The organism is Streptomyces sp. NPDC059679, assembly GCF_042734105.1.
GTDB lineage: Bacteria > Actinomycetota > Actinomycetes > Streptomycetales > Streptomycetaceae > Streptomyces.
Window position 1 is genome coordinate 86,383 of record NZ_JBHWES010000027.1, and the last position, 54,701, is coordinate 141,083.

General features: G+C 71.3%; 55 protein-coding genes and 1 tRNA gene (1 of these 56 running past the window's edge). 37 read left to right on the forward strand and 19 right to left on the reverse strand.

The genetic code is table 11. The features are described from left to right. Positions 1 to 87: 87 nt before the first annotated feature. A complete protein-coding gene (gene bcp, locus ACFV2X_RS27235) occupies positions 88 to 555 on the reverse strand; it encodes a thioredoxin-dependent thiol peroxidase (protein ID WP_385621127.1) in 468 nt (155 codons plus the stop codon). 165 nt (positions 556 to 720) lie between these two features. On the opposite strand from bcp, the gene ACFV2X_RS27240 reads away from it, so the two are divergent. Next, positions 721 to 1,041 carry a DUF3618 domain-containing protein gene (locus ACFV2X_RS27240; protein ID WP_385621130.1) on the forward strand — a complete coding sequence of 107 codons (321 nt, stop codon included), beginning with the start codon at positions 721 to 723 and terminating at the stop codon, positions 1,039 to 1,041. A 96-nt stretch (positions 1,042 to 1,137) separates the two neighbouring features. Continuing rightward, a complete protein-coding gene (locus tag ACFV2X_RS27245) occupies positions 1,138 to 1,479 on the forward strand; it encodes a co-chaperone GroES (RefSeq protein ID WP_065959991.1) in 342 nt (113 codons plus the stop codon). A 104-nt stretch (positions 1,480 to 1,583) separates the two neighbouring features. On the opposite strand, the gene ACFV2X_RS27250 is transcribed toward ACFV2X_RS27245, so the two are convergent. Then, entirely contained in the window at positions 1,584 to 3,878 is a 2,295-nt protein-coding gene (locus tag ACFV2X_RS27250; protein ID WP_385621134.1) for a transglycosylase domain-containing protein, read from the reverse strand. A gap of 288 nt (positions 3,879 to 4,166) precedes the next feature. Between ACFV2X_RS27250 and ACFV2X_RS27255 the strand changes: the two genes are divergently transcribed. From ACFV2X_RS27255 to ACFV2X_RS27270, 4 genes are all read left to right on the forward strand, one after another. Next, the gene (locus tag ACFV2X_RS27255; RefSeq protein ID WP_385621137.1) at positions 4,167 to 5,012 is read left to right on the forward strand and encodes an ABC transporter permease; all 846 of its coding nucleotides are present in this window, start codon (positions 4,167 to 4,169) and stop codon (positions 5,010 to 5,012) included. A gap of 163 nt (positions 5,013 to 5,175) precedes the next feature. Beyond that, on the forward strand, positions 5,176 to 5,940 hold the full coding sequence (locus tag ACFV2X_RS27260) for an ABC transporter permease (protein ID WP_385621274.1): 765 nt from the start codon (positions 5,176 to 5,178) through the stop codon (positions 5,938 to 5,940). Between the two features lie 63 nt (positions 5,941 to 6,003). Then, entirely contained in the window at positions 6,004 to 7,095 is a 1,092-nt protein-coding gene (locus ACFV2X_RS27265) for an ATP-binding cassette domain-containing protein (RefSeq protein WP_385621140.1), read from the forward strand. A 69-nt stretch (positions 7,096 to 7,164) separates the two neighbouring features. Further along, positions 7,165 to 7,932 (forward strand): DUF1707 domain-containing protein, encoded by a 768-nt coding sequence (locus tag ACFV2X_RS27270; protein ID WP_385621143.1) that lies wholly within the window; start codon positions 7,165 to 7,167, stop codon positions 7,930 to 7,932. Between the two features lie 33 nt (positions 7,933 to 7,965). Here ACFV2X_RS27270 and ACFV2X_RS27275 read toward each other — a convergent pair whose 3' ends face one another. Beyond that, entirely contained in the window at positions 7,966 to 9,273 is a 1,308-nt protein-coding gene (locus ACFV2X_RS27275) for an SGNH/GDSL hydrolase family protein (protein WP_385621146.1), read from the reverse strand. A gap of 295 nt (positions 9,274 to 9,568) precedes the next feature. Here ACFV2X_RS27275 and ACFV2X_RS27280 point away from each other — a divergent pair, with 295 nt between their 5' ends. The 5 genes from ACFV2X_RS27280 to ACFV2X_RS27300 all read left to right on the forward strand — a co-directional run bounded on the left by ACFV2X_RS27280 (position 9,569) and on the right by ACFV2X_RS27300 (position 14,004). After that, positions 9,569 to 10,906, forward strand: coding sequence for a DUF445 domain-containing protein (locus ACFV2X_RS27280; protein ID WP_385621149.1), 1,338 nt, complete (start codon positions 9,569 to 9,571; stop codon positions 10,904 to 10,906). Positions 10,907 to 11,005: 99 nt separating this feature from the next. Next, positions 11,006 to 11,851 carry a class E sortase gene (locus ACFV2X_RS27285; protein ID WP_385621151.1) on the forward strand — a complete coding sequence of 282 codons (846 nt, stop codon included), beginning with the start codon at positions 11,006 to 11,008 and terminating at the stop codon, positions 11,849 to 11,851. Between the two features lie 63 nt (positions 11,852 to 11,914). Next, positions 11,915 to 12,223, forward strand: coding sequence for a DUF6412 domain-containing protein (locus tag ACFV2X_RS27290; protein ID WP_385621153.1), 309 nt, complete (start codon positions 11,915 to 11,917; stop codon positions 12,221 to 12,223). A 120-nt stretch (positions 12,224 to 12,343) separates the two neighbouring features. Further along, positions 12,344 to 13,066 carry a YidC/Oxa1 family membrane protein insertase gene (locus ACFV2X_RS27295; RefSeq protein ID WP_385621156.1) on the forward strand — a complete coding sequence of 241 codons (723 nt, stop codon included), beginning with the start codon at positions 12,344 to 12,346 and terminating at the stop codon, positions 13,064 to 13,066. 80 nt (positions 13,067 to 13,146) lie between these two features. Then, entirely contained in the window at positions 13,147 to 14,004 is an 858-nt protein-coding gene (locus tag ACFV2X_RS27300; protein ID WP_385621159.1) for a fumarylacetoacetate hydrolase family protein, read from the forward strand. Here the strand turns inward: ACFV2X_RS27300 and ACFV2X_RS27305 are convergent. Continuing rightward, complete coding sequence (locus ACFV2X_RS27305; protein WP_385621162.1) at positions 13,991 to 15,103, reverse strand: Gfo/Idh/MocA family oxidoreductase; 1,113 nt, start codon at positions 15,101 to 15,103, stop codon at positions 13,991 to 13,993. The genes ACFV2X_RS27300 and ACFV2X_RS27305 overlap by 14 nt on opposite strands. Positions 15,104 to 15,170: 67 nt before the next feature. Here ACFV2X_RS27305 and ACFV2X_RS27310 point away from each other — a divergent pair, with 67 nt between their 5' ends. Next, positions 15,171 to 16,355 (forward strand): ROK family transcriptional regulator, encoded by a 1,185-nt coding sequence (locus ACFV2X_RS27310; protein WP_385621276.1) that lies wholly within the window; start codon positions 15,171 to 15,173, stop codon positions 16,353 to 16,355. 164 nt (positions 16,356 to 16,519) lie between these two features. After that, the gene (locus ACFV2X_RS27315) at positions 16,520 to 17,524 is read left to right on the forward strand and encodes a hypothetical protein (protein ID WP_385621164.1); all 1,005 of its coding nucleotides are present in this window, start codon (positions 16,520 to 16,522) and stop codon (positions 17,522 to 17,524) included. A gap of 13 nt (positions 17,525 to 17,537) precedes the next feature. Here the strand turns inward: ACFV2X_RS27315 and ACFV2X_RS27320 are convergent, their stop codons facing one another. After that, entirely contained in the window at positions 17,538 to 17,699 is a 162-nt protein-coding gene (locus tag ACFV2X_RS27320) for an antitoxin (RefSeq protein ID WP_385621167.1), read from the reverse strand. A gap of 255 nt (positions 17,700 to 17,954) precedes the next feature. On the opposite strand from ACFV2X_RS27320, the gene ACFV2X_RS27325 reads away from it, so the two are divergent. The 4 genes from ACFV2X_RS27325 (at position 17,955) to ACFV2X_RS27340 (ending at position 21,033) form a co-directional block, all read left to right on the forward strand. Beyond that, positions 17,955 to 18,734 carry an HAD-IIA family hydrolase gene (locus ACFV2X_RS27325; protein ID WP_089512412.1) on the forward strand — a complete coding sequence of 260 codons (780 nt, stop codon included), beginning with the start codon at positions 17,955 to 17,957 and terminating at the stop codon, positions 18,732 to 18,734. Positions 18,735 to 18,859: 125 nt separating this feature from the next. Further along, a complete protein-coding gene (locus ACFV2X_RS27330; RefSeq protein WP_385621170.1) occupies positions 18,860 to 19,153 on the forward strand; it encodes a hypothetical protein in 294 nt (97 codons plus the stop codon). A 5-nt stretch (positions 19,154 to 19,158) separates the two neighbouring features. Beyond that, a complete protein-coding gene (locus ACFV2X_RS27335; protein ID WP_385621171.1) occupies positions 19,159 to 19,803 on the forward strand; it encodes a sortase domain-bontaining protein in 645 nt (214 codons plus the stop codon). A gap of 177 nt (positions 19,804 to 19,980) precedes the next feature. Next, complete coding sequence (locus ACFV2X_RS27340; protein WP_385621173.1) at positions 19,981 to 21,033, forward strand: glycoside hydrolase family 6 protein; 1,053 nt, start codon at positions 19,981 to 19,983, stop codon at positions 21,031 to 21,033. Between the two features lie 39 nt (positions 21,034 to 21,072). Here ACFV2X_RS27340 and ACFV2X_RS27345 read toward each other — a convergent pair whose 3' ends face one another. The 4 genes from ACFV2X_RS27345 to ACFV2X_RS27360 all read right to left on the reverse strand — a co-directional run bounded on the left by ACFV2X_RS27345 (position 21,073) and on the right by ACFV2X_RS27360 (position 25,967). Then, entirely contained in the window at positions 21,073 to 23,031 is a 1,959-nt protein-coding gene (locus tag ACFV2X_RS27345) for a galactose oxidase-like domain-containing protein (RefSeq protein WP_385621175.1), read from the reverse strand. 3 nt (positions 23,032 to 23,034) lie between these two features. Then, positions 23,035 to 24,855 (reverse strand): glycosyltransferase family 2 protein, encoded by a 1,821-nt coding sequence (locus ACFV2X_RS27350; protein ID WP_385621176.1) that lies wholly within the window; start codon positions 24,853 to 24,855, stop codon positions 23,035 to 23,037. Positions 24,856 to 25,103: 248 nt separating this feature from the next. Beyond that, entirely contained in the window at positions 25,104 to 25,784 is a 681-nt protein-coding gene (locus tag ACFV2X_RS27355; protein WP_385621179.1) for a FadR/GntR family transcriptional regulator, read from the reverse strand. Between the two features lie 109 nt (positions 25,785 to 25,893). Further along, a tRNA-Lys gene (locus tag ACFV2X_RS27360) sits at positions 25,894 to 25,967 on the reverse strand. Between the two features lie 191 nt (positions 25,968 to 26,158). Here ACFV2X_RS27360 and ACFV2X_RS27365 point away from each other — a divergent pair. Further along, entirely contained in the window at positions 26,159 to 26,752 is a 594-nt protein-coding gene (locus ACFV2X_RS27365) for a lytic polysaccharide monooxygenase (protein ID WP_089512419.1), read from the forward strand. Between the two features lie 90 nt (positions 26,753 to 26,842). Here the strand turns inward: ACFV2X_RS27365 and ACFV2X_RS27370 are convergent, their stop codons facing one another. Both ACFV2X_RS27370 and ACFV2X_RS27375 read right to left on the reverse strand, forming a co-directional pair. Further along, a complete protein-coding gene (locus ACFV2X_RS27370) occupies positions 26,843 to 27,091 on the reverse strand; it encodes a DUF397 domain-containing protein (protein WP_385621182.1) in 249 nt (82 codons plus the stop codon). After that, positions 27,057 to 27,992: a DUF5753 domain-containing protein gene (locus tag ACFV2X_RS27375; protein WP_385621184.1), complete on the reverse strand. Its 936-nt coding sequence runs from the start codon at positions 27,990 to 27,992 to the stop codon at positions 27,057 to 27,059. The genes ACFV2X_RS27370 and ACFV2X_RS27375 overlap by 35 nt, the downstream gene beginning before the upstream one ends. Positions 27,993 to 28,144: 152 nt before the next feature. Between ACFV2X_RS27375 and ACFV2X_RS27380 the strand changes: the two genes are divergently transcribed. The 6 genes from ACFV2X_RS27380 (at position 28,145) to ACFV2X_RS27405 (ending at position 33,308) form a co-directional block, all read left to right on the forward strand. Continuing rightward, complete coding sequence (locus tag ACFV2X_RS27380; RefSeq protein WP_385621186.1) at positions 28,145 to 28,573, forward strand: ATP-binding protein; 429 nt, start codon at positions 28,145 to 28,147, stop codon at positions 28,571 to 28,573. A 54-nt stretch (positions 28,574 to 28,627) separates the two neighbouring features. After that, positions 28,628 to 29,107 (forward strand): hypothetical protein, encoded by a 480-nt coding sequence (locus tag ACFV2X_RS27385; RefSeq protein ID WP_385621188.1) that lies wholly within the window; start codon positions 28,628 to 28,630, stop codon positions 29,105 to 29,107. A 378-nt stretch (positions 29,108 to 29,485) separates the two neighbouring features. Further along, entirely contained in the window at positions 29,486 to 30,304 is an 819-nt protein-coding gene (locus ACFV2X_RS27390; RefSeq protein ID WP_385621190.1) for a hypothetical protein, read from the forward strand. 67 nt (positions 30,305 to 30,371) lie between these two features. Further along, positions 30,372 to 31,172 carry a DNA-binding response regulator gene (locus ACFV2X_RS27395; RefSeq protein ID WP_385621193.1) on the forward strand — a complete coding sequence of 267 codons (801 nt, stop codon included), beginning with the start codon at positions 30,372 to 30,374 and terminating at the stop codon, positions 31,170 to 31,172. A gap of 521 nt (positions 31,173 to 31,693) precedes the next feature. After that, entirely contained in the window at positions 31,694 to 32,227 is a 534-nt protein-coding gene (locus ACFV2X_RS27400; protein ID WP_385621279.1) for an ABC transporter permease, read from the forward strand. Positions 32,228 to 32,258: 31 nt separating this feature from the next. Then, a complete protein-coding gene (locus tag ACFV2X_RS27405; RefSeq protein WP_385621194.1) occupies positions 32,259 to 33,308 on the forward strand; it encodes an ABC transporter substrate-binding protein in 1,050 nt (349 codons plus the stop codon). A gap of 42 nt (positions 33,309 to 33,350) precedes the next feature. On the opposite strand, the gene ACFV2X_RS27410 is transcribed toward ACFV2X_RS27405, so the two are convergent. Genes ACFV2X_RS27410 through ACFV2X_RS27425 form a run of 4 tightly spaced genes read right to left on the reverse strand, consistent with a single transcriptional unit; the run spans position 33,351 to position 36,811 of the window. After that, the gene (locus ACFV2X_RS27410; RefSeq protein WP_385621197.1) at positions 33,351 to 34,613 is read right to left on the reverse strand and encodes an MFS transporter; all 1,263 of its coding nucleotides are present in this window, start codon (positions 34,611 to 34,613) and stop codon (positions 33,351 to 33,353) included. Continuing rightward, positions 34,610 to 35,419, reverse strand: a complete 810-nt coding sequence (locus ACFV2X_RS27415; protein WP_385621199.1) for an LLM class F420-dependent oxidoreductase — start codon at positions 35,417 to 35,419, stop codon at positions 34,610 to 34,612. Before ACFV2X_RS27415 ends, ACFV2X_RS27410 begins: the two co-directional genes overlap by 4 nt. Before the next feature lie 41 nt (positions 35,420 to 35,460). Next, positions 35,461 to 36,414, reverse strand: coding sequence for a zinc-binding dehydrogenase (locus ACFV2X_RS27420; protein WP_385621200.1), 954 nt, complete (start codon positions 36,412 to 36,414; stop codon positions 35,461 to 35,463). Next, positions 36,305 to 36,811 carry a DUF397 domain-containing protein gene (locus ACFV2X_RS27425; protein ID WP_385621203.1) on the reverse strand — a complete coding sequence of 169 codons (507 nt, stop codon included), beginning with the start codon at positions 36,809 to 36,811 and terminating at the stop codon, positions 36,305 to 36,307. Before ACFV2X_RS27425 ends, ACFV2X_RS27420 begins: the two co-directional genes overlap by 110 nt. Before the next feature lie 620 nt (positions 36,812 to 37,431). On the opposite strand from ACFV2X_RS27425, the gene ACFV2X_RS27430 reads away from it, so the two are divergent. Beyond that, positions 37,432 to 38,337, forward strand: coding sequence for an alpha/beta fold hydrolase (locus tag ACFV2X_RS27430; RefSeq protein ID WP_385621205.1), 906 nt, complete (start codon positions 37,432 to 37,434; stop codon positions 38,335 to 38,337). Positions 38,338 to 38,352: 15 nt separating this feature from the next. Here ACFV2X_RS27430 and ACFV2X_RS27435 read toward each other — a convergent pair whose 3' ends face one another. The 4 genes from ACFV2X_RS27435 to ACFV2X_RS27450 all read right to left on the reverse strand — a co-directional run bounded on the left by ACFV2X_RS27435 (position 38,353) and on the right by ACFV2X_RS27450 (position 42,653). Then, entirely contained in the window at positions 38,353 to 38,802 is a 450-nt protein-coding gene (locus ACFV2X_RS27435; RefSeq protein WP_385621209.1) for a hypothetical protein, read from the reverse strand. Next, positions 38,799 to 39,302: an RNA polymerase sigma factor gene (locus tag ACFV2X_RS27440; RefSeq protein WP_385621211.1), complete on the reverse strand. Its 504-nt coding sequence runs from the start codon at positions 39,300 to 39,302 to the stop codon at positions 38,799 to 38,801. The genes ACFV2X_RS27435 and ACFV2X_RS27440 overlap by 4 nt, the downstream gene beginning before the upstream one ends. 107 nt (positions 39,303 to 39,409) lie before the next feature. After that, complete coding sequence (locus ACFV2X_RS27445; RefSeq protein ID WP_385621214.1) at positions 39,410 to 40,930, reverse strand: family 43 glycosylhydrolase; 1,521 nt, start codon at positions 40,928 to 40,930, stop codon at positions 39,410 to 39,412. 151 nt (positions 40,931 to 41,081) lie between these two features. Next, complete coding sequence (locus ACFV2X_RS27450; protein WP_385621216.1) at positions 41,082 to 42,653, reverse strand: MFS transporter; 1,572 nt, start codon at positions 42,651 to 42,653, stop codon at positions 41,082 to 41,084. A gap of 330 nt (positions 42,654 to 42,983) precedes the next feature. Here ACFV2X_RS27450 and ACFV2X_RS27455 point away from each other — a divergent pair, with 330 nt between their 5' ends. From ACFV2X_RS27455 to ACFV2X_RS27510, 12 genes are all read left to right on the forward strand, one after another. Continuing rightward, entirely contained in the window at positions 42,984 to 43,766 is a 783-nt protein-coding gene (locus tag ACFV2X_RS27455) for a LuxR C-terminal-related transcriptional regulator (RefSeq protein WP_385621219.1), read from the forward strand. A gap of 426 nt (positions 43,767 to 44,192) precedes the next feature. Further along, a complete protein-coding gene (locus ACFV2X_RS27460; RefSeq protein ID WP_385621222.1) occupies positions 44,193 to 44,444 on the forward strand; it encodes an acyl carrier protein in 252 nt (83 codons plus the stop codon). A gap of 35 nt (positions 44,445 to 44,479) precedes the next feature. Continuing rightward, positions 44,480 to 45,715, forward strand: coding sequence for a beta-ketoacyl-[acyl-carrier-protein] synthase family protein (locus ACFV2X_RS27465; RefSeq protein WP_385621225.1), 1,236 nt, complete (start codon positions 44,480 to 44,482; stop codon positions 45,713 to 45,715). After that, on the forward strand, positions 45,712 to 46,908 hold the full coding sequence (locus ACFV2X_RS27470; RefSeq protein WP_385621227.1) for a beta-ketoacyl synthase N-terminal-like domain-containing protein: 1,197 nt from the start codon (positions 45,712 to 45,714) through the stop codon (positions 46,906 to 46,908). The genes ACFV2X_RS27465 and ACFV2X_RS27470 overlap by 4 nt, the downstream gene beginning before the upstream one ends. Beyond that, positions 46,905 to 47,987: a beta-ketoacyl synthase N-terminal-like domain-containing protein gene (locus ACFV2X_RS27475; protein WP_385621229.1), complete on the forward strand. Its 1,083-nt coding sequence runs from the start codon at positions 46,905 to 46,907 to the stop codon at positions 47,985 to 47,987. The genes ACFV2X_RS27470 and ACFV2X_RS27475 overlap by 4 nt, the downstream gene beginning before the upstream one ends. Continuing rightward, positions 47,984 to 49,897: an alpha/beta fold hydrolase gene (locus tag ACFV2X_RS27480; RefSeq protein WP_385621231.1), complete on the forward strand. Its 1,914-nt coding sequence runs from the start codon at positions 47,984 to 47,986 to the stop codon at positions 49,895 to 49,897. The genes ACFV2X_RS27475 and ACFV2X_RS27480 overlap by 4 nt, the downstream gene beginning before the upstream one ends. Continuing rightward, positions 49,897 to 51,168 (forward strand): beta-ketoacyl-[acyl-carrier-protein] synthase family protein, encoded by a 1,272-nt coding sequence (locus ACFV2X_RS27485; RefSeq protein ID WP_385621232.1) that lies wholly within the window; start codon positions 49,897 to 49,899, stop codon positions 51,166 to 51,168. The genes ACFV2X_RS27480 and ACFV2X_RS27485 overlap by 1 nt, the downstream gene beginning before the upstream one ends. After that, entirely contained in the window at positions 51,165 to 52,160 is a 996-nt protein-coding gene (locus ACFV2X_RS27490) for a beta-ketoacyl synthase N-terminal-like domain-containing protein (protein ID WP_385621235.1), read from the forward strand. The genes ACFV2X_RS27485 and ACFV2X_RS27490 overlap by 4 nt, the downstream gene beginning before the upstream one ends. Positions 52,161 to 52,167: 7 nt before the next feature. Further along, positions 52,168 to 52,959 (forward strand): SDR family oxidoreductase, encoded by a 792-nt coding sequence (locus ACFV2X_RS27495; RefSeq protein WP_385621238.1) that lies wholly within the window; start codon positions 52,168 to 52,170, stop codon positions 52,957 to 52,959. 32 nt (positions 52,960 to 52,991) lie between these two features. Further along, on the forward strand, positions 52,992 to 53,957 hold the full coding sequence (locus ACFV2X_RS27500; RefSeq protein ID WP_385621241.1) for an alpha/beta hydrolase: 966 nt from the start codon (positions 52,992 to 52,994) through the stop codon (positions 53,955 to 53,957). Continuing rightward, positions 53,954 to 54,304, forward strand: coding sequence for a hypothetical protein (locus ACFV2X_RS27505; RefSeq protein ID WP_385621243.1), 351 nt, complete (start codon positions 53,954 to 53,956; stop codon positions 54,302 to 54,304). The genes ACFV2X_RS27500 and ACFV2X_RS27505 overlap by 4 nt, the downstream gene beginning before the upstream one ends. Further along, positions 54,304 to 54,701: the 5' portion of a hypothetical protein gene (locus tag ACFV2X_RS27510; protein WP_385621246.1), read on the forward strand. The gene runs 10 nt beyond the window's last position; only the first 398 of its 408 coding nucleotides appear in the window; the start codon lies at positions 54,304 to 54,306; the stop codon falls past the right edge of the window. Before ACFV2X_RS27505 ends, ACFV2X_RS27510 begins: the two co-directional genes overlap by 1 nt.

Below are 54,701 nucleotides of genomic sequence, written 5' to 3' on the forward strand. Positions count from 1 at the left end.
TCTTTTTTGTTAATCCGTCCCCGGGGCCGGGGTTGTGGCTGGGGGGGGGGCGGGGGGGGGGGGCCCCGCCCCCCCCGCGCCGGTACGTCAGAGGCCCAGATCCTTGATGATCTTGGCGACATGGCCCGTGGCGCGGACGTTGTACAGGGCGCGCTCGACCTTGCCCTGTTCGTCGACGACGACCGTGGAGCGGATCACGCCGGTGACCGTCTTGCCGTACATCTTCTTCTCGCCGAAGGCGCCGTACGCCTGGAGGATCTCCTTCTCGGGGTCGCCGAGCAGGGTGACCTTCAGGTGCTCCTTGTCGCGGAACTTCGCCAGCTTCTCGGGCTTGTCCGGGGAGATGCCGACCACGTCGTAGCCGTGCTGCGCGAGCAAGTCGAGGTTGTCGGTGAAGTCGCAGGCCTGCTTGGTGCAGCCGGGGGTGAGGGCGGCCGGGTAGAAGTAGACGATCACCTTGCGGCCGGCGTAGTCGGCGAGCGAGACAGGCTTGCCGTCCGCGTTGGGGAGGGTGAAGGCGGGGGCGGTGTCGCCGGGCTGCAGGCGCTCGCTCATGGTGGGGTCTCCTCGTGGCACGGGTGCGTGGCGCGGGTGTAGGGCGCGGGTGTGTACGTGCCCGACATTAGTCAGGTTCCCGATCGGGGGTGCTGTGGGGCATCGGCCAGGGGGAGCTGACAGACTGTCCATCACCGGATCATCGAGAATGACGGAGGCAGCGCGGTGTCGGATGCCAGGACCCCTGCGCAGATCGAGGCGGACATCGCCCGCAGGCGGCAGCAGCTCGCCGTGACGCTCGACGAGATCGGGACGCGGATGCATCCCAAGACCATCGTCGGGGACGCGAAGGCGAAGGCGGTGTCGGTGGTGGACCGGACGGCGGGGCGGGCCTATGTCTCCGTGAACCGCGCGGTCACCGGCGTACGGGCGCAGTTCGTCTCCGAGGAAGGCGTCCCGCGGCTGGAGCGGATCGTTCCGCTGGCGCTCGTGGCGGTGGGCCTCGTCGGGCTGTACGCCATGTCATCGCGGCGTCGCCGTTCGTAGCGAGCGGGGGGCGGTCAAGGGGCGGCCAGGGGCGTTTGGCGGGCTGTGTCCGGCCTGTGCCTCCGGTGCGTCGCCGGGCCAGGTACGGTCAGGGGCGTGAGTACGAACACCTCCCATGACAAGCTGCCCATCCGGATGCTGCACGACCGGGTGCTGGTCCGAACCGACATCCCGGAGGGCGAGCGGCGCTCGACCGGCGGCATCGTCATCCCGGCGACCGCGGCGGTCGGCAGGCGGCTGGCCTGGGCCGAGGTGGTCGCGGTCGGGCAGAACGTGCGGACCGTGGAGCCGGGTGACCGGGTGCTCTACGACCCGGAGGACCGGGCCGAGGTCGAGGTCCGCGGTGTCGCGTATGTGCTGATGCGGGAGCGCGATCTGCACGCGGTCGCGGCCGAGCGGCTTGAGGGGTCCGAGGACTCCACGGGGCTGTATCTCTAGCCGGGTCCTCAGCGGGAGCTCAGGGCCGCGGGGCCGTACGCAGGCATGTGCGAGGGTGGTGACCTTGGTCACCACCCTGCGTGTTTCTGCCCTTTTCCAGGCTCTCAGCCGCCGGCCTCGGGGCCCCCGGGGTCGCCCTGGTCACCCGGGTCGCCGGGATCGGCCGTCGTCGGAGCGTCCGTCGGGACGCCCGTCGGCGCGGTGTACGTGGGCTGGGTCGCCGGGGCCGTCGGCGTGGTGGCGGTGGGCAGGGTCGGGTCGGTGGTCGGGGTGGTCGGAAGCGTGGCGGGCGGGGTGGTGACCTCCGGCGGGGTGGTGACGGCCGGGGCGGTGGTGGTCGGGAGGGTCGGGGTGGTGGTGCCGTCGCCAGGGTTGAGCTCGAACTGGGCCGGGGTGTGTCCCTGGAGCGCGGCGGAGGTGTACGCGGCCCAGATCTCCGTGGGGTAGCCGCCGCCGTTGATACGGGGCAGGCCGGTCGCCCCGTACAGCGACTTCTGCGCCCCGGTGGACGAGTCCTGGCCCATCACGGCCACGACCGTCGCCAGGTCCGGGGTGTACCCCGCGAACCAGGCGGCCTTGTCGTCCTCCGCGGTGCCGGTCTTGCCCGCCGCGGGGTGCCCGGCGGCCTGGGCCGCGGTCGCGGTGCCGCCGTCGACCACGCTCTGCAGGACGGTGGTGGTGGTGTCGGCGGCGGCGCGGGTGACGGCCTGGTCGGTCTTCGGCGACGGGACGTCGATCTGCTGGCCGTCCCTGGTGATCTTTGTGACCAGGGTGTACGGGGTGTGGACGCCGTGGTTGGCGAGGGTGGCGTACGCCTCGGTCATGTCCAGCACACTGGCCGTGGCGACGCCGAGCGCGATGGAGGGGGAGGCGTTCAGGTCCGGGGTGTCCTTGGGGATGCCGAGGGCGATCGCGGTCTGCTTGACCTTGTCCGGGCCGACGTCCTGTGCCATCTGGGCGTACACGGAGTTCACCGACTTGTCGGTGGCCGTGGTGACGTCGATGGAGCCGTAGTCGACGTCGTCCTCGTTGGCCGGGGAGTAGCCGGTGGGCCCTGCGGCCCCGGTGACCTCGCGCTTGTTGGTGCCGTCGTAGATCGTGTCCGGGGTGATCTGCACCCCGCCCTGGGTGGTGGATCCGTTCTGCAGCGCGGAGGTGAACACGAGCGGCTTGAAGGTGGATCCGACCTGGTAGTCGGTGCGGGTCGCGTTGTTGACGAACTGCTTGGTGTAGTCGATGCCGCCGTAGAGGGCGACCACCCTCCCGGTCTTGGGGTCGATCGAGGCGCCGCCCGCCCGGACGTACTTGTCGACCTTGCGGGAGCCACTGAGCTTGTTCATCAGCTTGTCGCGCACCGCGGCGACGAAGGCGTCCTGCTTCTTCCGGTCGATGGTGGTGGTGATCCGGTAGCCGCCGCGGGCCAGGGTCTGCTCGTCGATGATGTTGTTCTTGGTGAGGTACGCCTCGACGGCCTCGATCAGATATCCGCGCTGCCCGGACATGCCCGACTGGGCGGTGACCTTGCCGGGGGCCGGGAAGGTCATCTTGTCGCGGGCGGTCTTGGTCAGCCAGTCCTTCTTGACCATGCCGTCCAGGACGTAGTTCCAGCGGGCCAGCGCCCGGTCCTTGTTCTGCGGGTGGGTGACCACGTCGTAGGCGTTGGGGGCGTTGAGCAGGGTCGCCAGATACGCGCCCTCGCCGAGTTCGAGGTCCTTGGCGTCCTTGCCGTAGTAGGCCTGGGCGGCGGCCTGGATGCCGTAGGCGTTGCGCCCGAAGTAGCTGGTGTTCAGATAGCCCTCGAGGATGTCGTCCTTGCTCACCTCCCGGTCCAGCTTGATCGAGATGAAGAACTCCTTCACCTTCCGGGAGACGGTCTGCTCCTGGTCGAGGTAGTAGTTCTTCACGTACTGCTGGGTGATGGTGGAGCCGGACTGCTTGCCCTTGCCGGTGGCGGTGTTCCAGGCGGCGCGGATCATCGCCTCGGGGTTGATGGCCGACTCGGAGTAGAAGTCCCGGTCCTCGGCCGCGAGCACCGCGTGCTGGGTGTCCTTGGGCACCTGGCTGAGCGGTACGTTCTCCCGGTTGACCTTGCCCTCGCGGGCGAGCGGGGTGCCGTCGGAGTAGAGGAAGACATTGCTCTGGGCGATGGCGATGTCCTTGGCGGCGGGGATGTCGACGAGCAGATAGCCGGTGACCAGGCCGCCCGCGACGAGCAGCACGATCACCAGAAAGCCGCTCAGCACCATCCGCCAGGTGGGGAGCAGCCGGCGCCAGCCGGTGCGCTTCGGGCGGCCCTTTCTGCCTTTGGGGCGGGCGGCCCTGCCGTTGTCGGTGGGGTCGGTGCTGGTGACGTCCGGGCCGCCCATGCCGCCGTCGATCAGTTGGGGCTCGTCGCTCATGTCCTTTGAGACTCCTCGGCCGCCGTCGAGGGTTGCGCCGCGGCGGAATCGTGCACGGTCGGGCGATTGGCCTGGTACGCCCCAGAAAACACTGTCGCATCATCCGTTCCGGGCCGGGGCCGTGGCCCACACCTGTGACACCTCTGTGACCGGCGGAATGGACGATTTCCGCCTTCCAATCGGGTGGTATTCCGCGCTCCATTCGGGCGAATAACGCCTCGCCCTCCCTCCGGCAGCGCCGCTAGGCTCCTGAGCTTTGGTGCCGGGCGGGGAAGGGAGGGGCGGTCCATGCTGCGCGGTCATCCGCGGGGCGGTCATCCGTGGCGCGGTCATTCAAGGCTGTACGCGGCCGTCGCGATGGGCGGGTTCAGGCGCTATGCGACCTATCGGGTCGCCACCGCGGCCGGGGTGTTCACCAATACGGTCTTCGGCTTCATCGTCGCCTACACCTATATCGCCCTGTGGGACCAGCGGCCCCATCTGGGCGGCTACGACCTCTCCCAGGCGTTGACGTTCGTCTGGCTCGGCCAGGCGCTGCTGGCGACCATGGCGCTGATGGGCGGGGGTTTCCAGGAGGAGCTGCAGGAGCGGATCCGCTCCGGCGATATCGCCATCGACCTCTACCGCCCGGTGGATCTTCAGCTGTGGTGGCTGGCGGGGGACCTCGGCCGGGCCACCTTCCAGCTGCTGGGGCGCGGGATCATGCCCATGGTGTTCGGCGCGCTGGCCTTCGAGCTGACCCTGCCCGGCTCCGCGCTGACCTGGGTCTGGTTCGTGCTGTCGGTCGTCCTGGGGTCGTGTGTCGGCTTCGCGATGCACTATCTGGTCGGGCTCACCGCCTTCTGGCTGCTCGACAGTTCGGGGATCACCCTGATGAGCAGTCTGCTGGGGTTGTTCTTCTCCGGGATGATCCTCCCGCTGAACGTCTTCCCGGGCGCGCTGGGCGAGGTGGCCCGGCTGCTGCCGTGGGCGGCGATGCTGCAGGTGCCCGCGGATGTCTTCCTGGAGGAGCACCGCGGGCTCGGGCTGCTGCGGGCGCTGGCCTTCCAGACGGGGTGGGCGGTCGTGCTGTTCGCGGCGGGGCGGGCGCTGCAGTCCGTCGCGACGCGGAGGGTGGTGGTGCAGGGTGGCTGAGCCGCTACGCTCCGGCGCCGACGCTGAGCCCCTTCGCTCCGGCGCGTACGGTGAGCGGCTGCGCTCCGGCGCGTACGGTGAGTCGCTGCCCTTCCAGGCGTACGCTGAGCCGCTTCGTTCCCGCGCGTACCACGGGCTGCGCGCCTACCTGCTGATCATCGCGATGTGGGTGCGCTCCACGATGGCGTACCGCACCTCGTTCCTGATCATGACGATCGGGAACTTCCTTGCGACCGGGCTCGACTTCGTCGTGATCGCGCTGATGTTCTCGCACGTCGGCACGCTGGGCGGGTTCAGCCTGTCCGAGGTGGCCTTCCTCTATGGCACCACCAGCACCTCCTTCGGCCTCATGGACATGACCCTGGGCAGCATGAACCGGGTCGGCCGCCGGGTCCGCGACGGGACGATGGACACCCTGCTGGTGCGGCCCGTGCCGATCCTCGCGCAGGTGGCCGCCGACCGTTTCGCGCTGCGCAGGCTGGGCCGGATCTGCCAGGGGCTGCTGCTGCTCATCTGGTCGCTGATCCGGCTGGACATCGACTGGACGGCCGACCGGGTGCTGCTGGTGCCGGTGATGCTGCTGAGCGGGGGAGCGATCTTCGGGGCGATGTTCGTGGCCGGCGGGGCCTTCCAGTTCTGGGCGAACGACGCCTCCGAGGTGCAGAACTCCTTCACCTACGGCGGCAACACCCTGCTCCAGTACCCGCCGACGGTCTTCGCACAGGACTTGCTGCGCGGGGTCACCTTCGTCATCCCGCTGGCCTTCGTCAACTGGCTGCCCGCGCTGCACATCCTGGGCCGGGAGAACCCGCTGTCCCTGCCGAGCTGGATCGGCTTCGCCGCCCCGCTGGTCGCGCTGGGCTGCTGCGCGCTGGCCGGGCTGGCCTGGCGGGCGGGGCTGCGGTCGTATCGGAGCACGGGCAGCTGAGAGGGCTGGGGCTTTATGGGTGACATCAACGCTGACTTGAAAGACGGCTTCACGGACGGCTTCATGAACGACTTCGCTGATGACTTCATCGTGCTCGACGGGGTCGAGAAGGTCTTCCAGGTGCGGCGCCGGGCCGGGCTGCTGCGCCGTGAGCGGCGCGAGGTGCGCGCCGTGGACGGCATCAGCTTCCGGGTGCCGCGCGGCGAGATGGTCGGCTACATCGGGCCCAACGGCGCCGGGAAGTCGACCACGATCAAGATGCTCACCGGGATCCTGGTGCCCAGCGGCGGCCGGCTGCGGGTGGCCGGGATCGATCCGTCGCGCGAGCGGACGCGGCTGGCGCGCCGTATCGGGGTGGTCTTCGGGCAGCGTACGACCCTGTGGTGGGATCTGCCGCTGCGTGACTCGTACGCGCTGGTGCGGCGGATGTACCGGATCCCCGACGCCCGGTACCGCCAGAACCTCGACCGGTGCGTCGAACTCCTCGACCTCGGCGCGCTCCTGGACGTACCGGTCCGTCAGCTCTCCCTGGGCCAGCGGATGCGCGGCGATATCGCGGCGGCGCTGCTGCACGACCCGGAGGTGCTGTATCTCGACGAGCCGACGATCGGTCTTGATGTGGTCAGCAAGGCGAAGGTGCGGGAGTTCCTGCGCGAGGTGAACGCCGAGCAGGGCACCACCGTGCTGCTGACCACCCATGATCTGACCGATATCGAACAGCTGTGCAAGCGGGTGATGGTCATCGACCACGGGCGGCTGGTGTACGACGGCGGGCTCGAGGGGCTGCACGCGGTGGGCGAGAGCGAGCGGACGCTCGTCGTCGACCTGGAGCGGGAGCTGCCGCCGATCGAGATCCCCGGTTCGCGGACGGTACGGGTGGAAGGGCCGCGGCAGTGGCTGGCGTTCCCGGCCGGAAGCAGCGCCGCGCCGATCGTCGCGGCGGTGGCTGACGGATATCCGCTGGTTGACCTGTCGGTGCGGGAGCCGGACATCGAGGACGTCATCGCCAAGATGCTGTATCCGGCGGGGAGCGCGCAGGCGGCGGAAGCAGCGGCGGAGGAGCGGAGGGAGCCGGATGCGGAAGGAGCGGCGGAGGGGGAGGGAGAGGCGGAGCAGGAGGGCAAGTCCGCGCGTCCGTCGGCCGACCCGGTCTGAAGGGGCGTGGGCCGCACGGCCTTACGCCGTTAACCTGTCCGTATGACGAGCGGTGCATCCTCGGGGGATATGACACCCGAACCTCAGGCCGGGCTGGAGATGCGGGCCTCGGACGCCGAGCGCGAGCGGATCGCCGACGCGCTCCGGGACGGCGTTGCCGAAGGACGCCTCACCATGGAGGAGTTCGAGGAGCGGCTGGACGCGGCGTACCGGGCCCGGACCCATGCCGAACTCGAACCGCTCGTACGGGACCTCCCGGTGCCCGGCCGTCCGGCCGCCGCCCCCGTGCCCGCGGCCGAGGGCGGCTGGGCGGAGCGGATCGGCGCCACGCCGACCTCCCGGACCGGGATCGCGGTCATGGGCGGCTTTCAGCGCAAGGGCCGCTGGACCGTGCCGCGCCGCTTCACCTCTTTCGTCTTCTGGGGCGGTGGGGAGATCGATCTGCGCGAGGCCCGCTTCGAGGACCGCGATACGGTGATCCGCTGCTTCGCGATCATGGGCGGGATTCAGGTCACGGCCCCGCCGGACATGGATGTGCAGGTCGGCGGCGTCGGCATCATGGGCGCCTTCGACCACAGCGGCTCCGGTGAGGGCTCGCCGGGCTCGCCGCGGGTGACCGTCACCGGCCTGGCGCTCTTCGGCGGTGTGGCGGTGGAGCGCAAGCTGCGCAAGGAGGAGCGCAAACGGCTCCAGGCCGAGCGCCACGCCGAGCGGCGGGAGCTGCGGGCCGAGCGCCACGCGGAACGCAGGGAGCGCCACGCGGAGCGCCATGCGGATCGGCGCGAGCGGCGTGGGTCGGCGAAGCGCCCGTCCCTGGAGAAGCGCGACTGGGACTGAGCCGGTCGACTGAAGACTGAGCCGGTCGGTCGGCTAGAGGGCGGCCGCCGCGCCGCCCTTGAGGGCCTGGAGGTCCAGTGCCCGCGCCATCGCCCGGTAGCCCTCGTCGCTCGGGTGGAGGTGGTCGCCCGAGTCGTACGACGGGCGCAGCCGGATCGGGTACATCGAGTCGCGCAGCGCGTGGTCGAAGTCGACCACGTCGTCGAAGACCTTGCCCGCCCGGATCTCCGTGTTGACCTGCTGGCGCACGGCGTCCAGCTCGGGGGTGTAGCCGCGGTGGCCGTAGAAGGGCGCCAGGGTGGCGCCGATGACGCGCAGCCCGCGTGCGTGCGCCTGCTCGGTCAGCCGGCGCAGCCCGGCGACGATGGCGTCAGGGTCGGTCTGGTGCGGGGTCCGCAGTATGTCGTTGACGCCCAGCTCGACGACGACGGCCTTGACGCCCGTACGGGAGAGCACGTCGCGCCGGAAGCGGGACAGCGCGCTGGGGTTGTTCGGCGGGACCTGGGTGCCGTCGCTCAGCACGCGGTTGCCGCTGATGCCCGAGTTGAGCACGCTGTAGCGGGGCGCGCCGGGCTCGGTGCGCAGCCGCTCGGCGAGGAAGTCGGTCCAGCGGTGGTTGGCCCCGGCGGTGGAGGTGATGCCGTCGGTGATGGAGTCGCCGATGACGACGACGGTGCCCTGCGCCTCCCTGCTGAACACGTCCACGGCGGTCAGATAGCGCCAGTAGGGGCTCTGCTCGGTGTAGGCGGCCCCGGCGGTGTCCTCCGTACGGTCGCCGCGCGCCAGGTAGGAGGTCTGGCGGGCGTGCGGGTGATAGGTCACCGAGCCGGAGGCGCGCGGGGCGTAGGTGGTCACCAGCAGGTCGGCGGCGGCCGGGATGTCCAGCCGCACCGGGTCGCTGGTGACGGCCTGACCCGGCGGGATGGTCACCCAAGGGCGCTCGGCGAAGGTGAGGCGGCGCATCGTGCCCGCGGCGGCGGTGGGGTTGCTGGGGGCGGCCGCCAGGGCCAGCGAGGCGTGCGTGATCGTCAGCGGGCGGGCGCTGTAGAAGTTGGACAGCTGGATACGCGCCTGGCTGCCGCCGATGCTGGTGTGGACGACGTTCCGTATCGACATGCCGGCGTAGCCCCGCAGCGTGTTCGGCTCGGCAGCCGCGGCGGACGTGGACCAGGTGCCCACCCAGGTGCCGGCCGAGGCCGGGGCGGCCGAGCTACGGGGCTTGCCGGCAGCGGTGTCGATGTTGCCGTCGCTGTTGCCGACCCCGATGAATATCGCGGTCGAGACGAGGACCACCACAGCCGCCAGCGCAGCGAGCACGGCATAGGCCGTGCGTCTGGGCATAGGGGGCACGCTCATGGGCGGGTGTCTCCTCGGGCAGACGGAACTTGGGGCTCCGAAAGTGGACGTGAACTGCGAGAGAGCAGCGGCGTCGCTGCGGTCCGGTCGGCTCACCATGATCCCATGGCGCGGTACGCGGTGCTTCCGGCGGGGCCGCAGGCCTGCCTCCGGCGCACAGGGTCGCTCGCCCACTCAGACGATGGGAACCGCCCGTACGTTCCACTCCATAGGCGACGGAATCCGGACTGAGACAGGAAAGAGACAATGACCGAGGGGACGGCTCGACCGGGTGGAGCGAATGGACCGGATGAACCCGATGGAACGGACGCCGATGGGTGAGGCGGTGCCGCCGGCTGCGGCCGCGAGGGCCGCTTTCTCCTCGGAGACCGCGCTGGACGTGGAGAAGCGCCGCGGCGTGCGCCGGATGAAGACGATCGCGACGGCGCTGCTGCTGGCCGTCGCCGTCGTGTACGCGCTGGCGACCTGGGCGCGGTCGGCCGGCGCGGGCGGCTGGGCCGGGTACGCGGCGGCGGCCGCCGAGGCCGGGATGGTCGGCGCCCTGGCCGACTGGTTCGCGGTGACCGCGCTGTTCCGGCGGCCCATGGGGCTGCCGATCCCGCACACCGCGATCATCCCGACCAAGAAGGACCAGCTGGGGGTGAGCCTCGGCGAGTTCGTCGGCGAGAACTTCCTGTCCGGCGGTGTGGTGCGGATGCGGCTGCGGGCCGTCGGCATCAGCAGCAGGCTGGGCGCCTGGCTGGCCGAGCCCGCCCACGCCGACCGGGTGACGGCCGAGCTGGCGACGGCCCTGCGCGGCGCGCTCACGGTGCTGCGCGACTCCGACGTCCAGGCCGTGGTGGGCGAGGCGATCACCCGGCGCGCCGACGCACAGGAGATCGCGCCGGGCCTCGGCAAGATGCTGGAGCGGATCGTCGCGGACGGCGGGCACCATCGGGCCGTGGATCTGGTGTGTCTGCGCGCCCACGACTGGCTCGTCGAGCACAACGAGTCGGTGATGGAGGCGGTGGCGGGCGGCGCGCCCGGCTGGACCCCGCGGTTCGTCGACCGGAAGGTCGGCGAACGGGTCTACAAGGAACTGCTGCGGTTCGTCAGCGAGATGCGCGATATGCCGGATCATCCGGCGCGCGGGGCCCTGGACCGCTTCCTGGCCGACTTCGCGGGCGAGCTGCAGTCCGATACGGACACCCGGGCGCGGGTGGAGCGCCTGAAGGGGGAGGTGCTGGGGCGGGGCGAGGTGCAGGATCTGATCGCCTCGGCGTGGGCCTCCGTACGGGCGATGATCGTCGCGGCGGCCGAGGACGAGCGCAGCGAACTGCGGCTGCGGGCGCGGGCGGCGATCCTCTCGCTCGGCTCGCGGCTGGCCACGGAGGGGCGGCTGCGGGCGAAGGTCGACGGGTGGCTGGAGGACGCGGCGGTGTATGTGGTCACCACCTACCGGGACGAGATCACCTCGCTGATCACCGAGACCGTGGCGGGCTGGGACGCGGAGCACACCTCGCGGAAGATCGAGGCGCATATCGGGCGGGACCTGCAGTTCATCCGGATCAACGGCACGGTCGTGGGCGCGCTGGCGGGGCTGGTGATCTATTCGGTCTCGCGGCTGCTGGGCGCGTAGCGGTTCTGGGCGCTCAACGGTTCTGGAGAGTGCGGGCCGCAGGGCCTATGGTGCCCCGACCGGAGGGGGCTTGGCGGGAGGCCCCGGAGGGAGGTCGGCGTGCGACGGCAGCGGTTACCGGTGGTCGTACGGGGGCGCGTACGGGGGCGGCGCCCGCGGCGGGCGGTCCTGGCGCGGGTCCTGTGGACCGGCGCGGAGATCACCGTCACTCTCGGGCTCGTCATGCTGCTCTTCGTCGTCCATCAGCTGTGGTGGACCAACCGGCAGGCGCGGGAGGGCGCCAAACGGGAAGTGGCGGCGCTGGAGCGGGAGTGGAACGACGGGGCGGGGGCCGGGGACGGCTCGGCCGAGGACCCGTCAGGGGGTGACTCAGCCCAGGATTCGTCAGGGGGTGACTCCGGGGAATCCGGCCCCGACTCGGACCGCGCCACGGCCCGTAACTCCCCGGCGGCGTCCGGGAGCCGGGCCCCGCGCCGGGACCAGACGTACGCCGTGCTGCGCATCCCCCGTATCGGGCTGACCGCCCCGGTGGCCGAGGGCATCAGCAGGGCCGGGGTGCTCAACAAGGGGTACGTGGGGCACTACCCGAAGACCGCGCTCCCCGGCCAGGTGGGCAACTTCGCGCTCGCGGGCCATCGCAATACGCACGGCGAGCCGTTCCGCCACCTTGACGAGGTGCGGCCGGGCGATACGGTCCGCGTCGAGACCGCCGACGGCCGCTACACCTATGTCGTCGAGCGGACCCTGCCGCGCACCTCGCCCTCGGACGGCACGGTCGTCGCGGCGGTGCCGTACAGCTCGGCGCATCCGCGCTACCGCTACACCGAGCGGGGCTCGTACATCACGCTGACGACCTGCACCCCGGAGTACACCTCGCGGTACCGGCTGGTGGTGTGGGGCAGGCTGAAGGCGGCCGAGCCGCGCGCTGTCGGTGGCGGCGACTAGACTCGCGTACGAACGGATCAGCTGGGCAAGGGCGTTGTGCGCGTCATGGGGAGGGGGAGCCTGATGGTCCACCGCATCGAAGTGCTGCGGACGCACCTCGGCGTGCTCCTGTTCCTGCTGACCGGAGCCCTCCTCACCCACACCGGCCTGATGAGCGCCGTCGCGCTCGCCGCGACCGCCGCGATCGCGGCCGCCCTGCTGACCTGCGCGCTGCTGGCCGCGCGCGCTCTCGCCCCGCTTCCGCCGGGGCGAATACGCACCGCGATACGGGACAGGGAGCGCCGTACGGCGTTCCTGGCCCAGCGGGATCCCGACGCCGCGGGCCGGCCGCGGCCGCGAGCGCCGGGCCGTCGCCTGCCGACGGCCGCGTAGGCGCTCCGCTCCCGTAGCTTCATCAGCTTCATCGCTGGAGCCCACGTGGCTCGTCACGCCGACTCACCGAATCCGGCATCGGATTCCGGCACCACGACGAGACCCGTGGAGGGCTTTCCCATGTCTGTTTTCGCCGCGCTGGGCACGCTGCTCAGCTGGTTCGCCGACTGTCTCGCACCGCTGTTCGGGGCGTCCGCGACGGCCGCCGCGATCGTCCTGTTCACGCTGTGCGTGCGCGCCGCGCTCCATCCGCTCGCCCGCGCGGCCGTGCGCGGCGAGAAGGCGCGCTCCGCGCTCGCGCCGAAGCTGGCCGAACTGAACCGCCGTCACAAGCGCGACCCCGAGCGGCTGCGGCGCGCGATGGCCGAGCTGTACCAGAAGGAGTCGGTCTCCCCGGTCGCGGGCTGCCTGCCGACGCTCGTTCAGCTGCCCGTCTTCTTCGTCATGTACCACCTGTTCTCCACCGGCAGCGGCGCCGGGGACCTGCTGGACCACACCCTGGCGGGTGCCCCGCTGGGCGGCCGGTGGGGCGGGGACCTGGCCGGGCCGCACGGGGCGGTCTACCTCGCCCTGTTCGCGCTGATCGCGGCGGTGGCGGGCTGGACGTACATACGCGCCCGCAAGGCTGCCGTCGGCCGCCCGGCCCCCGCGGGGGTCCCGGCGGGGGCGGCCAAGCTGCTGCCCCTGATGTCGTTCGGCACGGTGGTCACCGCCGCCGTGGTGCCGCTGGCGGCGGGGCTCTACCTGGCGACCAGCACGACCTGGACGGCGGTCGAGCGGGCCCTGCTCCAGCGCACGGGCCGGGAGGAGAAGGCCAAAGGGGCCGCGCGGTCCAGTGGATGAACGGAGTCTTGCGGACTGGACGCCGCTCTTGTGAGGATCGATCAGCCAGGGCCGCCCCTCGATTTACGGGAGTCATCAGAATGAAGCTGCTGCGTGTCGGACCTGCGGGGGCGGAGCGCCCGGCGGTACTCGATGAGTCGGGTACCCCGCGCGATCTGTCGGGCCTGGTCAAGGACATCGACGGGGCCCTGCTCAGCGACGAGGCGGCGCTCGCCGGGATCCGTGCGGCGCTCGTGTCGGGGGAACTGCCCGCGCTGGACGCCACCGACTCCCGGATCGGCCCGCCGCTGGGCCGGATCGGCAAGATCGTGTGCATCGGGCTGAACTACCACGACCACGCCACGGAGACCGGCGCCGCGATCCCCGAGGAGCCGATCCTCTTCATGAAGGCCCCGGACACCGTCGTCGGCCCCGATGACACGGTCCTGGTGCCGCGCGGCAGCGAGAAGACCGACTGGGAGGTGGAGCTGGCCGTCGTCATCGGGCGTACGGCCCGCTACCTGGAATCCGACGAGGAGGCCCTCGCCTCGGTCGCGGGCTACGCCGTCGCCCACGACGTCTCGGAGCGGGCGTTCCAGATCGAGCGCGGCGGCCAGTGGGACAAGGGCAAGAACTGCGAGACGTTCAACCCGCTCGGCCCCTGGCTGGTCACCGCCGACGAGATCTCCGACCCTCAGGCGCTGGCCTTGCGCCTGTGGGTCAACGGCGAGCTCAAGCAGGACGGCACCACGGCGGACCAGATCTTCCCGGTGGCCCAGGTGGTCCGCTACCTGAGCCAGTTCATGACCCTCTACCCGGGCGATGTCATCAACACCGGCACCCCGGCGGGCGTGGCCCTGGGGCGGCCCGAGCCCAAGCCGTATCTGCGGGCCGGGGACGTCGTCGAGCTGGAGATCGACGGGCTGGGGCGGCAGCGCCAGGAGTTCAAGGACGCGTGATCCGGACCGTCCGGCCCTCCGCCGCCGACGTGCGGGCCGCCTCCAGGACCCGGAGGGCGGCCGCGGCCTCGGCGGCGGTGACCGGCGGGGCGCCGCCGTCGCGGAGCGCGGTGGCGATGGCGCGGTAGTAGGCCGGGTAGTCGCCCGGGAGGGTGGGTACGGGCACGCCGCCGCCGCTCAGGGGCGACTCGCCCGCGCCCAGCCGGCCCCAGGCGGCTTCGGGTTCGGCGCCCCAGGGCGCGCCGCCGTCCGCACCGGGGCGCAGGCCCTCGCGGAGGGCGGCCTCCTGCGGGTCGAGGCCGTACTTCACATAGCCCGCCTGGCTGCCCAGCACCCGGAAGCGCGGGCCCAGCTGCGCGGTGATCGCGCTCATCCACAGATGGGAGCGGACGCCGCTCGCATGGGTGAGGGCGATGAAGGTGTCGTCGTCGGTGCGGGCGCCCGGGCGGCGCACCTCGACCTCGGCGTAGACGGAGGTGGCCGGCCCGAAGAGGGTGAGGGCCTGGTCGACGAGGTGGCTGCCCAGGTCGTACAGCAGCCCGCCGACCTCAGCCGGGTCGCCGGACTCGCGCCAGCCGCCCTTGAGCTGGGGGCGCCAGCGCTCGAAGCGGGACTCGAAGCGCTGCACCTCGCCGAGCGCGCCCTCGGCGAGCAGCTTGTGCAGAGTGCGAAAGTCGTTGTCCCAGCGGCGGTTCTGGAAGACGCTCAGCAGCAGACCGCGGCGGTCGGCGAGCTCGGCCAGCTCCTCTGCCTCGGCGGCGGTCGCGGCGAGCGGCTTGTCGACGACGACCGGCAGCCCGGCCTCCAGGGCGGCGCGCGCGAGGGGGACGTGGGTGCGGTTGGGGGAGGCGATGACGACCAGGTCCAGCTCGCCGGCGCGCGCCCACAGCTCATCGGCGGAGACGGCGAGGCGCACCCCCGGGTACTCCTCGGCGGCCTGCCGCTGCCGCTCCGGGCTGGAGGTGACCACGGTGTCGAGGACGAGGCCGTCCGTGGCGGCGATCAGGGGCGCGTGGAAGACGGAGCCCGCCAGACCGAAGCCGATGAGGGCGACGCGTACGGGGGTGGAGCCAGGGGTGCCGGTGCCGGTGTCAGCCATGGAACCACTTTGACAACACTGTTGCGGAAGCGCAAGCGGGAGCCACAATGGGGGCGTGAACAGCACGATGTCCTCGACGGCCCGACCCGGAACCGGCCCCGGACCCGGGCCCGGGCTTGGAGCCCAGCCCGGGCCTGGAGTTCAGCCCGGCCCCGGCGCCAATCTGGCCGTCCTGCGCGGCCATAACGCGGCGCTCGTCCTCGGCCTGCTGCGGGACGCGGGCGAGGGCGGGATCAGCCGGCTGGAGCTGGCCGCGCAGACCGGGCTCACCCCGCAGGCCGTCAGCAAGATCACGGCCCGGCTGCGGGCGGACGGGCTGGCCGCCGAGGCGGGCCACCGGGCGTCCACGGGCGGTAAGCCGCGTACGGTCCTGCGGCTGGTCCCGGGCGCGCGGCGGGCGATCGGGCTGCACCTGGACCGCGACGAGCTGACGGCCGTGCTGGTCGACCTCGCGGGCACACCGCTCGGCCGGCGCACGGTCCCCTTCGACTTCGGCGCGGGGGCCGAGGAGGCGGTCGCCGTGGTCGGCGGCGAGGTCGAGGCCCTGCTCGCCGGGGCCGACGGCGGTCGCACCGGGCTGCTGGGGGCCGGGGTCGCCGCCCCCGGGCCGCTGGACCACGGCTCCGGGGTGCTGCGCCGCGTCACCGGCTTCCCCCGCTGGGACGGCTTCCCGCTGCGCGACGCGCTCGCCGAACGCCTCGGCCTCCCCGTCGTCCTGGACAAGGACACCAACGCCGCCGCACTCGGGCTCACCGTCGGCCGCGCCCGGCAGCGCGCCGCCGGGCCCTTCCCTGCAGGGTCCTTCGCGTATCTGCACCTCGGCACCGGTCTGGGCGCCGGTCTCGTCCTCGGCGGGGCCGTCCACCGGGGAGCCCGCACCGGTGCGGGGGAGTTCGGGCACCAGGTCATCCAGCTGGACGGGCCGCCCTGCGGCTGCGGCGACCGCGGCTGCCTGGAGGCGCTGTGCCTGGCCGCGGTCGCGGACGGCGACCCGGCCCGGGCGGCGCGGCTGCTCGGCGTCGGCGCCGCCAACCTCGTACGGCTGCTCGACATCGACCGGGTGCTGCTCGGCGGCCGGGTCGTACTGGCCGCGCCCGAGCCGTACGCGCGCGGCGTGGCCGAGACACTGGCCGCGGACGCGGCGCGGGCCGGCGGCCGTACGGTCCCGGTGGACGTGGTGGGCCGGGGCGGCCACGCGGTCGTGGAGGGCGCGGCGCAGCTGGTGCTGGCGCCGCTGTTCGCGGTGGGGTGAGGCAGCGTTGGGCTGATGGGCTGACGATGACTGATGGGCTGATGGGCCGAACGAGCGGGTTGTTGACCGCCAGTCGGAGGCAATCGGCCGGGTCGGCCGCGTGTCGGTCCCCCAAGGTGGAAGACAGCAGGGCACTCGGGAAACCACCGCAGCAGAGGTCGCCCATGCGCTCGCCCGCCACCCCCGTCGTCCGCGCAGCCGCCCAGTCCGCCGCCGCGCTCGCGCTGCTGCTGCCGGCGGTGTGGTGCGGAACCGCGCAGTCCGCGTCCGCATCGGCTGCTATGCCCTCCTGCGGACGGCGGGAGAGCCCCCGCTTCCCGATCGACGCCCGGCTGCACGGCGGACCGGCCCGGTACGCGCGGGGCGGCGGCTGGCACGCCTGGCACCTGGAGCTGCGCAACACCACGCGCGTCGAGTGCCGCGCCATCCACCCCATCGCGATCCTCGTCGACCGCGCGCACGCGCTGCGGCCCGACCACATCCGGATGGAGTTCCTGGACCCTTACGCCGACAAGGCCGCCGGTGGCCGATGGCGGCCCGTCTCCTTCGAGACCACGGACGAGGACGAGAACATCGGGGTCTTCGGCGACCCGTTCCAGGGCTTCACCGTGCCCGCGCGCGGGAGCGTGAAGGTGCGGGTGCGGTCCCACTTCACCGACTCCGCGCCGACCGGCCCCGTCACCGCGAACGTCATCACCATGGAGCGCCGCGCGGACGACGGGGACTGGGTCGGCCAGTCCGGCGACTACGACTTCCGCATCGAGCGCGCGGCGGGGGTGGGGGCGGAGGAGGCGAGCGGGGCCGGTACGGGGGAGCCGGAGGAGCCCCGTACGAGCGGGCCAAGCGCCCGTACGGATGAGCAGCCCGGCACGGGCGGGCTCCGCACCGGTGAGCCTCCTGCCGAGCCGCGGCCCGAGCCCCGCGCCGGTCAGGGGACCGGTGCCCGCGGGCGCACCGGGAGCCCCGCGGGCCCCGGGAAGGAGGAGGCGCCCGCCCGTGCCGACGCCACCCCCGGCCCCCGCGGCGAGGGCAGCAGTCGCGACCAGCTGCCGCCTGAACTCGCCGCGACGGGCCGGGGCGTCGTACTCCTCGGACTCGCCGTGATCAGTGGCGCGCTCATCGTCTCCGGTACCGCGCTGGTGATCAGGTCCCGGCGTCCGAGGCGGTGAGAGCCGGCCGCCGCTACCGCCCCCTGGGCGGCTCGCCCCGGCGGCGGAGCTCTTCGTCCGCCTTCTCCGCGCCGCGCCGGGGCCGCTCGGTGGTGGCCTTGCCCTTGCGTGAGGCTTGCCGCGCCCGTTCCTGGCCCTTGTTGATCGCGTCCTTGAGCTTGTCCTTGATGCTCATCTGAATCTCCTTCGCGGGGGAGCGGAAGCGGCCTTGTCAGGCACGGCCTCCCTCACCAGGATCGGCCGCCCGCCCGGCTCTGTCGCGCTGGAGCGCTTGCCGCGCGGCCGCCCCGGTCCCGTCTGCCGAGGTCAGACGGGACCGGGGCGGTCCGGGTCCCGGCCCGGCTGGCTACGCTGGATACTCGACCCGCCCGCAGTCACGCGGTCGGTGTCCCCACTCAGTTGTTATTGGTGCACGGCAGGAGAGTCCGCAATGGCAGAGCGCAAGCCGATCGAGTCCTGGCTCACCGATATGGACGGGGTGCTGATGCACGAGGGGATCCCGGTGCCCGGGGCGGACGCCTTCATCAAGCGGCTGCGCGAGTCCGGCAAGCCATTCCTGGTGCTCACCAACAACTCCATCTACACCCCGCGCGATCTGCACGCCCGGCTGTCCCGGATCGGCCTGGACGTGCCGGTCGCCAACATCTGGACGTCCGCGCTGGCCACCGCCAAGTTCCTGGACGACCAGCGGCCCGGCGGTACGGCGTATGTCATCGGCGAGGCCGGGCTGACCACGGCCCTGCACGACATCGGCTATGTCCTCACCGACGTCGAACCCGACTATGTGGTGCTGGGTGAGACCCGTACGTACAGCTTCGAAGCGCTCACCAAGGCCATCCGCCTGATCAACAACGGCGCCCGCTTCATCGCCACCAACCCGGACGAGACCGGGCCCTCCGCCGAGGGCGCGCTGCCCGCGACCGGCTCCGTGGCCGCGCTGATCACCAAGGCGACGGGGGCCGAGCCGTACTTCGTCGGCAAGCCGAACCCGCTGATGATGCGCGCCGGGCTGAACGCGATCGGGGCGCACTCCGAGACCAGCGCGATGATCGGCGACCGGATGGACACCGATGTGCTGGCCGGTCTCGAGGCGGGCATGGAGACCTTCCTGGTGCTCACCGGGGTCACTCAGATCGGAGAGGTCGACCGGCACCCGTTCCGGCCGTCCACGGTCGTGAACTCCATCGCGGACCTGGTCGAGCGGGTGTGACGCCGGCCGGAGCCGTCTGACGCGTACGGACTGACCCGGACTGACCCGTACGGAGCAGCCGGGGGCCGCAGCGGATGCGGCTCCCGGCTGCGCGCGTGAGCCTCGGTGGTGTCAGGAGGTTCACCATGCGTTCGCTCGCCCTCACGCTCCGTATGGCCGTCTGTGCGGCGGTGGTGGTCATGGCCATCGCCGGACCCGCCGCCGCGGACCAGGAGGACAACGCCCCCGCGCGCCCGGCCCACCGCGCCCACCCCGCCCACCACGCCCATCCGGGTATCGCCCCGGCCGACGACGCGGCGCGCCAGGACTTCGGCAGGGCCGAGGCGTACGGCCTGGTGCTCTCCGGGGGCACGGCGCTGGCCGTCGCCGGGCTGGCGGTGCGCCGCCGCCGTCGCCCGGTCGGAATGGCATCGGGCTGACGGCGGTGTACGGGAAGGGCTTCGGCCGGGTCGGCCGGCCGGTCGCGGGGGTGGCCTGGGCGGCGCTGCTGCTCGGGCTGTGGCTGTGGGGCCATGACACCGCGGAGGGCCTGGGCGGTGTGGTGCCGGTGACGGGAGACGTGGCGGCCGTGGGGCGCCCGCCCGCGCATCCGCTGCCGCCGTCCCGGGGACCGCTGCCGTCCGTACGGGCGCGGCGCGTCGTCGTCGCGTCGGCGGGGATCGCGGGGCGGGTCGGCGAGCCGGGCCGGGGCCGGAGCTGGAGCAGGCGAATGGGCCGGGGCGCGGACTGGTACGGCGTGGGGGCGCGGCCGGGGGCCTCGGGTACTGCGGTGCTGATCGGGCCCGCCGACGCCGGTGTCGTCCGCCGCCTGGGCGGGGTCAGGCGCGGGGACGCGGTGCGGGTGTCGCGGGCGGACGGGACGGTGGCCGAGTTCACGGTCGAGGGCGTCGAGATGGTCATGGCCGGGCGGTACGAGGCGCGGCGGGTGTACGGGGCGCGGGCCCGGGGCCGGGCGGAGCTGCGGCTGGTCGCGAGGGACGGAATCCAGGGAGAGCGCGGGGCGCGCGGGGCGTACGCGGCGCCTGGTGCGCGCGTGGTGGTGTCGGCGTATCTGACGGGGATTCGGTAGGCGTGCGCGCCCCGGCGCGGCTTGGGGCCCGCACCACGCCGTACGGGCGAAATCACGCAAAGGGCTGTGGACAACCCAGTGGGGGTCGGTGTGGTGTGTAAGCATGGATTCGACCGGTCTTGTCCTACCCGGGGGCCTGAGGGGTGCCTCCCGGAGCGTGCACCCAAGGGGGAGTGGATGTACGGGAGTTACACCGGCCGTCGGCGCAGCGCTGTCCGTGTGGGGGCCGCGGTGGGGGCGCTGCTGTCGCTTGTGACGCTCTCCGGCTGCTTCGGCTCGTCGTCCTCCGACAGCGAGGAGGAGTCGATCGCGGCCGCCAAGCCCGCGCAGCGGCCCAGGAATGTCGTGCCGTACTGGGTGAATCCCGACGGCAGCGCGGCGCGGCAGGTCGCCGCGTACCGCAGGAAGGGGGCGGACGCCGAGGCGAAGCTGATAGGGCGGATCGCGGCGCAGCCGGTCGCTGAGTGGCTGGGGGTGGACGATCCGGAGGGCCAGGCGCGCGGGTTCACCGAGGCCGCCGCCCAGGAGGAGCGCGACGCGCTGCTGGTCTTCTACAACATCCCGCACCGCGACTGCGGACACTATTCGAAGGGCGGCGCCGCCGACGGCAATACGTACCGCGCCTGGCTGGACAAGGCGGTCAGAGGCATCGGCGACCGGGCCGCCACGGTCATCCTGGAGCCGGACGCGCTGCCTCACGCGGTGGACGGCTGCACGCCCAAGAAGTTCCTCGAGGAGCGCTATGACCTGCTGACCGGGGCCGTGGACAAGCTCAAGGGGCTGCCCCACACCAAGGTCTATCTGGACGCCGGGAATCCGCACTGGATCAAGGACCCGCGCCGGATGGCCGAGCCGCTGAGGCGGGCGGGGCTGAAGAAGGCCGACGGCTTCGCGCTCAACATCGCCAATTACCAGACCACCGAGGACAACAAGGCATACGGCAAGAAGCTCTCCGCCCTGGTCGGCGGCAAGCCCTTCGTGATCGACACCAGCCGTAATGGCAACGGCCCGGTGCCGGGCAAGGAGGACCCCGAGGCTTGGTGCAACCCCAAGGGACGGGCGCTGGGCGAGACGCCGACGGTCCGCACGGGCGACCGCGCGGTCGCCGCGTATCTGTGGATCAAGCGTCCGGGCGAGTCGGACGGCACCTGCAAGGGCGGCCCCAAGGCCGGCCAGTGGTGGCCGCGGTACGCGCTCGACCTCGCCCGTAACGTCAAACGGCGCGGGTAGCCTCGCCCGTAACGCCAGACGGCCCGGGTAGCCGACCGGTCAGCGCTTGGAGGTGCGCCCGTCCGCGGGCACCTCCACCCAGGCCGCCTTTGAGGGGGTGCCCTCGTCGTCCACCACCGTGAGCATGTACCACCCCGGTGGGACCAGCGACGGGTCTTTCGGGATCCGGACGGTGACGCTGTCCCGGCCGGCGACGAAGTCCAGCGCGATCGACCGCTGTTCGACGTTGGTCACATGGGTGAAGGAGCTCGGGCGGATCAGCCGTACCCGCTCGATGGCCGGTGCGTGCGGGGTCCGGTAGGTGGCCTTCGCCCCGTGCTTGACGGTCCGCGGCGCGGTGTCGACCAGCGTGGGCCGCGCGTCGCGGAACAGATACGGCGGGGTGTACAGGTCGATCTGCTGCTGGAACTTCCCCGGCTCGGTGTTGGCGGAGTCGCCGAACAGTGAGTCGGAGCCGAAGGTCATCACCCGGCCGTCGGGCAGCAGCAGCGCCCCGGAGTGGTAGTTGCGGCCCACCAGCGGGTCGGCCACACCGCGCGTGGTGTTGGTCTTGGGGTCGTAGACCTCGGCCCGCAGCACATTGCTGCCGTCGCGCCCGCGGTAGTCGCCCGAGCCGTTGGTGGTCAGGAGGGTGTCGTCCGGGAGGATGACGCTGCTGGGGTAGCGGACCTCGGAGTACAGCTTCGGCCCGTCGTGGAAGCGCGGCCGTGCCTTGCGCAGATCGACGATCCGGGTCTTCGCAGTGGCCCTGGGGTCCTCGCCGACCCCACCGCCACCGAGCACCATGTACCGCTGCTCCTGGGCCGGGGGCAGCAGCACGGACATCGACGTCTCCAGGATGTCCGGGTCGCTCATACCGGGCACGGCCTTGAACGCATTGGTCTTCAGATCCCAGATGCCGGGGGTGCGGCCCACGTTGTCCGGGCCGTATCCGGCGTTGGAGCCGGTGTAGAAGATCCTGCCGCCTTCGGTGAGGAAGAGCGCGGGGTACGTGGGGAAGAACCGCTTCTTGGACAGGTACTTCCACTTCTTGGTCCGGGGGTTGTAGGTCTCGTTCTTCCCCGGTACGACCTGGCCGATCTCGTCCAGGCCGGAGACCGACAGCACCCGGCCGTCCTGGAGGGTGGTCAGGGTCGGGTACCAGCGGGCCTCGTGCATCGGGTCGACGGGGACATAGCGCTCGGCGACCGGGTCGAACTCGTAGGCGGTCTTGATGCCCTGGAAGTCCTTCTTGTCGAAGGACAGCTTCTGCGCGATGCCGTAGAAGTTCTGCCGGTCCTTGCCCGCCAGCCCCTCGATCCGGTAGTTGTCCTGGGTCCCGGTCTGGTACCGCTTCCCCTTGCGCAGCGCCTCCACATAGACCCGGGCGGTGCTGGCGGTCACGGTGACCTTGCCGGACTTGCGGTTCTTGGCCTTCTTGGCGCGCGGCACCAGAACCGGGTCCTTGGACTCGAAGACCTTGCCGTTCTCCTTGCCGGTGAAGCGGGTGCCCGCCGGGAACGTCTTCGGCTTGTCCGGGTCCTCGTTGTGGACGAACATCAGGCCGCCGGCCTTCTCCACATCGCCCTTGAGCTTTTCGTACCGCTGAGTGCCGCCCGCCACCAGCAGTTTTCCGTCCGGCAGCTGGGAGTGCCCGGCGCAGAAGAGGTCCTGCGGGGTGGGGATGTTCCGATAGGTGTTCTTCACCGGGTCCCACAGGACGCTCCGGAAGGACTTGGCGGCGAAGTTCTTCGCGTTGTTCCCGGAGCCGGCGACCAGCAGCACCTTGCCGGTGTGCAGCAGGGCGGCGTGGATCGTATTGATCCGGTACTCCTCGGGGACGTTCACCACATCCCAGTGGCCGTTCCTGGCCTTGTACTCCGGCTGGTTGATCTTGTACTTGTGGTACTTGTCCGAGCTGAAGCGGTAGAGGGCCGGTCCGTTCATTCCGGCCAGCATGAGTACAGCCGCCGCACCGATCCCGAAGCGGCGGGTGCGGCGACTCGGTCGGTACTTCACGTTCTATCGTCCCCCAAGGGATGTTTCGGCGGTCTGCTTCTCGGTCTGCTTCTCGGTCCGTTTCTCCTGGCGGAGGGTCCACCGCCAGGCGATGATCGGCGCGGCCGTGACAGCCAGGGCAAGTGATGCCCAAACGGTCATCGCTGGATGACTGTGGTCGAAATAGAAGGAAGAGGCGAGCGACCCGCCGAAGACCGCCAGGAAGAAAAGGTGAATCCGGAAGGTGCCGAAGAGCGTGTCGGGGCTCGCCGAGTCGCCCTTGGGCGTCACCACGAACCTGCTCTTACGGCGCAGTACGGCGTCCATCAGCGAGCGGGCGTAGACCGGCGCGGCGAGGGCGGACATCACCATGCCGGCCACGCCGCCGGACCCCTCCGGTTCATGCGGGGAGACGTTGTGCCGCCGGTTCCAGATGTACAGACCGATCTGCAGGGCCGAGGCGTTGCCGTAGAGCATCATCCAGATGGCGGGGTCGATCTGGAGCCCCGAGGCGCCGAAGCCGAGGAAGAGCGCGCAGCTGAGGGCGGCGAGAATCCAGTTGAGCGCTGACGCCGGATAGAAGATCACCATCAGCGTGTAGTTGAAGAGCTTGCCCGGCGGCAGGGTGAGCGGCGCCTTCCAGAACTGCTTGAGCAGCGTCTCGTAGGTACCCCGGGACCAGCGCAGCTGCTGGGTGAAGAAGTCGGTCCAGGCGCCCGGGCCCTCGCCGACCGCGAGGACGTCGGGGGTGTAGACGGAGCGCCACTTGCGGCCGGTGGCGGGGTTGCGGTGGCGGTGCAGCTCGAAGCCGGTGGCCATGTCCTCGGTGATCGAGTCGTACAGCCCGCCGATGCCCTTGAGGGCGCTGATCCGTACGGCGTTGTTGGTGCCGACGAACATGGGGCCGCCATAGGCGTTCCCCGCGCGCTGGATGAGGGCGTGGAAGAGGAACTGCTGGCTCTCGGCGGCCTTGGTGACGGCCGCGTCGTAGTTGCCGTAGACCTGCGGGCCGACGACGAAGGCGACGTCCGGGTCGCGGAAGTAGCCGAGCATCCGCTCCAGGTAGTTGGGGAGCGGGACGTGGTCGGTGTCGACGGAGGCGAAGTAGTCGTAGGCGTCGCCGTGGGCGTCCAGCCAGGCGTTGTAGTTGCCGTGCTTGGTCCTGGCGCGGTGCGGGCCCTTGGGCCGGTTCCACTTCTCGACGCCCTTGCGGGTGAAGTGGCGTACGCCCAGGCGCGCGCAGACCGCCTTCACCGCCGGGTCGTCGCCCTCGTCGAGGAGCCAGACGTGCAGGGTTCCGCGGTGGCGCACGCGCACCGCCGCCTCCAGGGTCCGGGTCACCATCTCCAGGGGCTCCTTGCCGGGCACGAAGGAGGTGAGGAAGGCGACCTTGGTGCCGGTCTCGGGCACCACAGGGACCGGGTCGCGGGCGACGAGGGTGGCATGCGCGTTGGACAGCACATTGAGCGTGCGGAACAGCTCGATCAGCCCGATGGAGACCAGCATCACGGTGTCCATGGCGGCCATGACGGGGCCGACGCCCTCCCGGCTGGTCCAGTGGGCGGGCTGCATCAGCCACAGCAGCAGCCCCAGCGAGAGCAGGGGCGCGGCGCCCAGCAGCAGCGCGGCGCGGACGCGGTGCGGTTCGTCGGCCAGCAGTCCGCGGTAGCGCACCCGGTACGGTTTGGCTGAATTTCCTGCGTTTTCGGAATCCGGTCGGCTGAGCGGGCCGGCGAGCCGGCTGTAGTGCTCGTAGTCGTACTTCGGCAGCGGCGGCCGGGGCCGGTGCCGGTGCGGTTCGCTGTGGTGCTGCCGTGGGATGCGCGCGCTGGTCGTCGACGCCATGAGTCATTCCCCCCGCACGCGGAAGCCGGCCGCGTGCTGAAGCCCGTTCGTCGTGTGCTCTCCCCCGAAACGGCCCCCCCTCGGCCGTACGGGCACATTAGTGGAGACAACCGACGATGCGGACATGGAACGGCCGCCTCGTGAAGCGCAACAGCGAGAACCGGACCTTTCCGGCGGGGAGGGGTGAATCGGCCGCGGCGCGAGACGGGAAGGCGGGGCTCAGGCCGGTCGTGGTGCGGGGCGCCGGGTCATTCCTGGTGAGGGGAGCGCAGCCGCTCCCGGATATCGCCGAAGTGATCGCGAACGGCGGCCTCGGCCCGTACGACATCGCCGGTGCGGACCGCCTCCAGGATCTCCCGGTGCTGCCGGCAGGTGACCTTGGGATCGGTGTGCAGATCCACCAGATCGGTGCGCACCCGGTGGAAGGCGTCCCAGAACGCCTCCAGCATCTCGCTGAGCAGCAGATTGTCCAGGCCGCGGTGGAGGGCGGCATGGAAGGCCCGGTCGGTGTCGGCGCGTACGGCGCCCTCGGCGGCCTCCGCCTCCATCCGCTCGACCAGGGCGTCCAGCTCGGCCAGGTCGGCCTGTGGTATTCGCCCGGCCAGCCGTGCGATCAGCCCGGTCTCCACCGCCTCGCGCAGCTCCAGCAACTGGAGCAGGCTGTCCTCGCCGCGGTAGTGGCCGGCGACGGTGCGGAAGATCAGCCCCTCGATCATCGGGCCCATCGACATGGGTCCGACGTAGGTGCCGAAGCCATGGCGGATCTCCACGATGTTCATGGCCTGCAGCCCCTTGAGGGCTTCGCGCACGGAGTTGCGGCTGACGCCGAGCAGTTCCATCAGCTCGGTCTCGGTCGGCAGCGGGGCGCCGGAGGGCAGCCGCTGGTCGACGATCAGGCGCTTGATGCGCTCCTGGATGTCGCTCGCCATGCCGCGATTGTGCGCCGCCACAGCCACCTCCAATCGCGTCAGCTTACCGGGAACGCAACAGGGGCTCCTCGGCGAACCGAGAAACCCCTGGTCAGTGGCGTAAGCCAAGTGCGCCGCCAGGGACTCGAACCCCGGACCCGCTGATTAAGAGTCAGCTGCTCTAACCAACTGAGCTAGCGGCGCCTGCTGACGGATGAATCCTACCCGACCTGGAGGGGTGCTCCGGGCAGTGCGCTTCATCGCGCTTCATTGGTATGGACATCTCCTGAATTTGGTATGGACATGACCAAGAAATCGCGGTTACTCTGCGACTTGGTCTAGACCGCACAGCACTCGGCTCGCCGAAGCACTCCCCACGTCTTCAGGAGCGAAGCATGCGCAAGAAGATCAGCGCCGCTGTGATCGGCATCGGGCTCGCGGCGGTCTCCGTTCTCACCACCGGCGGCAGCGCCTCCAGCCACGCCTACACCGACTCGCCCATCAGCCGTCAGAAGCTGTGTGCCAACGGCACCGTCACCAACTGCGGCGACATCCAGTACGAACCGCAGAGCGTCGAGGGCCCCAAGGGCTTCCCGTCCGGCGGTCCGGCCGACGGCACGATCTGCGCGGGTGGCAACAGCCGGTTCTCCCAGCTGGACGACCCGCGCGGCGGCCAGTGGCCGACCACCAAGCTCACCGCCGGGCAGAGCTACACCTTCACCTGGCGCTTCACCGCCTCGCACGCCACGACGGACTTCAAGTACTTCATCACCAAGAACGGCTGGAACCCCAACTCGAAGCTCACCCGCGCGAGCCTGGACTCCACGCCGTTCCTGACCGTCCCGTACAACGGCCAGCGGCCACCGTCCACGCTCTCCCATTCGGGCACCATCCCGAGCGGGAAGACCGGAAGGCATCTGATCCTCGCCGTGTGGACCGTCGCCGACACCTCGAACGCCTTCTATGCCTGCTCGGACGTGCAGTTCTGACCGGCCGACCGGCCGACCGGTCTGATCCACTTGGCCCACCGGCCTGAACGGCGCGGGGCCCGGCCCGTCAGGACCGGGCCCCGCGTCATCTCAGGCGTCGTATAAGCCCGCCTTCACGCCGCGTACGAAAGCGGCCCAGGCGGCCGGGGCGGCGCCCAGGACCGCGTCCGGGTCGTCGCTTTCGCGCAGCCGGACCAGGCCGCCCCACGCGGCGACCTCGACACACTGGCCCTCGCCCACGGAGTGCGAGGACTTGCGCCAGCGCGGACGCGGGGACGGGGACAGGGATGGGTTCGGGGACAGGTCATGCGGGTTCTCGGGCACTCTTGAGGTGTTCACGGTGTGGGGCCCTCTTTCCTAAGAGACCGGCGATGAGGGCCTTCGTCTCCTCCGTCGACAGCGCGCTGTCGACGATGTGGTCGAAGGCGTCGGCGAAGACGTTGACGTCGTCGACTCCTTCGACGTACACGGGGCCGCGCAGGTTCTCCTGGGTGACCACGTCCGGCATCGGACCGGGAAACCCGACGATCGTGAAGGCGCCCGCGTCCCCCGGGTTGGGCGCCGCGTCGATCGGCATCACCTGCAGCGTGACCGTGGGCCAGTCCGCGACGTCCAGCAGCCGCCGCAACTGCTCGTCCATGATGGCCGGGCGGCCGGAGAAACGCCGGTGGAGGGCGGCCTCGTGGATCACCGCCCACAGCCGCAGCGGAGTGCGCGGACGGGTCAGCACCGCCTGGCGGGCCAGCCGCACCTCGGCGAGCGCCGCGACCTCCGCCTCGCTGCGCGCGACCGCGTTGGCGGCGATCGTCTCCCGGGCGTAGTCGGGCGTCTGCAGCAGCCCTGGAACGACCAGTGGGGCGAAGTCGCGGACGTGTTCGGCGTCGCTCTCCAGCGAGATGTAGTCGGCGTACGCGGGGGCGACCACGCCGCGGTAGGTCTGCCACCAGCCGCGTTTCCCGGCGTCCTTGGCAAGCCTCTCGAGCGCCGCGCGGACTTCGGAGTCGCTGATGGCGTAGGCCTCCAGCAGGGTGGCGACCTCCGCGGCGCGGATGGTCGCGTTCGCGTTCTCTATCCGGGACAGCTTCGGGGCGCTCCAGCGGCGGGCGCCCGTACGTCCCCTTTGGGCCGCGTTCAGCGCCTGCGCGGCCGCGTCCAATGTCATCCCCGCTTCGGTACGCAGCTTCCGCAGAGTGGACCCCAGCCGCCTGCGCCGCACGGTGGGCACTGGGTGGTAGGACATGTGGCCAGTCTGACGTATCGCCAACTACAACCACCAGGCGGCATATGCCAGTCTTGCGTGAGTGGGTCGAAACATTGCGAGTAGCACGGACATGGGACAGGATCGCCTGTGCGACACGGCAGCGCGCCGTGCCTTGGAGGGCCCTGGACGACATGGCAGAGAACATCCCGCAGGGGGCACCGCCCGGCGGTAGCTGGGGGCGATACGAGCTGCGCCTGCGCGTCCATCCGCAGACACTCGCGGACGTGCGCCGCGTCGTGGGTGCGCGGCTGCGCCAGTGGGGCCGCGAGGAGTTGATCACCGCGGCTGCGATGTGCGTCACCGAACTGCTCTCCAACGTCCACAAGCACGCTGCCTCGCCCGACTGTGTCCTCACCCTCGAGAACCGTCCGTACGGCATACGGGCCTCCGTCAGCGACAGCGAGTCCTCGCTGCCGGTGGTCAAGGAGCCCGACTTCCTCTCCGAGAGCGGGCGGGGGATGTTTCTGCTCAGCAAGACGGCCGACGAATGGGGCACGGACCTCAACACCACCGGGAAGACGGTCTGGTTCACGCTTCGCGCGGAATCGGTCGGCCCGTGAGCCGCTGTTCGGTAGCGTGCCGTTCGGAGTGGTGTGCGAGCCGGGGAGGGGCCCATGGATCCGGTGACGGCGGGTGCGCTGATCGCGGCGGTCAACGCGGTGGTGTCCGGGGCCGGCGGTGAGGCGGGCCGGCGGGCGCTCGAGGCGCTGGGCGCGCTGTCCCGCAGGGTGCTCCGGCGGAACCCGTCCGATCCGGCGGCCGACCCGGGCGCGGACCCGGCGGCCGACCCGGGCGCGGACCCGGCGGCCGATCCGTCGGGCGGCCCGGGCGCCGATCCGGCGGGCGATGGCGAGCCCGTCGCGATTCCGTACGACGACCCGGAGCGGCTGCGCCGACTGGCCGAGCTGCTGGTCGAACGAGCCCGCCAGGACCCCGAGTTGGGGCGCGACCTGGCGGCCTGGATGAGCCGGTACGGAACGCCCGCCCAAGAGGTCGGCACCGTCCACAATTCCATCTCGGGTGACGCGCGGATCACCGGGCCGGTTATTCAAGGCCGGGATTTCCAGGGACCGATCAGCTTCGGCTCGCAGTGACTCACCCCCGGACGGGGGTACCCGGGCGCCCGTCGACGGCTGGCAGCAAGCGGACAGCGGCCCCGGCGGCCGGTCGCCCAGAGTGTCCCGGCGGCTGCGCTGGGTGGCGTACGGGCGGTCAGGCGGCGCGGATACATGCAACTTCCTGACATACCGCGTGTCGTTGCGCGCGCGAGGCGTTGCGGTAGGGTCTGACACGCCGTCATTTGCCTACTCTTTACCTGACTCACTGCGTTGACGCCGTCGCTGTGTGCGAATTACTGTCGTCAATGGAATTGCATAGCGTTTTTTGCTCCAAGAAATTCTCGAACCAGGCTCGAATTTCAGAAAACAGGTCGCCTTCGCCCTGCAGGGGAAGTCATGGTTGGTCTTGCGAGGATGCCCGAGCCGTCACCCGAGCGTGGGGCGGCCGGTGCCGCGGGCTCCGACCATGTGGAGCGGGCGCTGCTGGCGGCCCATGACCTGATCGAGTCCGTGGTGACCCGGCACCGGCAGGACCGGGCCCGCCAGTCGTGGGTGCGGGCCGGGCCCGGACGGCCGTCGGCCGCCGAGGCCGCCGACCGGCTCATCGCCGGAGCCGAGCGGACCGTTGCCGTCGTGCTCTCCGGCGACCCGGAGCAGGAGGACGCCGTCTGCGCGGCCCTCGCCCGCCCGCCCCGGCCCGGCCGCGAGGGCGTCGCCGTCCGGCTGCTGTGCCTGCCGGACGCCCTGACCGGCCCGCGGATACCGGCGCTGGCGCGCACCGACCCGCGCTGTGAGGCGCGGACGGCCGACGGGGCGTTACCCGAAACCCTGCTCGTCGACGGCCGGATCGGCTACGTACGGCCGGAGATGAGGCCGGAGAAGGGGCCGGGACTCGAGCCCGGGCCGGAGCGGACCGTGCCGCCGGTCTCGCTCGTGGAGGACGCGGCCACGGTGCAGGCCCTGGATCTGATGTTCGCCGGGGCATGGGGGAACGCCGCGGCGCTCGCCGAGCCCTCGCGCCCGCCCGGACGGCTGTGCACCGACACCGCGCTGCGGATCCTGGAGTGTCTGCGGGCCGGGGTCACCGATGAGGTGGCCGCCCGCGACCTCAAGGTGTCGCTGCGCACCTACCGCCGCTACGTCGCGGAGATCATGCGCGAGCTGGGGGCGCATTCCCGGTTCCAGGCGGGGGTACGGGCGGTGGAGACGGGGCTTTTGCCAAGCCGCCCCTGAAGCACTCGAGACCTGACCATGTCGCGAGGCGGGACGACGAAGCGATGACCAGACGATGACGGACCAGATGACGGAACGGATCACGGACCGGATCACCGAGCCGGCCGCCGCGGTCGAGGACGCCCTCGACCGCACCCTGCAAGAGGTGCGCAGCCTCTTACAGTCCACCGTTCACGCACACCGGGCCCGGCAGGCCAGAAGCGAGCTGTTCACCGCGGTGGGCGCGGCCGACGCGGCCTTTCTCGCCGCCGCCGAACAGGTCGTCGGCCAGGCCGTGCACAGCGTGGACGCCGCGTTCCCGGAGCCCACGGCCCGGCAGGCGGCCGACCACGCGGCCCTGCACACCCTGGTCTCGGGCCTCGGCGACGCCATTGACGTACGGGTGCTGCGCACCCGGCCGCCGGTCGACCCCGGCCCCGCGCTCGGGCCGGGCGGCGGCCTCGGGGCCCGCCCGCCGCAGATCCGGATCGCGGCGGTGGCGCTGCCCACGGCCGTGATCGCCGACGGCCGGACCGCCCTGGTGTGCGCGGACTCGGCCGACGGGCGGCAGGCATCGGTCGTCCAGGACCCGGCCGTGGTCGCGGCCCTGCACGCCATGTTCGGCAACCTCTGGCGCTCCGCCGCGCCCGCCGCCCGCCCGCTCGACTTCGGCAACCGCGCCCGCACCGAGATGGTGCGGCGGGTGCTGCGGCGGCTGGGCGACGGGGTCACGGACGAGGCCGCGGCGCGGGAGCTGGCGATCTCGGTGCGCACCTACCGCCGCTACGTCACCGGAATCCTCGAGCTACTGGAGGTGAACTCCCGATTTCAGGCCGGGGTGCGCGCCTGTGAGCTCGGCATCCTCGACCGATTCTCCACTGGTGGATGAAACGGAACGATTTCCTTGTTCCCCACCACATTGTGATCCTGAGCGGGCTGGCGATAGGTTGCACGCGGGCGTGCCGGGAGATCTGGCAACAGCCGGTAATACAAGGGGATTTGGGGATGACGCAAGGGCGCGGAAGGGGTGCGACCGCCACGGCGGGCGCCAGTGGCGGACCGGGGACGGAACCGTCGCATTCACCCCGGCCCGGACAGGTACGAAAGTCCGGGAAGAACAGCGGAAAAGCATCGTACGCGGGTCGCTCGAGTCAAAGCCCCAAGCGGGCACACGGCCGCCGAGTTCGCAGGAACATGGCCGGATCCGCGACCCGGGGGGTGCTCCCGCCGCTCGTATTCGGGCTGGCCCTGCTCATCGTATGGGATCTTGCCATCCGTATCGGTGCCGTGGACACGTTCTACCTTCCGGCGCCGTACGACCTGGCGAAACATTTCGTCGACGAGTTCCTGCACGGCGATCTGCGTGACTACACCAAGGAGACGGTGTGGGAGGCGCTGGCGGGCAGTGGTATGGGGCTCGGAGTCGCCCTGCCGCTCGGCTATCTCATCGCGCGCAGTGAGCTCGCGGCCTCGGCCCTCGAGCCGTATCTGGCCGCTTCGCAGGCGGTGCCCGCGGTGGCCCTGGCCCCGCTGTTCGCGCTGTGGCTCGGCTATGGGCTGCTGCCCATCGCCGTGCTGTGCGCGCTGCTGGTCTTCTTCCCCATCCTGGTGAACACCGTGCTGGGCTTGCGCTCGCTGGACCCCGATGTGATGGGGGCCGCGCGCGTGGACGGCGTGGGGTGGTGGGGGATGCTGTGGTACATCGAGTTTCCGCTCGCGCTGCCCAGCATCCTCACGGGGGTGCGCAATGGCTTCACCCTGTCCATCACCGGTGCGGTGGTCGGCGAGTTCGTCATGGGCGGTGAGGGTCTCGGCCAGCTCCTCTCGGTCCAGCGACAGGAGGCCGACACCATCGGGCTGTTCTCGACGCTCGTCATGCTCGCACTTCTCGCCGCCGGCTTCTATGGCGTCATTCGCCTGGTCGAGCGGCTCGTACAGCGCTGACTGACATCTTCCACTCATTGAGGAGAAGTACGTGCGTTTGGTAAGGACGTCCACCAGGCACGCCCTGAGACACCGGGTCACGGGGGCGGCTCTCGCGTCGGTGGTGGCGGCGGCCACCCTGACCTCATGCGCCGAGAAGCCGAAGGACGCGGGGGGCAAGAGCGGAGACAAGATCACGGTCGGGCTGACGTACACGCCCAACATCCAGTTCGCCCCGTTCTATGTGGCGGCCGAGAAGGGGTACTACGACGACGCCGGGCTGAATGTCGAGCTGCGTCACCACGGCGCCGCCGAAGATCTCTTCGGAGCCCTGAAGTCGGGCAAGGAGGATGTCATCTACGCGGGCGGGGACGAGATGCTGCAGGCCCGCTCTCAGAATCTCCCCCTGGTGGACATCGCCACCTTTTATCAGAAATACCCCGTGGGTCTGATCGTCCCCAAGGAATCCGACATCAAGAAGCCCGAGGACCTGAAGGGCCGTACGATCGGCACCCCCGGTCCCTATGGCGAGACCTATTTCGGTCTGCTGGCCCTGCTGAAAGAGGCAGGGCTTTCCCCCAAGGACGCCAAGGTGAAGAACATCGGCTTCACCCAGCAGGCTGCGCTGACCGGCAAAAAGGTCGAGGGCGTCATGGGCTACCTCAACAATGACGCCATTGCCTTCCAGGAGGCCGGCAAGGAGGTCCGCTCCCTGACGCTCGACGGAGGCGCCGCGGGCGATCCGCTGGTCGGGGTGGGAATCGGCGTCAAGGAAAAGACGCTGGACAAGCGCGGCGACGAGATGAAGAAGTTCGTCGACGCCACCCTGCGCGGTCTCCAGTACGCGATTGACAAGCCCGAGGACACCGTCAAGCTCAGCCAGAAGTACGTCCCCGGTCTCAGCGACGAGAAGCGGCAGAAGAACGCGCTTGCTGTGCTCAAGGCCACCACGCCCATGATGCAGAACGACGCGGGCGAGCTGGGCACCAACGACGCCCAGAGCTGGAGCCGTATGGCCGACTTCATGTACGACCAGGGCCTGCTGGAGAAGGCGGTCACGCCAGAGGACGCGTACTCCAACGACTATCTGCCCAAGTCGTAGCCGGCAGTCGTAGTCAGTCCCGCCCGGCCGGGCGGCGGAAGCTCACACACCCGCCGCCCGGTCCCGCGCCGCCCGGCGGTGCAGCGCGCCCGCCACCGCGAACGCCGCGACCGCGCCGACCGCGAGCGCGACCCAGCTCCCCGTCGCCGAGGCGTGCACGATCACGAACAGCCCGATCGGCGGCCCGGAAGCCGTGCCCAGGTTCCACGCCAGCGACGCCAGGGCGCTCGCCCGGCCCACGGCCGTCTCCCCTGACCAGCGCAGCAGCAGCGGATAGAACGCCGAGGAATACATCAGCTCGCCCGCCGCGAAGACCAGCGCGAAGGCCAGCAGCAGCCCGTACCGCACCAGCGACGAGGCCGCGTCCCCGGCGAGCACCGCGCCGAGCCCGCAGCCGAACGCCGCCACCCACAGCACCGGACCGGCGGCCAGCGCAACCGTCTCCGGCAGCCGCTCCAGCCGCCGCCGCAGCAGCGGCTGCAGCGCCACCAGTGCGAACGAGTTGGCCGCCACCACCACCGACACCCACCCCAGCGTGATGCCCATGTGGTCGTGGAGCAGCAGCGGCACCGTCGCCTCGATCTGGGTGAAGCCGACGATCGCGAACAGCGCCTGGGCCAGCACCAGCAGCGCCATCGGGCGGGCGCGCAGCAGCGTACGGTACGTCGGCCCGCCGCCCTGCTCGGCCTTCTCCTCCCGAACCCCCGTGGACTCCCGCGGCCGCATGGCCCAGATGGCTACCAGCAGTGGCACCGCGGCCGCCGCGTTGGCCACGTACAGCCAGCGCAGCGTCCCGACGGGAGCCTCGGCCCCGCGCAGCGCCAGACCGGCGACGACCGAACCCGCCCCGATCCCCACGTTGTTCACGATGTGCCGGACCGAGAAGGCCGTACGGCGCCCGCTCTCCGGGACGGCGGCGTCCACGACGCCCACGATCGAGGCGTAGAACAGCCCGAAGCCCACTCCGACGCACGCGCCCGAGAGCAGAACCGGCACCACCGTGTCGACCGGGGCCAGCATCCCGTACCCGACCGCGAGCGCCGCGGCCCCCAGCGCTCCCACCCGGTGCGGCCCCGCCCGGTCCGCGAGCGGCCCGCCGAGCAGGGCGGCGGCGAAGCTGGCCGCCGCCATGGCGATGAAGTAGCCGCCCGCGGCCCGGGAGCCGAGCCCGAGCAGTTCGCTGATGTAGATGGAGGTGAACGGGAAGCACAGGCCGTTGCCCAGGGTGGACAGCAGCAGACAGCCCATGAGCAGGCGAAAGCGCCGCCCCAGGACCTCGCGGGGCGGCGCTGCGCCAGCGGTCAAGAAGCCCGCCCGGCGCCCAGCGCCTCGCGCACCTTCAGCAGCTCCTCCACCTGGCGCAGGTCGTACGGCGCGGCCAGGGACAGCACCACATGGACCGCACCGGCCTCGGCGAAGCCCTCCACGAGCGGCAGCTGATCCGGGTTGACCATGACCGTACGGGCCACCTCGCCCGGGTCGCGGCCGACGCGCTCGCACCACTGGTCCAGCACGCCGTTCAGCTCGCGGAAGTCGGCGACCGGATCCTCGGAGGCCCAGCCGTACCAGTTCCACCAGTCGGCCTCGCGGGCCACCAGCTCCAGGGTGCGCCGCCGCCCGGCCCCGCCGATCAGCAGCGGAAGCGGCCCCGCGGGACCGGGGTTGAGCTTCCCCAGCCGCTCCTTGATCGCCGCGATGGCCGCGGCGAACGCGTCCACGCGCTCGGCCGGGCCCGGGAACGGGATGCCGTACTCCGTGTGCTCCGCCTCGAACCACCCCGCCCCGAGCCCCAGCACCAGCCGCCCGCCGCTGAGCTGGTCGACGGTGCGGGCCATGTCGGCGAGCACATGCGGATTGCGGAACGCGGTGCAGCTGACGAGCGGGCCGATGGTGGCCCGGCTGGTCTCGACGGCCATCGCGGACAGCAGCGACCAGCACTCGAAGTGATTGCCCACCGGGTCGCCGTGGTGCGGCAGGAAATGGTCCCAGGTCCAGATCGAGTCGACGCCCAGGGCGTCGGCCTCGCGCCAGGCGGCGCGGAGCTGGTCGAGCTCGGTGTGCTGGGGGTGCAGCTGCACGCCGACGCGCAGGGTGTTCTCGTGCGGGGGCACAGTGGTCCTCTCGGTAGTGGTGGGAATGCCGCCCGCAGGGGCTACGGCGTCACGACGACCCGGTAGACCGGCGTCTCCGCGGCCTGCTTGAGCGCCTTCTCGACCTCGTCCAGCGCATACCGCGCGGTGACCAGCGTCTCCAGCCGCCCCGTCAGCGCGCCCCCGCGCAGCAGCTCCGCCGCCGCCCGCCAGTCCTCCGGGTCATGGCTGAAGGAGCCGGTGACCGTCAGCTGGCGGCGGTGCACCTCATAGCCGGGCAGCTCGGCCGGGGGGCCGTCGGGGGAGCCGCCGAAGAGCACGATGCGGCCGCCGTCGGCGACCGAGGCCAGCGCCACGGCGATGGCCTCCTTGGACGCGATGGTCACGAACACCACATCGGCGCGGGGCAGTTGGCCCAGATCGCCGGGGGTGACCGCGGCGTCCGCGCCGGCCGCGGCGATGGCGGCCAGCCGCTGCTCGTCCCGCTCCACCACGGACACGCTGCGCGCCTGCAGCGCCTTGGTCACGGCGAGGTGCAGATGGCCCATGTACCCGGCGCCGACCACGGTGACCCGGTCGCCCGCCCGGAAGCCACCGCGGCGCAGCGAGTGGACCACGCAGGCGAGCGGTTCGCCCATGGCCGCGACGGCCGGGTCGGTCTCGCCCACGGACCACACCCGCGAGGCGTCCACCTTGATGTAGTCGGCGAGCCCCGCGCCCATGGTGATCGCGCCGTCCTCGCGTTTGTGCCCCTGGAGGGCGACGCAGATGGCGGACTGCCCCGCCCGGCAGCTGCGGCAGGCGCCGCAGCGGGGCAGCCCGTCGATGGTGACGAGGTCGCCGACGGCCGGCATATCGTCCAGCCCGGCGGCCTTGGCGCCCACCTTCTCGACCCACCCGGCTATCTCATGGCCGGCGGCGGCGGGGTAGACGGTCATGCGTCCCGCGTACAGGTTGGCCTCCATGGTGCACACCCCGCACGCGGCGATGCGTACCAGCACCTCCGAGTCGCCCACGTCCGGTACAGGTATCTCGCTGATTTCCACCTGTCCTGGCGCGGTGATGACAGCTGTACGCATGGGAACTGCCTTCCGAATTACGGTCGTTGTGCCCGGAGGCTATGCCTGGGTTACGGACCGAGGCAAGGAAAAGATCACAAGCCGCGTGCGTCGGAAGGGAGTTGTCGGGCGGATCAAGTGGCGGGGAACTCCCCGCACCGTATGGCGGAGACGAACGCCCCCAGCAATCCGCAGGGAAGACGAGTGCCGGACCGTTCGGGACCTTGCTGTCCCGAACGGGAACGACGCCGACCGGCGCGAAGCTCCGGGAGAATTCGACGCACTGCCCTCGCGCGAGCGCGACGAACGGGTCGGCGAACGCTGGACGGCATGGTCCTATCGCCGCGTCGGGCATCGTCTCGCGCCTTCGGCGCACAGCAGCCGGCAGCGGGAAGGGGCGGGGGCGCCGGGGGGGGCTTCGTCGCCGTCCAGCCCAAGGGGTCCGGTTCGGGCCTTCCACCCGCCTGCTCTTAAAAAAATACTTGCTCTACATCAAGTACTGCGTCAAGTGTTTTTCTGAGAGCAGGTGGGGGAGGGGCGATCCCGTCCCCCGGTGCCCGCCCATCCGTCGCGCTCCCGCGCCCCGGTCCAGTGCACCGCTGGACTGACCGGCTTGGCCACCGCGCGGCAGCAGCTGCGGCGGAGCGCAGCGGAGCCTCTTTGAGCTCAGCCACTCGCCGGGTCGAGGAACCAGGACAACGGACCAGCCGCCCCCCTTCCCCCTTCTCGCCGGCGCTTTGGACCCGGAGGGTCCGAGACGAAACCCGCACCCGCCCGAACCGAATGCCGCGAGACGGCGCACAGGCGCAGGCGCAGCGCAGCGCACCCACACCGTGTATCTCCGGACGGTGCCGCGCCCCCCAAACTGCTGCGTCCGCCCAAGCGGAGTCGCGGGGAACGTTTTGGCCCGGTCCCGCCTCCTGGCATGCCGAAGCGGGCCCTCCGGAGACCCGCCGAAGGCGAGAGGTGTTTCCCATGACATCGAGCACAACCTCGGTCACGGCGGCCGTCGGCAGACCGTTCCCGAACGCCGAAGGGGCGAAGCACAGCCGGCTGGAGGTGCGCGGCGTCCGGTTGCATGTCGCCGAGTACGGGACCGGCGCGCCGGTCCTGCTGCTGCACGGCTTCCCGCAGCACTGGTTCGGCTGGCACCGGGTCGCCGTCCTGTCGGCCGCCGGACAACGGCTGATCTGCCCGGATCTGCGGGGCTTCGGCTGGTCGGAGCAGACCCGGAGCGGCTACGACTTCGACAGCTTGGCCGATGACATGCTCGCGCTGCTGGACGCACTTGGGCTTGATCGAGTGGGTCTGGTCGGGCACGACTGGGGTGCCCAGGTCGGCTTCCGGCTGTGCTTGCGGGCACCGGAGCGGTTCACTGGTTATCTGGCGCTCAACATGGCGCACCCGTGGGCCCGGCAGCGGGCCGTCCTGCCGAACGTGTGGCGGCAGTGGTACACCGCCTTCATCGAGTACCCGGTGATCGGCCGGGCCGTACTGCGCCGCTGGCCGGCGTTCGCCCGCTTCCTGCTGCGTCACCAGGTCGCCGACCGTTCGGTCTGGCAAGCCGATGAGCTCGCGGAGTTCAGCGCTGCGGCCCAGGCCAGCGCGCATGCCGGGCAGGCCATGTTCTGGCAGTACGTGGTCCGGGAGATCCCGGCGCTGCTGCGCGGCACGTGGCGCGGGCAGCGGCTGACCGTCCCGACCGTGCTGCTGGGTGGTGAGCGGGACAACGTGATACGGCCGTCCATGCTGGCCGGAGGCGAGAGCCATGCGGACGACCTCACCGTACGGATCGTGCCGGGCGTCGGCCACTTTCTGCCGCGGGAGAGTCCCCACGTGGTCGCTGAGGCGATGAGGGAGCTGTTCGCGACGGGTTCGTGACGGGTCGTTGAACGGCTATGGGCGCAAGGCCGCCCGCAGTGCGACCTTCCGGATGAAGGCCCGGCTGCGGCGGGACCCGAGAGCGTACGCCCACTGAACCGGCCGCAGGGCGGCGGGACGCGCCGCGCCGAGCATGGCGAAGCGTGTGCCGTCGCCCTCCGGTACGGCGGCCATGCCCCCCACCACGAGTCGCGACTGCATCAGGCACCAGCCGGGAGCAAGCCGCACGTCGAAGGCGCTGCGGCAGCCCAGCGGGCCCACCGCCAGGGCGCGCTTGCGATCGGCGTCGCCGGGCGGGACGCGGAACTCGCGCAACGCAGGCACGAGGTGTGGCAGCTCGCCCGCCAGATCCGAGGCGACCGCCCACACCTTGTCGTACGGCAGGTCCAGGCGCTCCTCCGCGTACAGCGTGGTGTGCAGGCCCGCGGCCATCAGCCGCAGCCGGGTCACGGCATCAACGCTCATTGCTGCCACGCCTTCCGGAATGCCGAACGGGCACGGTGGAGCCGTGACTTGACCGTGCCCGGCGCGATATCAAGGATCTTGGCCGCACTTCGTTCATCAAGCTCCTCGAGCTCGCGCAGGACGAGCACGGCGCGATGATGCACGGGCATCCGCGCGAGCACGTCCCGTACCTGTGCCGACAGCTCGCCGTCACCGACGCCGACGAGGCCGTGCAGGCGGGCGACTTCGTCGGGATCGACGGCCCGCTCGACGGCGGTGCGCCGCGCCACCCGCACCGCCTCGCGCACGGTGACGGTGCGTACCCATCCGTAGAACGCCTGTGGATCGCGCAGTCCCCGCATCCCGACGAAGACCGCGGTCAGCGCCTCCTGAACGGCGTCCTCGCAATGCGACAGGGCGATCGGCCGGCACAGCCGGGTCACATACGGCGTCACCACGGTCAGTACCTCGTCCATCGCCAGCACATCGCCTGCCTGCGCCGCCCGCACCAGCGCGGCCACGGCATCCCACGGCGGCTGAGGTTCTCCTGCTGAGCCGTCCATCCCCGCGGACACTACTGCCTCGAGGCTGGGCGCATGACGCGGGGTGGCGGCAAGGGCGGCCCCGCTCAGGCGGTCGTGGGGGCGAGCCGCCACTGCTGGCAGTTGTTGTTCAGCCAGGTCCACTGGCGTACGTCGGCGCCGTCTCCCGTGCCGCAGTCGGCCACGTCGGCGACCTTGCCGCTGTTGGCGTTGGTGATCCGGACGTAGTCACCGCCGGTGTAGACGAGCCGGAACTTCTGACAGTTGTTGTTCATCCAGGACCATTGGCGGATATCGGCGCCGTCGGCGGTGGAGCAGTCGGCGGTGTCCATGACCTTGCCGGTGGCCACGTTGAGCAGGCGGCTGGTGTCATCGCCCATGTCCTCGATACGCCATTTCTGGTTGGCGCCGCCGGTGCATGTCCACTGGAAGATGTTGGCGCCGTCGGCGGTGTTACCGCCCGATACGTCGAGGCATTTGCCGCTGTTGCGGTTGACCAGCGTGTAGGCGGTGGGGGTGGTGGCCGTTTCGCCGGACGGGCCGGGGAGCGAGGTGCCGAGGGCTACGGGGGTGCCGAAGTTCGGTGTGCCGTCGGCGTTCCAGGTGAACTTCTGCGCCCGGGTCGTACGGCCGTTGCCGCAGCCGCCGTTGGCCGAGTTGTTGCCGTGGTAGACGATCCAGTTCTCGGCGCCGTCGGGAGAGGTGAAGAACCCGTTGTGGCCTGGGCCGTAGACACCGGCGGCGTCGTTGCGCTGGAAGACCGGCGTCTGCTTCTTGGTCCAGGCGGCGGGGTTCAGCGGATCGCTGCCGGTGAGCTCCAGTTGGCCGAGCTTGTAGTCGGGGGTCTGGCAGGAGCTGGCGGAGAAGGTCAGGAAGGTGCGGCCGTTGCGGTACAGCGGCTCGGGGCCTTCGTTGACCGGGTTGCCGGAGGTCTCCCAGCTCAGGGTGGGGCTGGAGATGATGGTGAAGGTGGAGCTGGAGAGCGTGTACGGATTGCTCAGCGGCGCGATGACCAGGCTCTGCGCGCTGCCGTTGATGAAGCCACTGCCCACCAGGTACAGCTTGCCGCCGTGGCGGAGCACGCTGGCGTCGATGAGCCAGCCGTCGGGGCCGAGGTTGGCTCCGGCGAGCTTGTTCTTGTAGGTGTACGGGCCCATCGGGTCGGAGCCCGCGCTCTCCAGGACATGGGTGCGCTGGGAGTCGCAGCAGGCGGTGCCGCGGTTGCCGGCCGAGTAGTACAGGTACCACTTGCCGTCGAAGAAGTGGAGCTCGGGCGCCCAGAAGTTGGAGTTGCGGCCCGAGGTGGCATCGGACCACACCTGGACGCTCGGCGCGGTGGAAAGACCGGCCAGCGTGGGCGACTTGCGCATGGTGAGTTCACCGGTGAAGGAGGTCGTCACCAGGTAGTAGTTGCCGTTGTAGTACTCCAGCCAGGGGTCGGCGCCCTTCTGCGCCTTGACCGGGTTGGTGTACGGCCTGCCGTCGGCCGCGGCGGCGGGCTGCGCGGACTGGACGGTGGCGGTGACGAATGAGGCGAGCAGGGTCAGTACTGCCGTCCCGAGGGTCAGCCAGTGGCGTGCGCGTGCGCGGGCATGGGTGCGGAGCACGACAAGTCCCTTCCGGCGGCAACGCGTTCGATATTACGAACGTTGTACGTCACTTCGGCCAGAAGGTAGAGGGGGGTTGGGAGTGCGTCAATGGATCTGACGTATCAGATGCCCTCTCGCATGTCCTCAGCCGTTTTCGGCGGGCGTGCCCTCAGCCGTTTTCGGCGGCGCGTTTGGGAAAGGGGGTCCGGCGGAACGTCCACCAGATGATCGCGGCGCCGAAGGCGGCCACGGCGGCGCCGACGACGGACGCGACATGCATGGCGTGGACGAAGCCCTGGTCCGCGAAGTCGGACAGCCGGGGCAGGGACAGCCGCTGGGCGAGCAGCCGGGTGGCCTCCGGCGACTCCCCGGCGGCGTCGGCCTGCTCAGCGGACAGGCCGTCCAGCTTCGGGGTGATCTCGTTCCGGTACACCCCGGCCAGGACGGAGCCGAGGACCGCGACCCCCAGGACACCGCCGATCTGCCGCATCGAGTTGTTGACGGCCGAGCCCGCACCGGTCCGGTCGGCGGGCAGGACGGACATGATGGCCTCGGTGGTGGGGGCGACCGCGGCGCCCATGCCCAGGCCCTGGAGGACCAGGAAGACCCAGAACAGGCCCAGGCCGCTGTTCTCGTCGAGGAAGACATAGCCGAAGAAGCCCACTGTGGCGATCAGCATGGCGCAGGTCACCACGGCCCGGACGCCGTACAGCCGGACCAGCCGGGCCGACAGCGGGGCGCCCAGCAGTACGCCGAGGGCCACCGGGGCGATGGACAGGCCGCACTCCAGCGGCGTCTGGCCGTGGACGCCCTGGAGATAGAAGCTGGTGTAGTACATCGAGCCGTTCACCCCGAAGAAGGTGAGCATCACCGCGACGCTCGCGCCGGTGAACCGCACGTTGCGGAACAGCCGGACGTCGAATCCGGGACTCGACACGCGTAGTTCGATCAGAACGAAGACGGCGACCAGGACCGTGCCGCCGGCCAGCGAGCCGAGGACGGCCGGGCCGGTCCAGTCGTTGCGGTGGCCGCCCTCGATGACGCCCCAGACGACGGCGAACAGCCCGGCGGTGGAGAACAGCACGCCGAGCGGGTCGAATTTCTTGCGGACCTTGGCGACCGCGCCGGGCAGATAGGCGAACGAGCCCACCGCGCACAGCACCACGATCGGCACATTGACCAGGAAGATCGCGCCCCACCAGAAGTGGTCCAGGATCGCGCCGCTGATCATCGGCCCGGTGGCGATGGCGATACCGCTGGAGCCCGACCAGATGGCGATGGCCATGGCGCGGTGGCGCTCGTCGAAGACCTGGGCGATCAGCGCGAGTGTCGCGGGCATGATCAGGGCGCTGCCCAGGCCCATCGCCCCGCGGGCGACGATGAGTTCATCGGCCGAGCCGGAGTAGGCGGCCCAGACGGAGGCGGCGCCGAAGACGAGCATGCCGATGAGCAGCAGCCGGCGGTGGCCGTACCGGTCGGCGAGCACCCCGCCGGTGAACAGCAGCACCGCGAAGACCAGCGTGTACGAACTGATGCTCCACTGGAGCTGGTTCGGGCTGGCACCGAGACCTTCGTCCGGGTCGGCCAGGGTCTTCAGCGCGACGTTGAGCACGGTGTTGTCCAGCCATACCGCCAGTTGGGACAGGACAAGCACCGACAGAGCGAGCCATTGGCGGCCGGTCGGCGACCGAGGCGGGTCGGCCGGCGCGGCGGCGGTGGTCGCGGTGTTCTGTGCAGCCATGTGTGCGGCGCCTTTCGGGACCCGGGGATGGGTGGGTCCGCCGTCGTACGGCAAGGGACTCGTGCTGGCTTGAAGCGAAGTTATCAATGGGGACCGGGAGCCGCAGCCTCTTGGGCACAAGGACAAGGCTTATCTCGGCCTGAGTGAAGCCTGAGAACCGGTATATTCCCGCCGATGATAGGGCTCGTATACCCCGCCGGGTATGCCTTGCGATCGGGTGCGCACCCTCGTTACTGTGCCGAAAAAGGAACCGGGGGGTGTCCTTTGAGCCAATTTCGAATTCAACAAGACGACGGTACGCCCATTGCTGGAATTGAGGGGGAAGTGGGCGTGAGGGGGGCGATTCGGGCGGAGCCGGAAACGGGGGCCGACCACCTCGAACAGACCCTCGGGCAGGCGCTGCACCTGCTCGAGTCCGCCGTGCGCCACCATCGGCGCGCCACTCTCGCCTGTGTGACGGCCGACCTGCCCGTGGAGGGCGAGGCCGTGGCCGGATGGGTGGCCCGGCTGGTGCTGCGGGCCGAAGAGGACGTGATCTGGTCGCTGCCGGAGGTCGCCTCCGACGAGCACGCCAAGCTGACCGCCCAGACGTTCGCGCAGCTTCTGGACAAGGGCGTCCGGGTCAGGCTGCTGTGCCCGCAGGCGGTCATCCGGGGCGCGCGCTGGCAGCGGACCGTGGGCGAGCTGGGGCCCCGCGTGGAGGTACGGGTGTCCAGCGCCGTACGCCAGGAGCTGGTCGTGGTGGACGGCGCCGCGGTCATCGCCCCCGACGCGGCGCCGGGGGAGCCGGGCGGGTCCCGGGCCTCGATGATCCAGAACTCGACCGTGGCCGACATGCTGTACGGGCTGCTGTGCGGCATGTGGGACGCGGCGCAGCGCCCGACCCGGCCGCTGTCCTTCGAGGGCGGGGCGCGGGGCAGGGTGCTGCGCGAGGTCCTGACCCTGATGGCCGAGGGCTACAAGGACGACGCGGCGGCCCGCAAGCTCGGGCTTTCGGTGCGTACGTACCGGCGCTATGTGGCCGACATCATGCGGGACCTGAGGGTCGAGTCGCGTTTCCAGGCCGGAGTGCGGGCGGTGCGCGCGGGGCTCATGGAGCCGTACCCCGACTGAGCCGCGCAACAGTCCGCCCCCGCGGGGCGATATGGCTGGATCTCATGGGTTCCAGGGCCTTTAGTAGTCCCCCTAGAGATGCGCCGCGGCGGCGCGCGCCGCGGCCGTCCGGCGTGGCCTGAAGCTGCCTCGAACTGCCAGAAGCTGCCTGACGGCGCCTCGGGCGGGCCACCCGCGCGGCTTTGCGGGCGATACGGTCCTGTCCGTACCCCTTTTGCTGGCAACTTGCTGCAGCTTTACTGCGTACAACACCTGTGAACGGCCTATGGGCGGCAGGTTTATGACAGCCGAGGTTACCAATCGGTCACCTCAGGCGAGGGGTATGACAGCTAGTGGACTCCGGGGTTGTCGCGATCTGGAACCGGCGCTTAGCGTCATGGGCACGTTCCTCGCTTTGCCCATGCCCAAAAATGGAGGTGCGCGGTAATGGCCGCCATCGTCGAAGAGCGCCAGGAAACAATCAAGGAAATCGTCACGGATATCCTTGAGATAGATCCGGACGAGGTCACCGAGACCAGCCTCTTCAAGGAAGAACACGACGCGGATTCGCTGCGGGCCATAGAGATTCTGGCGGCCCTGGAAAAGCAGTTCAACGTCGTCATCCCGCAGGCGCAGCTCAGTCGCATGATCAACCTCGAGGGTGTCTACGAGGTCGTCTCCGAAGCGGCCGGCTGGTAACGGACCGTGGCGGACTCAATCGAAGGCAGGGCGATATGCAGGGTGAGCCGGCCCGCAGGGTCGTGATAACGGGTCTTGGAACGGTGTCCGGCATCGGTGTCGGCACCGCCGAGTTCCTTGCCGGACTGCGGTCCGGGAAGAGCGCCGCGAAGCCGATCACCGCTTTCGACACCGAGGGGTTCGACCACGCCACGGCGTGCGAGATCACCGACTTCGACCCCGGCGAGTGGATCCGGCACCTCGATGTCCGGACCCTCGGCCGGGCCAGCCAGTTCTCCGTATCGGCCGCCCGAATGGCGGTGGCCGACGCCGGACTGACCGAGCACGATCTGCGGGACGTCCCGACACTGATCTCCGTCGGCACCACCGACGGGGAGTCCAGGGACCTGGATCACCTGGTCGAGGTGGAGGTCGACCAGGGGCCCGAGCAGATGGACGCCGTCGTCGCCCGCCGGGTGCCCGCCGGGCGGCTCTCCGCCGCGATAGCGCAGGAGTTCGGCCTCACCCGGGTGGAAGCCGTCACCCTCCCCACCGCCTGCGCGGCGGGGAACTACGCGATCGGCTACGGCTTCGACGCCATACGTGGCGGAGACGTGGACTTCGCGCTGTGCGGCGGCGCCGATGCCCTCTGCCGCAAGACGTTCACCGGCTTCTACCGGCTGGGCACCATCGCCCCCGAGCGCTGTCAGCCATTCGACAAGGACCGCAAGGGAATCCTCACCGGCGAGGGCGCGGGCATATTGCTGCTGGAGAGCCTGGAATCGGCGCTCGCCCGCGGCGCCCGTATCTACGCGGAAGTCCTCGGATACGGCCTCAACTGCGATGCGCACCACCCCGTCGCGCCCCACCAGGACAGCGTGGCCCGCTGCATGCGGATCGCTCTGGAGAATGCCGAAGTCAAGCCGGAGGAAGTCGACTTCATCTCCGCGCACGGCACCGGAACCAAGGCCAACGATGTCACCGAGGCGCGCGCCATCCGCCAGGTCTTCGGGGAGGACGACCCGCCCCGCACCGTATCCGTCAAGTCGATGATCGGCCACACCATGGGGGCCGCCAGCGCGCTGGCCGCCATCGCCTGCTCCCTCGCCCTCACCGAGGGCTTCATCCCGCCGACCATCAACCACGCGGAGACCGACCCCGAGTGCGCGCTCGACGTCGTGCCCAACCGGGCCATCGACGCCGATGTGAAGATCGTGCAGAACAACGGCCTGGCCTTCGGCGGCAACAACGCCGTCGTGATCTTCGGCAAGCGCGACACGGACTGGTCATGAGCCAGCTGGTGACCGGCGCGGGCGCCGTGGCGAGCGTGGGCGAAGGCGTCGACGAGGTCTTCGCGGCGCTGTGCGCGGGCACCAGCGGACGATGTGAACTGCGCGGCTTCGACCCGGACAGATACCGGGCGCGCCACGCGTACGAGATCGACGACCGCCCCGCCACGGGCGGCGACATACCCGGCCGCGCCACCGCGTGGCTGCTGCGCGCCGTCGCCGAGGCCGCCCCCCAGGCCGGCCTCGGCGACGATCTGAGCCGGGTGCCGGTCCTGGTCGGCACCGGCCTGCGGGAGCTGCGCTCCGCCGAACTGGCGTGGCGCGACGGCACCCCCTTCGACCCCGACCGGCTGCACTTCGGCCCCGCGCTGCGCGCCCGCTTCGGCGCGGAGCGCAGCTACACCTTCTCGGGCGCCTGCTCGGCCTCCCTGTACGCGCTCGCCCTGGCCGCCGATCTGCTGGCCACCGGCGCCGAGGACACCGTGGTCGTGGCCGGGGTCGACACCCTCACCGAGTCCATGTTCGGCCTCCTGGACCGGGTCCACGCCGAGCCGCCCGAGCGCGTCCAGCCCTTCGACCGGGCGCGCCGTGGGGTGCTGATGGGCGACGGCGCGGCGGCGGTGGTGCTGCGGCGGGACGAGCCACAGGGGGAGCAGACGGGGGAGGAAGCGGCCGCCGGTGTGCTTTTGGGGCGGTTGCGCGCCGTCAGCATGAACTGTGACGCGCGTCATGTCACCGCCCCCGACCCCAAGGGGATCGCCGAGGCGGTGCACGAGGCGCAGTGGCGGGCAGGCGTCAAACCGTGCGACATCGACCTGGTCCTGCTGCACGGCACCGGCACCCTGCTCAACGACGAGGCGGAGGCGACGGCCATCACCGAGGTCTTCGGCCACGACGTGGGGTCGCCCCTGATGACCGCCATCAAGTCCATGACCGGCCACACCTCCGGCAGCTCCGGGCTGTTGAGCCTGATCGTCGCGCTCAAGTCGCTGTCCACGGGCCAGGTGCCGCCGACCCTCGGCCTGACCGACCCGGTCGCGGAGGCGGCGGACTTCCGCTTCGTACGGGAGCGGATCGAGGGCGCCGAGCTGAACGTCGCACAGATCGACGCTTTCGGGTTCGGCGGCGTCAACGCGGTGGCCATCGTGGAGCGGGTGGGGGCGGGCGCGGGTGCGGGTGGGAGGGCTGGGTCATGACACTCAAGGCCCCTCAGGTTTCCGAGGAAATCGTTGTCACCGGCGTCGGGCTGGCCCTGCCCGGCGCCGACACCCCCCGGGAACTGCTGCGCGCCATCGATGAGTGTGGTGTGGACCGGCCGTACGAACCGTTCGACACGGGCGCCCGTATCGGCCGCCGCGGCCACCGTTACAAGGACCGCGCGACCCAACTGGCCCTGTGCGCCGCGCAAGGCGCGCTGCGGGACGCCGCCCTGATCCCCGGCGACAGCGAGGAACTGACCGTGCCGGGCGGGACGGTGGGCGTCGTCGCCAGCTCCAACCTGGGCAACCTGGACACGGCGTGCCTCACGGCCGCCGCCATCGCCGAGGACTCGGTGGCCGGCCTCAGCCCCATGGGCCTGCCGAACGCCTCCAGCAACGTGGTCGCCTCCTGGGCGGCCATCCGCTTCGGCCTGCGCGGCCCCAACCTGATGCTGTGCAACGGCGCCACCTCCGGCCTGGACGCCGTCCACTGGGCCGTCACGATGGTGGCCGCCGGGCGGGTCCGCCGCGCCCTGGTGATCGGCGTCGAGACGCACAACGCGGTGGTGGAGGGGCTGTTGTGCGGTTCGCCCGGCGGCTCCACCTCCGCCGAAGACCTGCTGCTCGACGGGGCGGGCGCCCTCGTCGTCGAGGGCGCCGCCTGGGCCCGCGACCGGGGCGTCGAGCCCGCGGCCGTCCTGGGCCGCTACGCACGCCGGACCGAACTCGGTGCGTGCATAAAGACGTTGCTGCCTGGGGGCGCCGCGCCCGGGGTCTGGTTCACCCCCGAGGGCTACGGCACGCCCCGCGACGCAAGCGCCGCTGCCGCCCCCGTCCCCGACGGCGTCCCGCGACACGACCTCACCACCGCCTTCGGCCGCGCCTCCGGCGCGCTGGGCGTGCTGCAGTGCGCCGCCGCGGTCGGCTGGCTGGGCACGGCCGAGGGCCGGGCCGACGCCGGGGACGCGCTGATCACCAGCGGCGATGACACCACGGACGCCGTGGCCGCACTGCTGCTCAGCCCTCCCGGTCGGCTCGCCGCCGTCCCCCGCCGGCCGGGCGGAGCCGCCGCGTGAACACCGCATACGCCCCAGGGAGATTCGTCGAGGTCCGCCTGGTCCGCCCGGCCGCCCCTGACGCCGCTGCCCCGGCGCGCATGTTGCTGTTGCACGGGCTGGCCGGTGGCGCCGCCGTATGGGACGGCTTCAGCGGACTCGTCGACCCGGCCTGGGAGGTGTGGGCGGCCGATCTCCCCTGGAGCGGCTTCTCGCGGCCCGGCTGGCCGGACCGCCCGGTCACCCACTGGGTGGCGGAGGCCGTGGCCCGGGTGCCCGGCGGGCCCGATGTGATCGCCGGCCACTCCTTCGGAGCCGCCGCGCTGCTCTCCTGGCTGGCCGAGACGTCCGCCGAGGACCACGCGTCCGCCGAGCACCACGCGTCCGCCGAGGACCACGCTCCCGCCGAGGTCTCCGGGGTCATTCTCGTCTCTCCCTTCTACCGGGCGCGCAAGCACGACTTCGACTGGGCCACGCTGTCGTTCTACGTCAACAACTTCGACCAGATCCTCGAAGACGGCCTGCGGGTCAGCGCCGGTGACCGGCTGTCCCCCGACGTACGGCGCCACATGGCGCTGAAGGTCCGCGAACACGTCGGCCCGTACGGCTGGATGCGCTTCTTCGAGACGTATCTGGCGACCCCTCGGCTGCCGGTCGAGCGCCTGCGGACCCCGTTCCTCATCGTCAGCGGGGAACGGGACAAGGCCGCTCCGGCCGCCGAGGCCATGGGGCTGGCAAAGGCGCTGCCCGACGCCGATGTGCGCGTGCTCACCGACGTCGGCCATTTCCCGATGGTCGAGCGCGCCGACGAGTTTTCGGAGGCGGTCAACCGCTTCCTCCGCACTATTGCCGCCCGGCACCCCCGGCCGGGCGAAGCCCTTTCTGTTCCCGATGGAGTACACCTGATGACAGCTGCGGTCGCGCCGACACTGACCAAGGCCCTGCTCGCCGATACCACCACCGTGCGGCTGCGCCCCCGCTACGAGGGCTCCAACATCTGCACCTGGATCGGCTTCAAGCACGTCAACTACCTCGTGGAAGAGGCCGTGCTGATCCACTTCGCGCACTGCGGGGTGCCGGCCCGGCTGCTGTACGAGGAGTACGGGCTCGGTCTGGACATCGTCGGCCTGGACAGCCGCATCCTGCACGCGTTCCACATGGACGACGAGGCGGAGGCGGAGGTGGTGCCGGACACCTCGGCCGACGACGGCACCCTCGGCTTCCGGGTGACCATCCGGGTCGACCGCGACGATTCGACGCTCAAGGCCGTCACCTCCAAGGTGCGTGTATCGCTGCGTACGGACACCTATCTGGACCCGCCCATCGAGGCGCCTGAGGAGCTCGCCCCCTTCACCGTCGGCCGGCTCGGCGGGCACGAGGGCGGGCCGGAGGCGGCCGGGGCCTGTGTGGCGGCGGACGCGGTGCCGGCGGCGGGCGGGGACGAGGCGGCGGTGCTGGCGGCCCTGACCGAGGGCCGTAACGCCTACGCCTGGAAGTGGAACATCACCTATCCCTACTGCCACTTCACCGAGCGCCTTCAGATGTCCGGCTATCTGCGGCTCATGGAGGAGGCCAAGGACCGCTTCGTCCTCGACCGCGGCATATCCATCAAGACCCTGCTGGACGACCGCAAATGGATCCCTGTCGTGCCGCACTCCGTCATCCGCGTCGTCGACGAGGCGCTGATGGAGGAGGACCTGTACACGGTCTACACCGTGGAGGAGATCTTCAAGGACTTCACCTACACCTCCCGCATGGACTGCTACGTCATCCGCGACGGCAGGCTCAAGCTCACCGCGACCGGCCGGATCGTGCACGGCTACGCGGTGATCGAGAACCGCCGCGACTGGCATCTGGTCCCCTTCGACCAGCGGGTGCTGAGCGCGCTCGGCGGAAAGCTCGCGGCGCCCGGAAAGCCCGGCGGCAGCTGATGTACGCCGACACCCCCGACGTACTGGTCACCGGCCTGGGCGCGCTGAGCTGTGTGGGCTCGGGCACAGGCGCCCTGTGGCGGGGCATGCACACCGCGCGCAGCGCGCCGACGCGGGTGCCCGATCCGCTCGCGCATATGGACCATCCGCATATGTATCTGGTGCCGGAGGCCGATCTGCCGGTCGGGCCGGAGGAGTTGGACGGGCTGCCACTGGGACGCGCTTCCCAGTTCGCCATCGAGGCGGCGCGCGAGGCGGTCGAGAGCGCGGGGCTGGCCGGGCTGGCCGGGGTGGATCCGCGCCGGGTGGCCGTCGCGATCAGCAGCGGCATGGGCGACTCCGATCTGCACGAGCGGCGGCGCGCCGGCGAGCCCGCCAAGCACGACCGCTGGGCGCCCGTCTTCCCGGTCGCCTCGGCGGTCGGCGCATGGCTCGGCGCGCAGGGTGCCAACACCAGCCTCAGCAACGCCTGCGCCGCCAGCGGCTACGCCCTGTCCGTCGCCGCCGATCTGATCCGCTCGGGCGAGGCGGACGTGGTCCTCGCCGGCGGCACCGAGGCGTACTCCCGCACCGCGCTGGCCTGCTTCAACCGGCTGGGCGCGATCGACCCCGAGCGGTGCCGCCCGTTCGCCGCCGACCGGCGCGGGACGATCTTCGGCGAGGGCGCCGCCGTGCTGGTCCTGGAGTCGGCGGCGCACGCACGCGCCCGGGGCGCGAAGACGGTCTACGCACGCCTGGCGGGCACCGGCTGGAGCTGCGACGCGTACCACGCGACCGCGCCCGAGCCCGGCGGCGCGCAGATCGAGCGCGCGATGCGCGAGGCCCTACGGGAGGCGGACCCGGCCCTCGATCCGGCTCCTGGGGCAGCGGCGTCCGGCCCGGCTCTCGGTACGGCTTCCGGGGCGGCGGGCCCTGGCCCGCTCGGGTTCGTCGTGCCGCACGGCACCGGTACCGAGCTCAACGACGTCGTGGAGGCCCGCGCGCTGTCCGCCGTGCTCGGCGAGGCCGCCCCGTTCACCCCGCTCTACAGCGTCAAGGCGCTGCTCGGCCACACCGGCGGCGCGGCGGGTGCCTTCGCCGCGCTGGCCGCCGTACTCGTACTGCACCACAAGACGCTCCCGCCGAACGTGCCCGTGGGCGCGCTCGACCCCGAGTGCGAGGTGCCGCTGCCCGCCGGGCCCACCCCCATGACCGCGCCCTACGGCCTGGTCAACGCCTACGCCTTTGGTGGCAACAACGTCTCGCTCGTGCTCCAGGAGGCGTCCTCATGACCGTTGAACTGATCGTGTCGGGCGTGGGGACGGTGCGCCCCGAGGGGTTCGACTTCAAGACCGCGCTCGGCCGCCGCGGCTACAAGTACCTGCCCACCGCCTCGCAGTACTTCCTCGCCGCCGCCAAACGGGCCCTGGCCGACATCGGGCAGGACGACCCCCTGGAGGCGGTGGACGCCGAGCGCCGCGCCGCCGCCGTCGGCACCAACAGCGCGGCCGCCTCGCTGCACGACGCGATGGACCGTACGGTCATGGAGACCGGCGCCGCCGAGCTGAGCCCGGTCCTCGCCCCGTACTTCTCCATCAACCTCTTCGGCAGCCGCCTGGCGATGGAGCATGAACTCAAGGGCTTCAACGTCACCTTCGTCAGCCCCCGGGTCGCCGGTCTCGAAGCCATCGAGACCGGTCAGCGCGCCCTCGCCGCCGGCCGGGCCGGCTGGCTGCTGGCCGGGGCCACCGAACAGGTGCTGGCCGAGGACGAGCCAGGGGCGGACACCTCCGAGGCCGGGGCGGTCGCCCTGGTGCTGGAGCCGGTGGCCGCCGTCGCGGCGCGCGGCGGGCGGGCGTACGGCCGGGTGGCGGTCCGCTCGTTCTTCCTGCCGCCCGCCTTGGCCGCCGGCGCGCACGGCGCGGAGCGCGCCCGGGCGCTGATCGACGGCGCGCTCGATCCACTGGGCCATGTCGCCGACGGCCCGCCGCCCGTCACGGCCGTACTCGACGACTCCCCGGTGGGCCAGGCATTCGCCGCGGCGCTGGGGGAGCGGGCGGAGCGCGTGCCCGCGGGCGCCGGCTGTCTGGAGCCGGTGGCGCGGGTCGCCGCCGCCCTGGCGGACGGGTCGGGCCCGGCACGACTGGTGCTCACCGCGGCGGCGGAGGGGAACGCCGCCGTGTGCCTCGTCACTCCCGGCGTCCCCGATACGGGAGTTGGCACAAAGGCCGAAGCACAAGCCGAAACGCAAGCCGAAGCACGAGCGGAAGATGGCGGAGGGTGAGCGGCTGATGATCACATCACTCAAGGGCTCCTGGTGCCTGATCCTGGGCGCGTCCAGCGGCATGGGCCTGGCCACCGCCCAGGAACTGGCGCGCGAGGGCGTCAACATCCTGGGCGTCCACTTCGACACCGCGGAGGGGCAGGACAAGGCCGCCGTCGCGCGGGAGGAGCTGTGTGCCCACGGCGTCCAGGCACACTTCTTCAACGCCAACGCGGCCTCCGCCAGAACCCGGGAGGAGCTGCTGCCGCAGTTCGCCGAGCTGACCGGCGAGTCCGGCGTCAGGATCCTGGTGCACTCCCTCGCCTTCGGCACCCTGCTGCCCTTCGTCGCCCCCGAGGGCGAACCGGGCGTGACCTCCCGCCAGATGAACATGACGCTCGACGTGATGGCCCACTCCCTCGTCTACTGGACACAGGACCTGTTCACCGCGGGCCTGCTGCGCGAGGGCGCCAAGGTGTACGCGATGACCAGCGCGGGCGGCGCCCGCGTCATGCCCAGCTACGGCGCCGTGTCCGCGGCCAAGTCCGCGCTGGAGTCGCATGTCCGCCAGCTCGCCATGGAGCTCGCCCCCTCCGGCATCGCCGTCAACGCGCTGCGGGCCGGGGTGACCGTGACCCCGTCCATGGAGCGCATCCCGGGCAGCGACCGGCTCGCCGAGTACGCGCGCGGGCTCAATCCGCACCACAGGCTGACCCGGCCCGAGGACGTCGCCGAAGCCATCTCCCTGCTCTCCCGCACCGACTCCTCCTGGATCACGGGCAATGTGATCGGGGTCGACGGCGGCGAAATCCTGACCTGACCTGATTCCACTCTGTACGCCGAGGACCGACGATGACCAGTGCAGACACCGGCGGCGCAGCGCCGCGGCGGCCGGGCGGCGCCCTGCGCGCCCCCGCGGCGCCGCTGCTGGGCATCGTCGGCGCGGCCAAGCACGCGTATCAGCTCTACCACCCCCCGCTGCCCGCCGGCCGCGCCCGCACCCCGGCCGACAAGGGGCTGCCCCTGCTCCACAAGACCGTGGTGGCCTCCTTCGACGGCGTCCCGCTGCGCGGCTGGGTGGTGCCGGGCGCCGGGCCGCACACCGTGATCGTGTGCCACGGCATGGGCCGCACCAAGTCCATGGCGCTCGGTCATATCGAACTGCTCCACCGGGCCGGCCACCACGTCATCGCGTACGACATGCGCAACCACGGGGACAGCGGCGCGGACCGGGCGCTGGGCCGCATGGCCGAGCGCTACACCAGCGATCTGCGGGACGTACTCCTCGCCACCGCCGCCGACCCCCGGCTGCGCGGCGGCGCCATCGCCCTCTACGGGTTCTCCTTCTCGACCTGGCCCGCGCTCCAGGTGGTGCGCCGCTCCCGGGTGCCGGTGGCCGCCGTGATCGCGGACAGCGGCCCGGCGTACGACGTCCCGGCCGGGCTGCGCCACTTCGCGGCGCTGCGCGGGCGGACCCTGCCGCCCTGGCTGCGCGGGCCGTTCACGCTCGCCGCCTACGAGCGCGCCTTCGAGTTCTTCGCGATGCGGATGCTGCGCCTGACCGACTGGCCGCCGGACCTGTCCGCGTACGACACCCGGCTGATGTTCATCGCGAGCGCCGACGACACCTTCGTCCGCCCCGACGCCGTCGCGCGGACCGCCCGCCACTACCCCGGCGCCGAGTACTGGACGGCGTCCGGGGCCCCGCATATGCGGGGGCTGCGGTTCGACGCGGCGGAGTACGAGAAGCGGGTCCTCGGCTTTCTGGCCGAGGCGTTCGACACGTCAGAGGGGGCCATGGGGGGTGGGCGACGATGACCGACCAACCGCTCGACCATCCGCTGGACCATCTGCTCGTCGAGAGTGGTGGGGCGGAGTCCGGGCCCGCCTGCGAGCGGTTCGTCGGCGACGCCGTACGGCTGCTCCAGGACGGCCACCGGGTGGTGCTGTTCCTCGTCGAGAACGGGGTGACCGCCGCCGTGCCCGGCGCCTCGCCCCGCGTCGCGACCTTTCTCCAGGATGGCGGCGAGCTGTGGGTGGACGCCTTCTCGGCCGCCCAGCGCGCCCTCCCCGCCGAGGACCTGCTGCCCGGATCCCGCCTCGCGGACATGGACGAGGTGGCGGACCGGCTGCTGGAGCCCCGCTTACGGGCGGTGTGGCACTGATGGCCTGGTCGCCGCCCCCCACCGACGTACTGCTGCAGCTCCTCGGCGCCCCGCACCAGACCGAACTCGTCAGCTCGGCCCTGCGGCTGACGACCGCGCTGCTCGGCAAGGGCGCCCGGGTCCAGGTGTGGGCCTGCGGCGACGCCACCCGGCTGACCTGGACGGGCCTCGGCGAGACCAAGCCGCGCAACTACGGCGACTGGGAGCGGGAGTACCCCTCCGCCACCCGGATCGTGCGCGAGCTGCTGACCGACCACCCGGACCGCCTCTACTGGTACGTCTGCGCCTTCTGCGCCGAGGAGCGGGGCATGGCCGACCAGATCCCGCAGGTGCGCAGGCGGCCCATGTTCAAGTACGCCGAGCACGTGGCCGTGGCCGGCAAATGCCTGTCCCTGGG

Bases quoted from the DNA above. Each gene is read 5' to 3' on its own strand.
- ACFV2X_RS27485 (WP_385621232.1), top strand. From the start codon at position 49,897: ATGTACGCCGACACCCCCGACGTACTGGTCACCGGCCTGGGCGCGCTG.
- ACFV2X_RS27460 (WP_385621222.1), top strand. From the start codon at position 44,193: ATGGCCGCCATCGTCGAAGAGCGCCAGGAAACAATCAAGGAAATCGTC.
- ACFV2X_RS27280 (WP_385621149.1), top strand. From the start codon at position 9,569: ATGGACCGGATGAACCCGATGGAACGGACGCCGATGGGTGAGGCGGTG.
- ACFV2X_RS27315 (WP_385621164.1), top strand. From the start codon at position 16,520: ATGCGCTCGCCCGCCACCCCCGTCGTCCGCGCAGCCGCCCAGTCCGCC.
- ACFV2X_RS27435 (WP_385621209.1), bottom strand. From the start codon at position 38,802: ATGAGCGTTGATGCCGTGACCCGGCTGCGGCTGATGGCCGCGGGCCTG.
- ACFV2X_RS27465 (WP_385621225.1), top strand. From the start codon at position 44,480: ATGCAGGGTGAGCCGGCCCGCAGGGTCGTGATAACGGGTCTTGGAACG.
- ACFV2X_RS27390 (WP_385621190.1), top strand. From the start codon at position 29,486: ATGCCCGAGCCGTCACCCGAGCGTGGGGCGGCCGGTGCCGCGGGCTCC.
- ACFV2X_RS27250 (WP_385621134.1), bottom strand. From the start codon at position 3,878: ATGAGCGACGAGCCCCAACTGATCGACGGCGGCATGGGCGGCCCGGAC.
- ACFV2X_RS27305 (WP_385621162.1), bottom strand. From the start codon at position 15,103: ATGGCTGACACCGGCACCGGCACCCCTGGCTCCACCCCCGTACGCGTC.
- ACFV2X_RS27500 (WP_385621241.1), top strand. From the start codon at position 52,992: ATGACCAGTGCAGACACCGGCGGCGCAGCGCCGCGGCGGCCGGGCGGC.
- ACFV2X_RS27470 (WP_385621227.1), top strand. From the start codon at position 45,712: ATGAGCCAGCTGGTGACCGGCGCGGGCGCCGTGGCGAGCGTGGGCGAA.
- ACFV2X_RS27425 (WP_385621203.1), bottom strand. From the start codon at position 36,811: ATGCCCGACGCGGCGATAGGACCATGCCGTCCAGCGTTCGCCGACCCG.
- ACFV2X_RS27505 (WP_385621243.1), top strand. From the start codon at position 53,954: ATGACCGACCAACCGCTCGACCATCCGCTGGACCATCTGCTCGTCGAG.
- ACFV2X_RS27340 (WP_385621173.1), top strand. From the start codon at position 19,981: ATGTACGGGAGTTACACCGGCCGTCGGCGCAGCGCTGTCCGTGTGGGG.
- ACFV2X_RS27255 (WP_385621137.1), top strand. From the start codon at position 4,167: ATGCTGCGCGGTCATCCGCGGGGCGGTCATCCGTGGCGCGGTCATTCA.
- ACFV2X_RS27300 (WP_385621159.1), top strand. From the start codon at position 13,147: ATGAAGCTGCTGCGTGTCGGACCTGCGGGGGCGGAGCGCCCGGCGGTA.
- ACFV2X_RS27295 (WP_385621156.1), top strand. From the start codon at position 12,344: ATGTCTGTTTTCGCCGCGCTGGGCACGCTGCTCAGCTGGTTCGCCGAC.
- ACFV2X_RS27365 (WP_089512419.1), top strand. From the start codon at position 26,159: ATGCGCAAGAAGATCAGCGCCGCTGTGATCGGCATCGGGCTCGCGGCG.
- ACFV2X_RS27265 (WP_385621140.1), top strand. From the start codon at position 6,004: ATGAACGACTTCGCTGATGACTTCATCGTGCTCGACGGGGTCGAGAAG.
- ACFV2X_RS27385 (WP_385621188.1), top strand. From the start codon at position 28,628: ATGGATCCGGTGACGGCGGGTGCGCTGATCGCGGCGGTCAACGCGGTG.
- ACFV2X_RS27325 (WP_089512412.1), top strand. From the start codon at position 17,955: ATGGCAGAGCGCAAGCCGATCGAGTCCTGGCTCACCGATATGGACGGG.
- ACFV2X_RS27490 (WP_385621235.1), top strand. From the start codon at position 51,165: ATGACCGTTGAACTGATCGTGTCGGGCGTGGGGACGGTGCGCCCCGAG.
- ACFV2X_RS27355 (WP_385621179.1), bottom strand. From the start codon at position 25,784: ATGGCGAGCGACATCCAGGAGCGCATCAAGCGCCTGATCGTCGACCAG.
- ACFV2X_RS27400 (WP_385621279.1), top strand. From the start codon at position 31,694: ATGGGGCTCGGAGTCGCCCTGCCGCTCGGCTATCTCATCGCGCGCAGT.
- ACFV2X_RS27380 (WP_385621186.1), top strand. From the start codon at position 28,145: ATGGCAGAGAACATCCCGCAGGGGGCACCGCCCGGCGGTAGCTGGGGG.
- ACFV2X_RS27290 (WP_385621153.1), top strand. From the start codon at position 11,915: ATGGTCCACCGCATCGAAGTGCTGCGGACGCACCTCGGCGTGCTCCTG.
- ACFV2X_RS27320 (WP_385621167.1), bottom strand. From the start codon at position 17,699: ATGAGCATCAAGGACAAGCTCAAGGACGCGATCAACAAGGGCCAGGAA.
- ACFV2X_RS27475 (WP_385621229.1), top strand. From the start codon at position 46,905: ATGACACTCAAGGCCCCTCAGGTTTCCGAGGAAATCGTTGTCACCGGC.
- ACFV2X_RS27395 (WP_385621193.1), top strand. From the start codon at position 30,372: ATGACGGAACGGATCACGGACCGGATCACCGAGCCGGCCGCCGCGGTC.
- ACFV2X_RS27275 (WP_385621146.1), bottom strand. From the start codon at position 9,273: ATGCCCAGACGCACGGCCTATGCCGTGCTCGCTGCGCTGGCGGCTGTG.
- ACFV2X_RS27450 (WP_385621216.1), bottom strand. From the start codon at position 42,653: ATGGCTGCACAGAACACCGCGACCACCGCCGCCGCGCCGGCCGACCCG.
- bcp (WP_385621127.1), bottom strand. From the start codon at position 555: ATGAGCGAGCGCCTGCAGCCCGGCGACACCGCCCCCGCCTTCACCCTC.
- ACFV2X_RS27350 (WP_385621176.1), bottom strand. From the start codon at position 24,855: ATGGCGTCGACGACCAGCGCGCGCATCCCACGGCAGCACCACAGCGAA.
- ACFV2X_RS27310 (WP_385621276.1), top strand. From the start codon at position 15,171: ATGTCCTCGACGGCCCGACCCGGAACCGGCCCCGGACCCGGGCCCGGG.
- ACFV2X_RS27430 (WP_385621205.1), top strand. From the start codon at position 37,432: ATGACATCGAGCACAACCTCGGTCACGGCGGCCGTCGGCAGACCGTTC.
- ACFV2X_RS27330 (WP_385621170.1), top strand. From the start codon at position 18,860: ATGCGTTCGCTCGCCCTCACGCTCCGTATGGCCGTCTGTGCGGCGGTG.
- ACFV2X_RS27270 (WP_385621143.1), top strand. From the start codon at position 7,165: ATGACACCCGAACCTCAGGCCGGGCTGGAGATGCGGGCCTCGGACGCC.
- ACFV2X_RS27375 (WP_385621184.1), bottom strand. From the start codon at position 27,992: ATGTCCTACCACCCAGTGCCCACCGTGCGGCGCAGGCGGCTGGGGTCC.
- ACFV2X_RS27495 (WP_385621238.1), top strand. From the start codon at position 52,168: ATGATCACATCACTCAAGGGCTCCTGGTGCCTGATCCTGGGCGCGTCC.
- ACFV2X_RS27260 (WP_385621274.1), top strand. From the start codon at position 5,176: ATGTGGGTGCGCTCCACGATGGCGTACCGCACCTCGTTCCTGATCATG.